This window comes from Streptomyces sp. NPDC021115, assembly GCF_044333065.1.
GTDB lineage: Bacteria > Actinomycetota > Actinomycetes > Streptomycetales > Streptomycetaceae > Streptomyces.
In genome coordinates this window covers 226,762-284,432 of record NZ_JBIRQF010000001.1, presented here as the reverse complement: position 1 = coordinate 284,432, position 57,671 = coordinate 226,762, and the positions used below count along the sequence as shown (strand labels likewise).

At 70.7% G+C, this 57,671-nt stretch carries 51 protein-coding genes (2 of these 51 only partly in view); 38 read left to right on the top strand and 13 right to left on the bottom strand.

From position 1 onward, the window contains the following. From ACH4TL_RS01275 to ACH4TL_RS01225, 11 genes are all read left to right on the top strand, one after another. Positions 1–97, top strand: partial view of an AAA family ATPase gene (locus tag ACH4TL_RS01275; protein WP_398322881.1) — the 3' end only. 611 nt of this gene lie to the left of the window's left edge; 97 of the gene's 708 nt are visible here — the last part of the coding sequence; the start codon falls outside the window, past its left edge; it ends in the stop codon at positions 95–97. A gap of 156 nt (positions 98–253) precedes the next feature. Then, positions 254–1,051, top strand: a complete 798-nt coding sequence (locus tag ACH4TL_RS01270; protein WP_398322191.1) for an enhanced serine sensitivity protein SseB — start codon at positions 254–256, stop codon at positions 1,049–1,051. A gap of 155 nt (positions 1,052–1,206) precedes the next feature. Beyond that, on the top strand, positions 1,207–1,959 hold the full coding sequence (locus ACH4TL_RS01265) for an enhanced serine sensitivity protein SseB C-terminal domain-containing protein (RefSeq protein ID WP_398322194.1): 753 nt from the start codon (positions 1,207–1,209) through the stop codon (positions 1,957–1,959). 306 nt (positions 1,960–2,265) lie between these two features. Further along, on the top strand, positions 2,266–3,270 hold the full coding sequence (locus tag ACH4TL_RS01260) for an ABC transporter permease (RefSeq protein ID WP_398322197.1): 1,005 nt from the start codon (positions 2,266–2,268) through the stop codon (positions 3,268–3,270). 86 nt (positions 3,271–3,356) lie between these two features. Further along, a complete protein-coding gene (locus ACH4TL_RS01255) occupies positions 3,357–5,117 on the top strand; it encodes an ABC transporter substrate-binding protein (protein ID WP_398322200.1) in 1,761 nt (586 codons plus the stop codon). Positions 5,118–5,249: 132 nt separating this feature from the next. Beyond that, positions 5,250–6,248, top strand: a complete 999-nt coding sequence (locus ACH4TL_RS01250) for an ABC transporter permease (RefSeq protein WP_398322203.1) — start codon at positions 5,250–5,252, stop codon at positions 6,246–6,248. After that, a complete protein-coding gene (locus ACH4TL_RS01245) occupies positions 6,245–7,372 on the top strand; it encodes an ABC transporter ATP-binding protein (protein WP_398322206.1) in 1,128 nt (375 codons plus the stop codon). The genes ACH4TL_RS01250 and ACH4TL_RS01245 overlap by 4 nt, the downstream gene beginning before the upstream one ends. A 20-nt stretch (positions 7,373–7,392) precedes the next feature. After that, on the top strand, positions 7,393–8,463 hold the full coding sequence (locus ACH4TL_RS01240) for an ABC transporter ATP-binding protein (protein WP_398322209.1): 1,071 nt from the start codon (positions 7,393–7,395) through the stop codon (positions 8,461–8,463). Between the two features lie 41 nt (positions 8,464–8,504). Next, positions 8,505–9,164, top strand: a complete 660-nt coding sequence (locus tag ACH4TL_RS01235; RefSeq protein ID WP_398322212.1) for a trimeric intracellular cation channel family protein — start codon at positions 8,505–8,507, stop codon at positions 9,162–9,164. Positions 9,165–9,211: 47 nt separating this feature from the next. Continuing rightward, a complete protein-coding gene (locus ACH4TL_RS01230; protein ID WP_398322215.1) occupies positions 9,212–9,520 on the top strand; it encodes an ArsR/SmtB family transcription factor in 309 nt (102 codons plus the stop codon). After that, a complete protein-coding gene (locus tag ACH4TL_RS01225) occupies positions 9,517–10,392 on the top strand; it encodes an SRPBCC family protein (RefSeq protein WP_398322218.1) in 876 nt (291 codons plus the stop codon). The genes ACH4TL_RS01230 and ACH4TL_RS01225 overlap by 4 nt, the downstream gene beginning before the upstream one ends. A 198-nt stretch (positions 10,393–10,590) precedes the next feature. Here ACH4TL_RS01225 and ACH4TL_RS01220 read toward each other — a convergent pair whose 3' ends face one another. Beyond that, complete coding sequence (locus tag ACH4TL_RS01220) at positions 10,591–11,427, bottom strand: alpha/beta fold hydrolase (protein ID WP_398322221.1); 837 nt, start codon at positions 11,425–11,427, stop codon at positions 10,591–10,593. A 107-nt stretch (positions 11,428–11,534) separates the two neighbouring features. On the opposite strand from ACH4TL_RS01220, the gene ACH4TL_RS01215 reads away from it, so the two are divergent. Next, positions 11,535–12,704, top strand: coding sequence for a cysteine desulfurase family protein (locus tag ACH4TL_RS01215; protein WP_398322224.1), 1,170 nt, complete (start codon positions 11,535–11,537; stop codon positions 12,702–12,704). 220 nt (positions 12,705–12,924) lie between these two features. Beyond that, on the top strand, positions 12,925–14,277 hold the full coding sequence (locus ACH4TL_RS01210; RefSeq protein ID WP_398322227.1) for a hypothetical protein: 1,353 nt from the start codon (positions 12,925–12,927) through the stop codon (positions 14,275–14,277). A gap of 10 nt (positions 14,278–14,287) precedes the next feature. Here the strand turns inward: ACH4TL_RS01210 and ACH4TL_RS01205 are convergent, their stop codons facing one another. Beyond that, positions 14,288–14,956 (bottom strand): N-acetylmuramoyl-L-alanine amidase, encoded by a 669-nt coding sequence (locus ACH4TL_RS01205; protein WP_398322230.1) that lies wholly within the window; start codon positions 14,954–14,956, stop codon positions 14,288–14,290. Between the two features lie 203 nt (positions 14,957–15,159). Here ACH4TL_RS01205 and ACH4TL_RS01200 point away from each other — a divergent pair, with 203 nt between their 5' ends. The 3 genes from ACH4TL_RS01200 to ACH4TL_RS01190 all read left to right on the top strand — a co-directional run bounded on the left by ACH4TL_RS01200 (position 15,160) and on the right by ACH4TL_RS01190 (position 19,122). After that, the gene (locus tag ACH4TL_RS01200; protein ID WP_398322233.1) at positions 15,160–16,071 is read left to right on the top strand and encodes a TIGR03619 family F420-dependent LLM class oxidoreductase; all 912 of its coding nucleotides are present in this window, start codon (positions 15,160–15,162) and stop codon (positions 16,069–16,071) included. Positions 16,072–16,122: 51 nt separating this feature from the next. Further along, positions 16,123–17,298: a tRNA 2-thiouridine(34) synthase MnmA gene (mnmA, locus tag ACH4TL_RS01195; RefSeq protein ID WP_398322236.1), complete on the top strand. Its 1,176-nt coding sequence runs from the start codon at positions 16,123–16,125 to the stop codon at positions 17,296–17,298. 126 nt (positions 17,299–17,424) lie between these two features. After that, positions 17,425–19,122, top strand: a complete 1,698-nt coding sequence (locus ACH4TL_RS01190; protein WP_398425155.1) for a methyltransferase domain-containing protein — start codon at positions 17,425–17,427, stop codon at positions 19,120–19,122. A gap of 71 nt (positions 19,123–19,193) precedes the next feature. Here ACH4TL_RS01190 and ACH4TL_RS01185 read toward each other — a convergent pair whose 3' ends face one another. The 4 genes from ACH4TL_RS01185 to ACH4TL_RS01170 form a co-directional block, all read right to left on the bottom strand. Further along, entirely contained in the window at positions 19,194–19,754 is a 561-nt protein-coding gene (locus ACH4TL_RS01185; protein WP_398322239.1) for a Uma2 family endonuclease, read from the bottom strand. Positions 19,755–19,848: 94 nt separating this feature from the next. Next, a complete protein-coding gene (locus ACH4TL_RS01180; protein ID WP_398322242.1) occupies positions 19,849–20,163 on the bottom strand; it encodes a hypothetical protein in 315 nt (104 codons plus the stop codon). Positions 20,164–20,204: 41 nt separating this feature from the next. Next, on the bottom strand, positions 20,205–21,017 hold the full coding sequence (locus ACH4TL_RS01175; RefSeq protein ID WP_398322245.1) for a hypothetical protein: 813 nt from the start codon (positions 21,015–21,017) through the stop codon (positions 20,205–20,207). Positions 21,018–21,286: 269 nt separating this feature from the next. Next, a complete protein-coding gene (locus ACH4TL_RS01170) occupies positions 21,287–21,643 on the bottom strand; it encodes a winged helix-turn-helix transcriptional regulator (protein WP_398322247.1) in 357 nt (118 codons plus the stop codon). A gap of 140 nt (positions 21,644–21,783) precedes the next feature. On the opposite strand from ACH4TL_RS01170, the gene ACH4TL_RS01165 reads away from it, so the two are divergent. Then, entirely contained in the window at positions 21,784–22,677 is an 894-nt protein-coding gene (locus ACH4TL_RS01165; protein WP_398322249.1) for an NAD(P)-dependent oxidoreductase, read from the top strand. On the opposite strand, the gene ACH4TL_RS01160 is transcribed toward ACH4TL_RS01165, so the two are convergent. Together ACH4TL_RS01160 and ACH4TL_RS01155 are read right to left on the bottom strand one after the other, a co-directional pair. Further along, positions 22,643–22,891, bottom strand: coding sequence for a DUF397 domain-containing protein (locus ACH4TL_RS01160; protein WP_398322251.1), 249 nt, complete (start codon positions 22,889–22,891; stop codon positions 22,643–22,645). The genes ACH4TL_RS01165 and ACH4TL_RS01160 overlap by 35 nt on opposite strands. Further along, a complete protein-coding gene (locus tag ACH4TL_RS01155) occupies positions 22,891–23,709 on the bottom strand; it encodes a helix-turn-helix transcriptional regulator (protein ID WP_398322253.1) in 819 nt (272 codons plus the stop codon). The genes ACH4TL_RS01160 and ACH4TL_RS01155 overlap by 1 nt, the downstream gene beginning before the upstream one ends. Before the next feature lie 103 nt (positions 23,710–23,812). Between ACH4TL_RS01155 and ACH4TL_RS01150 the strand changes: the two genes are divergently transcribed. Together ACH4TL_RS01150 and ACH4TL_RS01145 are read left to right on the top strand one after the other, a co-directional pair. Continuing rightward, on the top strand, positions 23,813–24,109 hold the full coding sequence (locus ACH4TL_RS01150) for a hypothetical protein (RefSeq protein ID WP_398322256.1): 297 nt from the start codon (positions 23,813–23,815) through the stop codon (positions 24,107–24,109). 10 nt (positions 24,110–24,119) lie between these two features. Further along, positions 24,120–24,647, top strand: a complete 528-nt coding sequence (locus ACH4TL_RS01145) for a TIGR00730 family Rossman fold protein (RefSeq protein ID WP_398322259.1) — start codon at positions 24,120–24,122, stop codon at positions 24,645–24,647. On the opposite strand, the gene ACH4TL_RS01140 is transcribed toward ACH4TL_RS01145, so the two are convergent. Continuing rightward, positions 24,648–25,256, bottom strand: coding sequence for an SRPBCC family protein (locus ACH4TL_RS01140; RefSeq protein ID WP_398322262.1), 609 nt, complete (start codon positions 25,254–25,256; stop codon positions 24,648–24,650). It abuts the gene before it with no gap. A gap of 136 nt (positions 25,257–25,392) precedes the next feature. Here ACH4TL_RS01140 and ACH4TL_RS01135 point away from each other — a divergent pair, with 136 nt between their 5' ends. The 9 genes from ACH4TL_RS01135 to gatB all read left to right on the top strand — a co-directional run bounded on the left by ACH4TL_RS01135 (position 25,393) and on the right by gatB (position 36,187). Then, positions 25,393–26,043 carry a TetR/AcrR family transcriptional regulator gene (locus tag ACH4TL_RS01135; protein WP_398322265.1) on the top strand — a complete coding sequence of 217 codons (651 nt, stop codon included), beginning with the start codon at positions 25,393–25,395 and terminating at the stop codon, positions 26,041–26,043. Positions 26,044–26,065: 22 nt separating this feature from the next. Beyond that, a complete protein-coding gene (locus ACH4TL_RS01130) occupies positions 26,066–26,755 on the top strand; it encodes an SDR family oxidoreductase (RefSeq protein WP_398322268.1) in 690 nt (229 codons plus the stop codon). A 41-nt stretch (positions 26,756–26,796) separates the two neighbouring features. Further along, complete coding sequence (locus ACH4TL_RS01125; protein ID WP_398322271.1) at positions 26,797–27,810, top strand: methionine synthase; 1,014 nt, start codon at positions 26,797–26,799, stop codon at positions 27,808–27,810. Between the two features lie 27 nt (positions 27,811–27,837). Beyond that, complete coding sequence (gene ligA / locus ACH4TL_RS01120; protein WP_398322274.1) at positions 27,838–30,066, top strand: NAD-dependent DNA ligase LigA; 2,229 nt, start codon at positions 27,838–27,840, stop codon at positions 30,064–30,066. 280 nt (positions 30,067–30,346) lie between these two features. Beyond that, positions 30,347–32,431: a putative bifunctional diguanylate cyclase/phosphodiesterase gene (locus ACH4TL_RS01115; protein ID WP_398322277.1), complete on the top strand. Its 2,085-nt coding sequence runs from the start codon at positions 30,347–30,349 to the stop codon at positions 32,429–32,431. Positions 32,432–32,636: 205 nt separating this feature from the next. Beyond that, positions 32,637–32,933, top strand: coding sequence for an Asp-tRNA(Asn)/Glu-tRNA(Gln) amidotransferase subunit GatC (gatC, locus tag ACH4TL_RS01110; protein WP_398322280.1), 297 nt, complete (start codon positions 32,637–32,639; stop codon positions 32,931–32,933). Between the two features lie 5 nt (positions 32,934–32,938). Beyond that, positions 32,939–34,432 carry an Asp-tRNA(Asn)/Glu-tRNA(Gln) amidotransferase subunit GatA gene (gene gatA, locus ACH4TL_RS01105; protein WP_398322283.1) on the top strand — a complete coding sequence of 498 codons (1,494 nt, stop codon included), beginning with the start codon at positions 32,939–32,941 and terminating at the stop codon, positions 34,430–34,432. Further along, complete coding sequence (locus tag ACH4TL_RS01100) at positions 34,429–34,668, top strand: hypothetical protein (protein WP_398322287.1); 240 nt, start codon at positions 34,429–34,431, stop codon at positions 34,666–34,668. Before gatA ends, ACH4TL_RS01100 begins: the two co-directional genes overlap by 4 nt. Positions 34,669–34,681: 13 nt before the next feature. Then, entirely contained in the window at positions 34,682–36,187 is a 1,506-nt protein-coding gene (gatB, locus tag ACH4TL_RS01095) for an Asp-tRNA(Asn)/Glu-tRNA(Gln) amidotransferase subunit GatB (protein WP_398322290.1), read from the top strand. A 347-nt stretch (positions 36,188–36,534) separates the two neighbouring features. Here gatB and ACH4TL_RS01090 read toward each other — a convergent pair whose 3' ends face one another. Further along, positions 36,535–38,010 (bottom strand): M81 family metallopeptidase, encoded by a 1,476-nt coding sequence (locus ACH4TL_RS01090; protein WP_398322295.1) that lies wholly within the window; start codon positions 38,008–38,010, stop codon positions 36,535–36,537. Between the two features lie 131 nt (positions 38,011–38,141). Here ACH4TL_RS01090 and ACH4TL_RS01085 point away from each other — a divergent pair, with 131 nt between their 5' ends. The 6 genes from ACH4TL_RS01085 to ACH4TL_RS01060 all read left to right on the top strand — a co-directional run bounded on the left by ACH4TL_RS01085 (position 38,142) and on the right by ACH4TL_RS01060 (position 48,587). After that, positions 38,142–40,025 carry a peptide ABC transporter substrate-binding protein gene (locus ACH4TL_RS01085; protein ID WP_398322298.1) on the top strand — a complete coding sequence of 628 codons (1,884 nt, stop codon included), beginning with the start codon at positions 38,142–38,144 and terminating at the stop codon, positions 40,023–40,025. Continuing rightward, positions 40,025–40,975, top strand: coding sequence for an ABC transporter permease (locus ACH4TL_RS01080; protein WP_398322885.1), 951 nt, complete (start codon positions 40,025–40,027; stop codon positions 40,973–40,975). Before ACH4TL_RS01085 ends, ACH4TL_RS01080 begins: the two co-directional genes overlap by 1 nt. A gap of 14 nt (positions 40,976–40,989) precedes the next feature. Beyond that, entirely contained in the window at positions 40,990–41,880 is an 891-nt protein-coding gene (locus ACH4TL_RS01075; RefSeq protein WP_398322887.1) for an ABC transporter permease, read from the top strand. Then, positions 41,880–43,961 carry a dipeptide ABC transporter ATP-binding protein gene (locus ACH4TL_RS01070; protein WP_398322301.1) on the top strand — a complete coding sequence of 694 codons (2,082 nt, stop codon included), beginning with the start codon at positions 41,880–41,882 and terminating at the stop codon, positions 43,959–43,961. Before ACH4TL_RS01075 ends, ACH4TL_RS01070 begins: the two co-directional genes overlap by 1 nt. Before the next feature lie 93 nt (positions 43,962–44,054). After that, positions 44,055–46,166 (top strand): phosphocholine-specific phospholipase C, encoded by a 2,112-nt coding sequence (locus ACH4TL_RS01065; protein WP_398322304.1) that lies wholly within the window; start codon positions 44,055–44,057, stop codon positions 46,164–46,166. Positions 46,167–46,361: 195 nt separating this feature from the next. Next, a complete protein-coding gene (locus ACH4TL_RS01060; protein ID WP_398322308.1) occupies positions 46,362–48,587 on the top strand; it encodes an MMPL family transporter in 2,226 nt (741 codons plus the stop codon). Positions 48,588–48,606: 19 nt separating this feature from the next. Here ACH4TL_RS01060 and ACH4TL_RS01055 read toward each other — a convergent pair whose 3' ends face one another. From ACH4TL_RS01055 to ACH4TL_RS01045, 3 genes are all read right to left on the bottom strand, one after another. Next, entirely contained in the window at positions 48,607–48,771 is a 165-nt protein-coding gene (locus ACH4TL_RS01055; protein WP_398322311.1) for a DUF6191 domain-containing protein, read from the bottom strand. 73 nt (positions 48,772–48,844) lie between these two features. Further along, complete coding sequence (locus tag ACH4TL_RS01050; RefSeq protein ID WP_398322316.1) at positions 48,845–50,020, bottom strand: PQQ-dependent sugar dehydrogenase; 1,176 nt, start codon at positions 50,018–50,020, stop codon at positions 48,845–48,847. A gap of 117 nt (positions 50,021–50,137) precedes the next feature. Continuing rightward, positions 50,138–51,136 (bottom strand): aldo/keto reductase, encoded by a 999-nt coding sequence (locus tag ACH4TL_RS01045; protein ID WP_398322320.1) that lies wholly within the window; start codon positions 51,134–51,136, stop codon positions 50,138–50,140. A gap of 73 nt (positions 51,137–51,209) precedes the next feature. On the opposite strand from ACH4TL_RS01045, the gene ACH4TL_RS01040 reads away from it, so the two are divergent. From ACH4TL_RS01040 to ilvN, 4 genes are all read left to right on the top strand, one after another. Continuing rightward, complete coding sequence (locus ACH4TL_RS01040; RefSeq protein WP_398322324.1) at positions 51,210–52,214, top strand: 2-hydroxyacid dehydrogenase; 1,005 nt, start codon at positions 51,210–51,212, stop codon at positions 52,212–52,214. Between the two features lie 341 nt (positions 52,215–52,555). Beyond that, complete coding sequence (locus tag ACH4TL_RS01035; RefSeq protein ID WP_398322329.1) at positions 52,556–55,480, top strand: putative bifunctional diguanylate cyclase/phosphodiesterase; 2,925 nt, start codon at positions 52,556–52,558, stop codon at positions 55,478–55,480. Between the two features lie 209 nt (positions 55,481–55,689). Then, positions 55,690–57,549 (top strand): acetolactate synthase large subunit, encoded by a 1,860-nt coding sequence (locus ACH4TL_RS01030; RefSeq protein ID WP_398322332.1) that lies wholly within the window; start codon positions 55,690–55,692, stop codon positions 57,547–57,549. Positions 57,550–57,586: 37 nt separating this feature from the next. Continuing rightward, positions 57,587–57,671 carry the 5' portion of an acetolactate synthase small subunit gene (gene ilvN, locus ACH4TL_RS01025; RefSeq protein ID WP_044569623.1) on the top strand. Its footprint extends 440 nt past the window's final position, so the window shows 85 of its 525 coding nt (coding positions 1–85); it begins with the start codon at positions 57,587–57,589; its stop codon lies off the right edge, out of view.

The following is a 57,671-nucleotide window of genomic DNA, read 5'->3' as shown; positions in this document are numbered from 1 at the left end:
GCGGGTGGAGGGCGGGCTTCCGCCCGAGGGCTGCGCATCGGCCGTTCTGCTCGACCGGGCAACCGCGAGCGTGCTGCGAAGCATCTCCTTCGAGTGACAGGGCTGCTGACGCGGCTGCTGACGCGTCCGCGCCGAAGAATGCGGCCGCCCGGCGTGAGGAAGTGCTGTGGAGATGACCGGGCGGCCCATGGCCTTCCGCCGCGCAGCCGTTAAGGTGCTGGTGCAGGTCGGACGAGATGGCGGTTGGACGAAGATGAGTATCCCGGAGCACCAGGGCATAACCCCCGCTCACGGAGGATTTCCCGACGGCGCTTATCCCGCGTTCCCCGGCAATGAGCTGGAAGAGGTGCTGGCCGCCTCGATCGGGGTCCCGGGCGCCGGAGCGCGGATCGTGGAGACGCTCGCCCGAAGTCATGTCTGGATCCCGCTGCCGAGCGGCGGCGGCCCCGACAGCCGCAGCCTCGACCTGCCCACCCTGGAGATCGAGGGCCAGGCGTACGTCCCGGTCTTCAGCTCCGAGCAGCAGTTCCTCCAGATCGTCGGCGGCCATATGTCGTTCACCGTCGCCCCGGCCGTCGAGTTCGCCCGCGGGCTGCCGCCGCAGCTCGGCATCGCGGTGAACCCGGACGGGCCGGTCGGCGTCCCGCTGCCGCCGGCCGCGGTCGAGGAGCTGTGCAAGGCCGGGCGCAGCGAGCTGGACGGCCCCGCGCGCGGGGGCCGGGTGCGGCTGTTCGAGCCGGACTGGCAGGAGGAGCCCGTCGACTTCCTGGCCGCGGCCGGGATCGAGTTCGGGAGGGAGCCCGGGGTACGCACCGCGCGTCGCGCGCTGGCCAGCGTCGAGGGTGATCAGCCTGCGCTCTTCGTCGGGGTCCAGCTGGACGCGCCGGGCCCCGACGGGCAGGCGCTCGCGGTGGAGGCGCTCGGCCGGGCGCTGGGCACCGTACCGGTCCCGTGGACGGTACAGCTCGTCGCACTGGACGTCGCGCAGGGTGACCCCGTGGCCACCTGGATGCTGGAGCGCGTACGGCCGTTCTACGACCGTGACCTGTGACGCACTCCGGGGACGGCCATGCGGGCCCGTAAGCTGGTTGGATGACCAGACGGGGCGGCGCGCGTCCCGGTGAGATACGGGCAAGGCCGAGAGAGGGGCGGACCCAGGTGAGCGCGGGCGCGGATTGGGGGGCGGCTGCCGGTCAGGTCGAGCGAATGCTTCAGCAGGTCGCTCCCGGCCGGTACGACGCCTACGAGGCGCTGCTGCACGCCCTCGCCGGGGGTCAGGTCTGGATGTTGCTGTGGCACGGCGCGCCCGGCGACCCCGACGCCCAGTACGGCAACATGGACATGGGCGGCCACGGCTACGCACCGTGCGTGACCTCCGCCCAGGAACTCGCCGCCAGCGGCTGGGATCGCGCGCACGAGGTCGTCGACGCGCGCCGGATCGCCGACTCGCTCTACCGCGACCACTACGGTCTGTGGCTCAACCCGCACGCCCCCGGCGGCGGGGTCGGCATCCCCTGGCTCGACCTGCGGCGGATCGCGGGCGGCCTCGACCGGCTGCCCGCCGGTCCGCTGCGGGTGACCGAGCCCGCGATCGAAATCCCGCAGTTCTACGCCCTGTTGGGGCAGAACGCGCACCGCACCGCCGCCGTGCGGTCGCTGCGCCGGGCCTGGGTGCAGCCCGCACTGGGCGCCCCGTACCTGGCCATCGGGCTCGATCTGTACGACAACGGCCAGCAGGCCGTGGAGTCGGTGCGGCTGATGATGCAGCAGTCGGTGGGCGTGGTGCCGGAGGGGCTGCCGGTCTCCACGGTCGAGCTGTCGGACGAGCACGACCCGGTGGCGATGTGGATGCGGGTCAACGCCCGGCCGTTCTTCGACCGCGACGCCTACAACGCGGCGCCCGCGCCGCCGCCCCCGTCGTACGGGTACGGCTATCCGCCGCAGCGTCACGCGTACTGAGCCGGTACCGAACCGATTTCCCTGAACCGCCCCGCCGCGAACTGCCTGCGGCGGGGCGGTTGTTACTGATGCGTTCTCGGGTCGCGACTGTCCGTATACCGGAACCGCTTACTGCACATCACGGTTAGGCATCCATTGCCCGTGGGTACTGGCGGGTGATCACAAACGCGATGAAGACTCCCGCTCCAAGGGGAGTGGTTCCTGCATTCCTGCATAACACCCCCTTTCGCTCACCTTGTGAACTTAAGCCGCCACAGCGGCGAGTCGTGGGCCGGTCACCACCGGTCGAGAGGGGTCCCCACCACGATGACGGCACCATTGCCCGGCACGAGCACCGACGAGGGGCCGGTCGCGACTGCCGATGTAGCGGCGAATGTGGTCAAGGCATCGGTCGAGGGAAGATCGCTGCGACAGATCGCCTGGAGACGCCTCAAACGCGACAAGTTGGCGCTTACGGGTGGAGCCGTGGTCCTCTTTCTCGTGCTAGTGGCGATCTTCGCGCCGCTGATCGTGAGTCTGCTGGGCCATCCGCCCAACGAGTTCCACCAGGAAGAGATCGACCCGCTCTTCGGCACCCCCAAGGGCGGCCTGGGCGGCATCAGTTCGGACTTCCTCTTCGGCGTCGAGCCCTCCAACGGCCGCGACGTGTTCAGCCGCGTCGTCTACGGCGCGCGCATCTCGCTGCTGGTGGCCTTCCTCGCGGCCCTGGTCGCCGTCGTCCTCGGCACCGTTTTCGGCATCATCGCCGGATATTTCGGTGGCTGGGTGGACTCGGTGATCAGCCGGGTGATGGACATGCTGCTGGCCTTCCCGCAGCTGCTGTTCATCATCTCCCTGGTCTCGGTGCTCCCGAACGACCTGCTGGGCCTGACTGGCAGCGGGGTGCGCATCGCGGTCCTGGTCTCCGTCATCGGCTTCTTCGGCTGGCCGTACGTCGGCCGCATCGTGCGCGGCCAGACGCTGTCGCTGCGCGAGAAGGAGTACGTGGAGGCCGCGCGCAGCCTCGGCGCCGGCCGCCGCTACATCCTCTTCCGCGAGCTGCTGCCCAACCTGGTGGCGCCGATCACCGTCTACGCGACGCTGATGATCCCCACCAACATCCTCACCGAGGCGGCGCTCAGCTTCCTGGGAGCGGGCGTGAAGCCGCCGACCGCGTCCTGGGGCCAGATGCTCTCCAAGGCGGTGGGCACCTACGAGGACGATCCCATGTTCATGATCATCCCGGGTGCGGCGATCTTCGTGACGGTGCTGGCCTTCAACCTGTTCGGCGACGGCGTCCGCGACGCCCTCGACCCCAAGGGCACCCGATGAGGCGCCCCGGCCGCGGACACCAGGCGGCTCCCCGAAGCTTTCCCCGCGCCATGCCACGTACCGCTATCCCGGAGGTTGCAGGAACCATGAAACCCCTACGTTCGTCGAGAAGCAGGCGGATCGTCGGCGCGACGGCTGTCGTCTGCGCCCTGCTGGCCACCGCGGCGTGCGGCGGCGGCGACGACGAAAAATCCTCCGGTGCCGGATTCAACGCGGGTGCGAAGGGCGTCGCCAACAAGTCCGCCAAGAAGGGCGGCACCCTCAAGTTCATCAACAAGCAGAACTTCGACTCGCTCGACCCGCAGCGCCAGTACTACGGCTTCGCCTGGGACTTTGCCCGGTTCTACTCGCGTCAACTCATCACGTACGCGCCGAAGCCGGGCGAAGCCTCCAACGAGCTGGTTCCCGACCTGGCCACCTCCACCGGCAAGATCACGGATGACGGCAAGACGTACACCTACACCCTGCGCGACGGGGTCACCTGGGAGGACGGCTCGCCGATCACCTCCAAGGACGTCAAGTACGGCATCGAGCGCATCTGGGCCAAGGACGTCGTCTCCGGCGGTCCCGGCTATCTGCGCCAGGTCCTCGACCCCAAGGGTGAGTACAAGGGCCCGTACAAGGACAAGTCCAAGGACAAGCTCGGGCTGAAGACGATCGAGACGCCGAACGACAAGACGATCGTCTTCCGTCTCGCCGAGCCCAACGGTGACTTCGAGCAGATGCTCGCGATGCCCACCGGCTCGCCGGTCAAGCAGGAGAAGGACACCGGCGCCCAGTACACCAACCGGCCGTTCTCCTCCGGTCCGTACAAGCTCAAGTCGTACACCCCGGGCAAGAGCCTGGCCCTGGTGCGCAACGACAAGTGGAAGAAGTCGTCCGACCCGGTCCGCGCCGCCCTGCCGGACCAGGTCACGGTCACCTTCAACTCCAACCTGGAAGCCATCGACAAGCTGCTCATCAAGGGCGACTACGACGTCTTCCTCAGCGCCACCGGCATGGGCCAGTCCGGCCGCGCCGCGGCTCTCAAGGAGCACAAGGACAACGTCGACAACATCGAGACGAACTTCGTCCGCTACGTCGACCTCGCCACCAAGGTGAAGCCGTTCGACAACATCCACTGCCGCAAGGCGGTCTTCTACGCGGCCGACTACACCGCGCTCCAGACCACCCGCGGCGGCCCGCAGGCCGGTGGTTCCCTCGCGCCCAACATGCTCCCCAAGACCGTCAAGGGCTCGGACGACTACGACCCGTACGGCGTCATCAAGCGCAAGGGCAAGCCGGATCTGGCCAAGGCCAAGGACGAGCTGAAGCAGTGCGGCAAGCCGAGCGGCTTCTCCGCCAACATCGTCTCCCGCACCGACCAGCCCAATGAGACGGCGGCAGCCGAGACGCTCCAGGAGTCGCTGGGCAAGGTCGGCATCAAGCTCGACATCAACGAGATCGAGGGCGGCTCGTCGGCCGGCATCACCGGCTCCCCGTCCGTGATGCACAAGCGCAACTACGGCCTCAACATGACCGGCTGGGGCCCCGACTTCCCGACCGGCCAGGGCTTCTCCCGCCCGCTGTTCGACGGCCGCTTCATCGAGCAGACCGGTAACTACAACGTCTCCGAGACCAACGACAGCGCGATCAACAAGGACTTCGACAACGCGCTCAAGGAGACCGACCCGGCCAAGGCCGGCCAGATCTACACCGACATGAACCACAAGGTCGCCGACCTGGCCATCGCGATGCCGTTCCTCTACGAGAAGAACATCACCTGGCGCAGCTCGCGGCTGACCAACGCCTACTCGTCCTCGGCCTACAACGGCCGGTACGACTACGTGTCCCTCGGGGTCAAGTGACGGCCGGCCACCGGCCACCCCACCCCCACCGTCGCTTCATCCGATAGGCCCGAAGGGCAGGTGATGGCCACGCGTGGCGGTTCCGGAACCCCGTAACCCCGGGGTTCCGGAACCGCCACCGGGCCGCGCACAGTGCTTGCTTATGTCATCCGGCGCTTGTTCGCCGTCGTCATGATGCTGCTGGTCGTCACGCTGACGACCTTCGCCATCTTCTTCGTGATCCCGAAGTGGGCCGGTTCCGACCCCGCGCTGCTCTTCGTCGGCAAACAGGCCGACCCCGCGGCCATCGAGGGCATCAGGACGAAGCTGGGGCTCAGCGATCCGCTCCTGGTGCAGTTCTGGCACTTCGTCGAGGGGCTGTTCGCGGGCCGCGACTACGCCAACGGCTCCGATGTCACCCACTGCGCCAGGCCCTGCTTCGGCTACTCCTTCCGCACCGAGCAGGCCGTGTGGCCGCAGCTGACCGACGCCATGCCGGTCACCCTGTCGCTCGCCGCGGGCGCGTGCCTGCTGTGGGTGGTCGGCGGCATCGCCACCGGCGTCGTCTCCGCGCTGCGCCGGGGCACCCTGTGGGACCGGTCGGCGATGACCGTCGCGCTCGCCGGTGTCTCGCTGCCGATCTACTTCACCGGTCTGCTCTCGCTGGCGATCTTCAGTTACCAGCTGAAGTGGGTCGACGTGGACTACAAGGGGCTCAGCGACGACCCCGCCAAGTGGTTCGAGAGCCTGATCCTGCCGTGGATCACGCTCGCCTTCCTCTACGCCGCCATGTACGCCCGGCTCACCCGCGCCACCATGCTGGAGATCATGGGCGAGGACTACATCCGCACCGCCCGCGCCAAGGGCCTGCGGGAACGCACGGTCATCGGGCGGCACGCGATGCGTTCCACCTGGACCCCGATCCTCACCCTGCTCGGCCTGGACCTGGGCGCGCTGCTCGGCGGCGCGGTGCTCACCGAGAGCACGTACAACCTGCCAGGGCTCGGGCGCCTCGCGGTGAACGCGATCAGCGACAAGGACCTACCGCTCATCCTGGGCGTCACCCTGATCGCCGCGCTGTGCATCGTGGTCGCCAACCTCGTCGTGGACCTCCTGTACGCCGTCATCGACCCACGAGTGAGGCTCGGATGACCGAAATCGACAAGCCCGCCAAGTCGGCCGAGCCCGCCACCACCGCCGTGGGGGAGGTGGCCGCGGCCGGTTCGCCCGCCCCGACGTCCTTCCTCGAAGTGCGCGATCTGCGGGTCCACTTCCCGACCGACGACGGTCTGGTGAAGTCCGTGGACGGGCTCAGCTTCCGGCTGGAGAAGGGCAAGACCCTCGGCATCGTCGGCGAGTCCGGCTCCGGCAAGTCCGTCACCTCGCTCGGCATCATGGGGCTGCACACCGCCGGGCAGTACGGCCGCCGCAAGGCCCGGATCTCCGGGGAGATCTGGCTGAACGGGCAGGAGCTGCTGGGCGCCGACCCCGACGAGGTGCGCAAGCTGCGCGGCCGCGAGATGTCGATGATCTTCCAGGACCCGCTGTCGGCGCTGCATCCGTACTACACGATCGGCCGCCAGATCACCGAGGCGTACCAGGTCCACCACGACGTCGCCAAGGACGTCGCCCGCAAGCGCGCGGTCGAGATGCTCGACCGGGTCGGCATCCCGCAGCCGGACAAGCGGGTGGACAGCTATCCGCACGAGTTCTCCGGCGGGATGCGCCAGCGCGCGATGATCGCGATGGCGCTGGTCAACAACCCCGAGCTGCTGATCGCCGACGAGCCGACCACCGCCCTCGACGTCACCGTCCAGGCGCAGATCCTCGACCTGATCCGGGACCTCCAGAAGGAGTTCGGGTCGGCGGTCATCGTCATCACCCACGACCTGGGCGTGGTCGCCGAACTCGCCGACGACCTGCTGGTGATGTACGCGGGCCGGTGCGTCGAGCGCGGCCCCGCCGAGAAGGTCTTCTACGAGCCCCAGCACCCGTACACCTGGGGGCTGCTCGGCTCGATGCCCCGTATCGACCGCGACCAGACCGAACGGCTGATCCCGGTCAAGGGCTCCCCGCCCAGCCTGATCAACGTGCCGTCCGGCTGTGCCTTCCACCCGCGCTGCCCGTACGCCGATGTGCCGGGGGAGAACATCACCCGCACCGAGCGGCCGGAGCTGCGCCAGGTGCCGGGCGCCGACGGGCACTTCTCCGCCTGCCACATGGCGCAGGAGGAGCGCACGCGGATCTGGACCGAAGAGATTGCGCCGAAGCTGTGACGGACACGAAGGATCCGAAGATGACGGTCCCGGAGCAGGCGACCACCCCGCCCGAGCCGCTGCTCACGGTGTCCGGCCTGGTCAAGCACTTCCCCATCAAGAAGGGGCTGTTGCAGCGGCAGTCCGGCGCGGTGCAGGCGGTCGACGGCCTCGACTTCGACGTGCGCCAGGGGGAGACCCTGGGCGTGGTCGGCGAGTCGGGCTGCGGCAAGTCCACCATGGGACGGCTGATCACCCGGCTGCTCGAACCCACCTCGGGGAAGATCGAGTTCGAGGGCAAGGACATCACGCATCTGGGCACCGCCGCGATGCGCCCGATGCGCCGCGACGTCCAGATGATCTTCCAGGACCCGTACTCCTCGCTGAATCCCCGGCACACGGTCGGCGCGATCGTGGGCGCGCCCTTCCGGCTCCAGGGCGTCACCCCGGAGGGCGGCATCAAGGCGGAGGTGCAGCGGCTGCTGGCGCTGGTCGGCCTCAACCCCGAGCACTACAACCGCTATCCGCACGAGTTCTCCGGCGGCCAGCGGCAGCGCATCGGCATCGCCCGCGCGCTCGCGCTCAAGCCCAAGCTGGTCGTGGCAGACGAGCCGGTCTCCGCGCTGGACGTCTCCATCCAGGCCCAGGTGGTCAACCTGCTGGACGACCTCCAGGACGAGCTGGGGCTGACGTACGTGATCATCGCCCACGACCTGTCCGTCATCCGGCACGTCTCGGACCGGATCGCGGTGATGTACCTCGGGAAGATCGTCGAACTGGCCGACCGCCGCGCCCTGTACGAGAGCCCCATGCACCCGTACACCAAGGCGCTGCTCTCGGCGGTGCCGGTGCCGGACCCCCGGCGGCGCGCCCGGCGCGAGCGGATCCTGCTCAAGGGCGATGTGCCCTCGCCGATCTCGCCGCCGTCCGGCTGCCGCTTCCACACCCGGTGCTGGAAGGCGACCGAGGTGTGCAAGCGGGAGGAACCGCCGCTGGTGGCGCTCGCCACCGGCCACCAGGTGGCCTGCCACCACCCGGAGAACGCACCCGGCCAGGCACCCGGTCAGGTCGCCGGACCGGTGCGGAGCGCGACGAAGAAGACCGAGAGCTGAGACGGGGCGGGCGCGGCGGCCCGGTCGTTTAACAATGTCGGGTGCTCATCGAACTGGTCACCCCGTCCGTCCAGCACGCGTTCGAGGTCGTCGGGATCTTCGTCTTCGCGATCTCGGGCGCGCTGCTCGCGGTGCGCAAGAACTTCGATGTCTTCGGCATGGCGGTGCTCGCCGAGGCCACCGCGCTGGGCGGCGGGGTGTTCCGGGACCTGGTGATCGGCGCGGTGCCGCCCGCCGCCTTCACCGACCTCGGCTACTTCTTCACCCCGCTCGCCGCCACCGTCATCGTCTTCTTCCTGCACCCGCAGGTCGAGCGGATCACGCGGGCGGTCGGCGTCTTCGACGCGGCCGGGCTCGGCCTGTTCTGCGTCGAGGGCACCGTCAAGGCGCATCAGCACGGACTCGGCCTCACCTCGTCCGTCACCCTCGGCATGGCCACCGCGGTCGGCGGTGGTGTGCTGCGCGACGTCCTCGCCCATGAGGTGCCGTCGCTGCTGCGCTGGGACCGCGACCTGTACGCCGTCCCCGCCATCGTGGGCGCGTCCATAGCCGCGCTGCTCATCCACTTCGACGCGCTGTCCGGCGCTACCAGCGCGCTCGCCGCCGTGGTGGCGTTCGTCGTGCGGCTCATGGCGATGCGGTACGGCTGGCGGGCGCCGCGGGCGTGGAACCGGCGCAGCACGGCCACGGAAGAGACCTGACGTACATCCCCTTCCGGCTATATACCCGGCAGGCTATATTCACCGTCATGCCCATACCGTTCGACGTGCTCGCGGAGCCGAGCCGACGGCAGATCCTGGACCTCCTCCTGGAGCGCCCCCGCCTGGTCGGCGAGCTGACCGACCAGCTCGGGCTGACCCAGCCCGGCACCTCCAAGCACCTGCGCGTGCTGCGCGAAGCCGGGCTGGTGCGGGTGCGCCGGGACGCCCAGCGCCGGTGGTACGAGCTGTGCCCCGAACCGCTGGCCGAGATCGACGCCTGGCTCACCCCGTACCGGCGGCTGTGGACCGACCGCCTCGACGCACTGGAACGCCACCTCGACGGAGAAGAGCCATGAAGGACACCCTCAGCGAGTCCGGCGGCGGCCGCTCGTCCCTGCGCCTGGAGCGCCGCATCGCCCACCCCCCGGAGAAGGTCTGGCAGGCCCTGACCGACCCGGCCGAGCTGGCCCACTGGTTCCCCTCCGAGGTCCGGGTGGACCTCAAGGTCGGGGGCCGGATGGGCTTCGTCTTCCCCGGCCGCGAGGCGCCCGACATGGAGGGCGTGGTCACGGAGCTGGACCCGCCCCGCGTCTTCGCCTTCACCTGGGGCGACGACCAGCTCCGCTGGGAGCTGCACCCCGACGGGAAGGGCTGCCTGCTGATCCTCACCCACACCTTCGGCGACCGCTTCGGCGCCGCGAGCTTCGCCTCCGGCTGGCACGCCTGCATCACGGCCCTCGCCGCGCTGCTCGACGGCGAGAAGGCCGCCCCGGGCGACATGGCCGAGCTGCACGAGTCCTACATCGAGGCGTTCGGGCTGGCCGAGGGCGCGGTGGAGACCACCGAGGACGGCGGCTGGCGCCTCCGCTTCGAGCGCCAGCTCGTCCGCCCCGCCGAGACGGTGTGGCAGGCCCTGGCGGGACAGTCCGGCGCGGCGGGTCTCACCGCCGGTGACCCCGTCCCCTTCGGGTTCCGCACGGACGGCGTCCCGGCAGGCCCGATCACCGAGGCCGAGGCGCCCCGGACCCTGTCCTACACCTGGGAACGCGCCGGCCGCCCCGCAGGCCAGGTCCGCTGGGAACTCGCGGCAGGCACCGGCCACGGCGCCCGCCTCATCCTCACCCAAACCGGCCCCGAGGACGCCGAGGAAGAGCGCACCCGATCCCTCACCGCCTGGCGCCACCACGTCGCCCTCCTGGCCGCCAAGCTGCTGCGCATGCGGGGCTGATCTCGCGAAGCGCGGTGCCGCGAGTATCCGGCCCGCGCGGGCGAAATCCAGCCCCTCCGGCGTTTGAGGAGCGGGGGTGAGGGGGCGGAGCCCCCGAAGCGGGGGGCTGGGGGCGCAGCCCCCGCCGGGGTCCGGGGCGGAGCCCCGGTTCGGGAAGGGGCGGGGTGGGGTGGGGAACAGCCCGCCGCAGGCGCAACCTCACCCGCCACCGAGAAACCCACCCAGCACCCCCATCAGCTCCGCCCCCGCATCCTCCTGCACCAAGTGCCCCGCCCCTTCAATCAGCCGTAGCTGAGCACCCGGAATCAGAGTGGCGAGCTCATGCGCGTGCTCGACCGGAATCCACGCATCATCCGCGCCCCACACAACGAGCGCAGGCACCGAAACCTCCCCATACAACCCCGCAACCTCATCGATGAACCGCTGATCGTTCTGCGCGATCTGCCGATAGAAGGCGGGTTGCCCCACCTCCCCGCACCACGGCTCGACCAGCCGCTCAAGGACATCCGCCCGCAGCCCCGGCCCGCTGGCCGAGCTGACGTACTCCCGCACCAGCGCCCGATGCAGCGCGGGCGGCAGCCGCTCGAAGACCTCCGGGTGGCCACCGAAGAGCTGATACGCGGCAGACCCGAAGGGCGGCAGCGCGACGGGATCGACCAGCGCCAGCCGCCGGTAGCGCGCACCGTGCAGCAGATGCGCGCGCAGCGCGACACACCCGCCGAAGTCATGAGCGACAACGGTCGGTTCGGTCAGCCCCCAGTGATCGAGCAGCTCACGGAAGACCCGCCCCTGCGCGGCCAGCGAGACGTCCTGATCAGCCCGCTTCTCGGACGCCCCGTACCCCGGCATGTCCCAGACGAACACCCGCCACCGGTCGGCGAGCCCCCGCGCGAAGCCCCGCCAGACATAAGACGAGAACGGCGTGCCGTGCAACAGCACCACCGGCGGAGCGTCCACCGCGCCCAGAACACCCCAGCGCACCTCACCAGAGGCGCTGCGATACGTGCGATCCAGTTCCCAGTCAGCATCTGTCATGAGTAAAACCCTAGACACTCCTTACCGAAGAAAAAAGGGCCCGCACGCACTCCGCGCCCACACACCCGGCACGCCCCGCCCTCACGGCTCGTAGAATCGAGCCCACCATGGTTTATCTCGACCACGCCGCCACCACCCCGATGCTCCCGGAGGCGGTGCAGGCGATGACCGCCCAGCTCGCCGTCACCGGCAACGCCTCCTCGCTGCACGCCGCGGGCCGCAGGGCCCGCCGTACCGTCGAGGAGTCCCGCGAATCCCTCGCCGAGTGCCTCGGCGCGCGCCCCAGCGAGGTCGTCTTCACCTCGGGCGGGACCGAGGCGGACAACCTCGCCGTCAAGGGGCTGTACTGGTCCCGCCGCGACGCCGACCCGGCCCGCACCCGGGTGCTCGCCAGCCCCGTGGAGCACCACGCCGTGCTCGACGCCGTCGACTGGCTGGCCGAGCACGAGGGCGCGCGGGTCGAGTGGCTGCCGGTCGACGCGTACGGGCGCGTCCACCCCGACGCGCTGCGTGAGGCGATCACTCGCGACCCCGCCGACGTCGCCCTCGCGACCGTCATGTGGGCCAACAACGAGATCGGCACCATCCAGCCGGTCCGCGAACTCGCCGACGTGGCAGCGGAGTTCGGCATTCCGCTGCATGCCGACGCGGTCCAGGCGGTCGGCCAGCTCGACGTGGACTTCGCCGCCTCGGGCCTGTCCGCCATGACCGTCAGCGCGCACAAGATCGGCGGCCCGTACGGCATCGGCGCGCTTCTGCTGGGCCGCGAACACGCCCCCGTACCCGTCCTGCACGGCGGTGGCCAGGAGCGTCAGGTGCGCTCCGGCACCCTCGACGTCCCCGCGATCGCCGCCTTCGCCGTGGCCGGTGCGCACGCGGCCGAGCACCGCGAGGAGTTCGCGCGCGAGGTCGGTGCCCTGCGCGACGCGCTCATCACCGCCGTCCGCACCGCCGTCCCCGACGCGGTCCTCGGCGGCGACCCCGATCCGTCCGGCCGCCTCCCGGCCAACGCCCACTTCTCCTTCCCCGGCTGCGAGGGCGACTCGCTGCTCCTGCTGCTGGACGCGCGCGGCATCGAGTGCTCGACGGGCTCGGCCTGCACCGCCGGGGTCGCCCAGCCCAGCCATGTCCTGCTGGCCACCGGTACCGATGTGGACCTGGCGCGCGGCACCCTGCGCTTCTCGCTCGGGCATACGTCGACCAAGGCCGATATCGAGGCGGTGGCGGACGCGATCGGCCCGACCGTGGAACGCGCCCGCAGCGCCGGACTCAGCTGACCGGCAGAACTCGGCTGACCCACGCGACCCAGCCGACCGAATACTAACCGAGGAATCCCCGGCAATCTCCCGGCCATTTCAAATAACCCACGGAACATCAGGCTCCGCTTGAAATCGCAAAGAGCGGTCGGCCAAGATCTACCCCGTCAACGGGTCCGGCATGCACGAAAAAGTCCACGGGCCCGCTTAAACGGGGAAAACGGGGAAACGGGAGACATTGATGTCACAACGTTCGGGCCGCGTGGCCATGGCGGCTCTGGTGGCGGGCGGTTTGGTGTTCCTTGTCGGATGCGGGGGCGGCGAGGACGAGGGAAAGGACGGCGGCTCATCCTCCTCGGCCGCACAGGCGAAGACGCTGGGCAAGGTCAGCATGCCGAAAGTCACCAAGGACACCAATGCGATGGGCATGTGGGTGACCGGCAAGAATTTCGTGAAGGGTGATATCGACAAGATCGTCGGATATTCCCCGGACGGCGCCAAGGCCCAGTGGACGATAGCCCTCGACGGGGAAATCTGCTGGGCCTCGCCGCACACCACGAAGGACGGCCGCACCGCCGTGCTGTTCAAGGACGGCAAGGGCGGCGACGCGGAATGCACCCAGGTCGGCCTGGTCGACCTGAACAAGGGCAAACTGCTCTGGCAGAAGGAAGGCACCGACACCGAGGGAAACGGCGGCGTCGACTTCGACGAGGTCACGATCAGCGGCAACACCATCGCCGCCGGAGGCACCAGCGGCGGCGGTGCCTGGTCCCTGGAGGGCAAGCCGCTGTGGAAGCCCAAGTACATCGCGGACTGTGACGACGACGGCTACGCGGGCGGCGACGGCAAGCTGGTCGCGCTGTACGGATGCAGCAGCGCGGAGTCCAGCACCGAGAAGCTGGAGCTCCAGACCGTCGACCCGACCACGCGGAAGGTGCTGTCGACCTACAAGCTCGACGCGGAGTTCGAGCGCGCCCACATCCTGTCCACCGCGCCGCTCGTCGTCGCCGCCGACACCGGTGACTCCGACGGCGGTTCGGGCGTCACCGACATCCTGACCATCGACGACAGCGGCAAGCAGGGCAAGCTGGTCAACTCGATCGACGTCCTGGCCAAGGGCTTCCAGCCCGACTGCCCCGCCGTCAACGTGGAGGGCTGCAAGGACCTGGCCCTCGACAAGAAGAGCAGCACCGTCTACCTCTCCTCCGACGTGGACGTGGACGACGGCGGCCCCGGCGAGAAGATCACCGGCGTGAACTTCGAGACCGGCAAGCAGACCGGCAGGACGAAGATGGCCGAGAGCCGGTCGCTGACCCCGATCAGCACCGAGAAGGACGGCTCGCTGATCGCCTACCAGGGCAGCACGTACAGCGAGGCGGGCGGCGTCGTGCGCATCGACCCCAAGACCTTCGAGATCAAGGAGATCCAGCGGAACCCCGCCGCCATGAAGAAGGTGGAGTCGTCCATGGAGACCTACGGCGACGCCCGGATGCTCTTCGCCCACGACAAGCTCTACATCGGTGACGACACCGCCAGGCGCCCGTCCACCGACAGCCAGGGCAGCCCGCTCGCCGTCGTCTTCGGCACGGCCTGAGCGACAGCCCTCACGTCGTGATCCGCACCGCCCGCACCAGCTCCAGATAGCGGTCCCAGTCCCAGTGGCGGCCGGGGTCGGTGTGGTCGGTGCCCGGCACCTCCGAGTGGGCCACGATGTGCTCGCGGTCCCGCCCCATCCCGTAGCGCTCGCAGATCGCCGCGGTCAGCCGGGCCGAGGACCGGTACATGGCGTCGGTGAAGTCCTGCGGCCGGGTGACGAAGCCCTCGTGCTCGATGCCGATGCTGCGCTCGTTGTACGAGCGGTTGCCCGCGTGGAACGCCACGTCCAGCTCGCGGACCGTCTGCGCTATATGCCCGTCGCGGCGCACCACATAGTGCGCCGCGGCGCGGTGCCCGGGGTCGCGGAAGACCTTCAGCGCGTCCTCGTAGGAACCCTGCACGACATGGATCACCACGCGGTCCACCGTGTAGTCGTACGGCCGGTCGGCGCGCCGGTAGTTGGCGCCGGAGGCCGCCACCCAGTCCGCGCCCGGGTGGTCGACGGCGCCCTCCTCGCGCGGCTGTTGATCGCCGGGCATCCGCCACCACAGGTGTTTCAGGCTGTCCCGCGCGGCATACCCGGCGATCCCGGCCGCGCCGAGACCGGCCGCGGTACCGCCGAGCAGCAGGGTGCGCCGGCTCACAGGGCGGCGCACGCCGCCGTCGCTCTCGCTCACACACGCTCAACGCGCGGGCCCACGCGCCCGGTTCCGCCCCCGCGGATCAAGCCGCGGATCAAGCTGCGGATCACGTTGCGAACGCGCTGTCGATCATGGCGCGAACCGTACGCCGACGGGTAGCTGAATATTGAACCAACGGCGAGGATCACCGGCACCACGAGGTCATGCACACCACGAGGCACACCACGAGGAGCCGCCGTATGCGCATCGGGTTCACCCTTCCCCAGTTCGGTGAGCTGGCCCACCACCCGCAGCACGTCGCCCGGTTCGCACGCGAGGCGGAAGCGCTCGGCGCGGACAGCCTGTGGGTCGGCGACCGGCTGCTCGCCCCGGTCGACCCCGAGGTCGGTTACGCCGGTACGGACGTGATCCCACCGGAATTCCGCTCCGCCCTCGACCCGTTCGCCCTGCTGGCCACCGCCGCCGCGGCCACCGAACGCGTCCAGCTCGGCACCAACGTCATCAACGCGCCCTGGTACGCGCCCGCGCTGCTCGCCCGCTCCTTCACCGGCATCGACCTGCTGAGCGCCGGACGGCTGCTGGTCGGCCTCGGCACCGGCTGGTCGCCCGAGGAGTACGAGACGACGGGCATCCCCATGGCCGAGCGCGGCCGCCGCCTCGACGAATGCCTGGACGTCCTCAACGCCTGGTGGACGCGGAACCCGGTCGAGCACCACGGCGACCACTGGACCGTGCCCGCCAGCCACATCGACCTCAAGCCCGCCTCCCGCCCCCACCCGCCGGTCTACCTGGGCGCCTTCGCCCCCGCCGCCCTCACCCGGGTCGCCCGGCGCGCCGACGGCTGGCTGCCCATCGCGGTCCTCGGGCGGAAGTACGCGGGGAGCGACCCCATCCCCGGCCTCGCCCGGAACCTGGCCGGGCTGCGGGAGACCGTCGAACGGGAGGGGCGGGATCCGGCCCGCTTCGACGCGATCCTCCGGGTCAACCCCGACGCCGACGCCTCGCTCGACGACATCGTGGCCACGATCGCGCGGGCGGAGGCGGAGGCGGGCGTGGGGCACTGCTTCGTCGAGCTGTGCTATCTCGCCAAGGATGTCGATCAGGCCCTCGACCTGGTCCGTAGCGTGCTGGAACGGGCCCGAGCCGCGTAAGCAGGGAACCCGTTATTCGTTCCCCGCGGAGCGAATTATGCTGGCTGGGTTATGACTGAATTCCCCGGTGCGCCCACAGGTCCCCGCGACGGCCGTCGCCTGCGCGTCCTCGCCGCCATGTCCGGCGGCGTGGACTCGGCGGTCGCCGCCGCGCGGGCGGCCGAGGCGGGCCACGACGTGACCGGTGTCCACCTCGCCCTCTCCGCCAATCCGCAGTCCTTCCGCACCGGCGCCCGCGGCTGCTGCACGATCGAGGACTCGCGCGACGCCCGCCGGGCCGCCGATGTGATCGGCATCCCGTTCTACGTGTGGGACCTGGCCGAGCGGTTCCGCGAGGACGTGGTCGAGGACTTCATCGCCGAGTACGAGGCGGGCCGCACCCCCAACCCCTGTCTGCGCTGCAACGAGAAGATCAAGTTCGCCGCGCTGCTGGACAAGGCGCTCGCGCTCGGCTTCGACGCCGTGTGCACCGGTCACTACGCCACGGTCGTCCGCCGCGACGACGGCGCCCTGGAGCTGCACCGCGCCAGCGACATGGCCAAGGACCAGTCGTACGTCCTCGGCGTGCTGGACGAGCGGCAGCTCGCCCATGCCATGTTCCCCCTCGGCGACACGCTGACCACCAAGGACGAGATCCGCGCGGAGGCCGAGCGGCGCGGTCTGGCCGTCGCCAAGAAGCCCGACAGCCATGACATCTGCTTCATCGCGGACGGCGACACCCAGGGCTTCCTCTCCCGCCATCTCGGCACCTCCGAGGGCGACATCGTGGACGAGGGCGGCCACAAGCTCGGCACCCACGAGGGCGCGTACGGCTTCACCATCGGCCAGCGCAAGGGCCTGCGCATCGGCCATCCGGCGCCCGACGGCAAGCCGCGGTACGTGCTGGACATCTCCCCGGTGAACAACACGGTCACCGTCGGCCCCGTCGAGGCCCTGGACGTCTCGGCGCTCACCGCCATCAAGCCCCGCTGGTGCGGCGCCGCCCCCACCGGCCCCGGCACCTACACCGCCCAGCTCCGCGCCCACGGCGGCGAGACCGAGGTGACGGCCGAACCGGTGAACGGCACCGACGGCGCCGACGGCGGCGAGCTGCGGGTGACCTTCGCCGAACCGGTCCGCGGAGTGGCCCCCGGCCAGGCGATCGTGCTGTACGACGGCACCCGCGTCGTGGGCTCGGCGACCATCGCCGCGACGGAGCGCTCCCGCCCGGCCGTTTCCCCGTCATAACGGGGCAAACGCTAAAAACTCGCATAAAGCGGTGTATTCCAGATAAGCGGCTTCGTGTTGCCTGGTATTTACATACAATTGGCCTCGTGGGTGGCATAGATCACGCAACTTCGGGGAGGCGCACATCTGGACACGGGTGCCGTTGTCCGCTGTCTCAGCACCGGAGGTTTCGTTATTTCTGCGCGATCGGTCCAGAAATTCGGAGACAATCCATTCGAGGTCAGGGACACCGATCACTACACCGAGGAGTACGTACCAAGCTTCGTTGAAAAATGGGACTCACTGATCGACTGGGAAAAGCGAGCAGAAAGTGAGGGCACGTTCTTCATCGACCTCCTGCGGGAGCGTGGCGTAAAAAAGGTCCTGGATGTAGCCACGGGGACCGGTTTTCATTCGGTACGGCTCCTGGAAGCCGGATTCGAGACGGCGAGCGTCGACGGAAGCGCCGACATGCTCGCCCAAGCCTTCGACAACGGGCTCAAGCACGGCGAGCACATCCTCCGCGTCGTCCAGGCCGACTGGCGCTGGCTCAACCGCGATGTGCACGGGCAGTACGACGCGATCGTCTGCCTCGGCAATTCCTTCACGCACCTCTTCTCGGAGCGTGACCGGCGCAAGGCGCTCGCCGAGTTCTACGCGATGCTCAAGCACGACGGCATCCTCATCATGGACCATCGCAACTACGACGCGATGCTCGACAACGGCTTCACCAGCAAGCACGTGTACTACTACTGCGGCGAAGACGTCGCCGTCGAGCCGGAGCACGTCGACGAGGGGCTGTGCCGCATGCGCTACAGCTTCCCCGACGATTCCGTCTACCACCTCAACATGTTTCCGCTGCGCAAGGACTACACGCGCCGGCTCATGCAGGAGGTCGGCTTCCAGCGGATCGAGACGTACGGCGACTTCCAGCACACCTACCGGGAGGAGCAGCCCGACTTCTTCATCCACGTCGCGGAGAAGGAGTACATCGCGACGGACGAGACGGCAGGGGAATACTCCACGGCCGTCGGCACCGCCCGCGACTACTACAACTCCACCGACGCCGACGAGTTCTACTGGCGCGTCTGGGGCGGCGAGGACATCCACATCGGCGTGTACGACCGGCCCGACGAGCCGATCGCCGAAGCCAGCAGGCGCACCGTCGCCCGCATGGCGGGCCGCCTCGACCTCACGGCGGACTCCCACGTCCTCGACCTGGGAGCGGGCTTCGGCGGCTCGGCGCGCTATCTCGCCGAGACGTACGGCTGCCGCGTCACCGCCCTCAACCTCAGCGAGGTGGAGAACGAGCGGCACCGCGCGATCAACGCCGAGCGCGGGCTCAGCGAGACCATCGAGGTGCTGGACGGCTCCTTCGAGCGGATCCCGCTGGCGGACAACAGCGTCGACGTCGTCTGGTCCCAGGACGCGTTCCTGCACAGCGGCAACCGCCGCCGCCCCCTGGAGGAGGCCGCCCGCGTCCTGCGCCCCGGCGGTCACCTCATCTTCACCGACCCCATGGCGGCGGACGGCTGCCCGACCGAAACGCTGCGGCCCATCCTGGACCGCATCCACCTCGACACCATGGGCTCCCCGGACTTCTACCGCCACGAACTGGCCCGCCTCGGCTTCACCGAGGTAGGCGGCGGCTTCGAGGAGCACCGCGACCACCTGACGACGCACTACGCCCGGGTCCTGGAGGAGACCCGCCGCCAGGAGGCCAACGGCCTGGCGGAACACGTCAGCGCCGACTACCTCGCCCACATGAAGAAAGGTCTCACCAACTGGGTCGAGGGCGGCAGGAACAACCACGTGACGTGGGGCATCTTCCACTTCACCCGGTAGCCCGGTCCATCCGGTAACCCGGTACGGCCGGTGGCGGGCCCCAGCCCCGCCACCGGCCGCCTGTGTTTCGCTCAGTACGTGTAGAGGGCCTTGGTGTCGAGCGTCAGCTCGATCGGATCACCGATCGGCACCGGCTCACCGAAGTCGGTCTCCAGCGATGCGCGATAGTGGTCCCCGCTGGGCAGCGAGTAGAGCAGGCACTTTCCCACGATGGGGTTGACGATCAGGTAGTACGGGATTCCGGCGAGGGCGTACTTCTTGACCTTCTTCTCGGTGTCGTTCTCGGGATTGGACTCCGAGGCGACCTCGACGACGAGAATGATCTCATCGGCCGGGAACTGCTTCAGCCGCGTGCCCCGGTAGGAGGGGTGGGCGACGGCGAGGTCCGGGCGGAGGAGCGTCTTGCCGTGCCAGCCGTCGTAGACGGTGTCCACCTCGGTCATGACGAACCATTGGGACACGAGCTGGGAGGCGATGGTGAGAACCATGTTCCCGTGTGGGCTGCTGACCACGGTGCTGACGTAGACCTCTCCATCGATCATCTCGGCGTGGTAGTCCGGGAATGCCGCGTCGAATTCCTCGAAGCGCCGCATCTCTTCGGTCTGCACTGGGCTCTCCATCTGCGCTGTCATGGTGTGCCCTCCCCTCGTGATCCTGGCCTTTGCCAGGGTAGCTGTGCGTATGTGGCCCTGCACGCAGTCAGAGCCATGGGCTGTATCCGGTCGCTCACTCGGTCTCCAGCGCCTCGACTTCACCTTGCGCGGCCTGCACGATGGCTCCGATCTCGTGAAGGGCGGTTTGCCGCGCATCCGCCCTTGGGCTGGTGTGCAGGACCTGCTCTGCGGCATGCATGCGAGCTGCGCGCTCCGGGATGCGCTCGATGGCGACGACGGTGCCCCACCGGCGGTAGAACATGCGGAGAGGCGCCGTGGTGTCGCCCGCTGCGGAGCGCAGAGCAGAGAGCGTGAGCGCTGGCATCGGAACGAGCGGTTCGTTGTGATCCTGCGCGGCCCGCAGGGCGTCGCCGGAGGGAAGTGTCATGTGTTCCTGCTTCTCGCATGCTGGAGTGGATCACGTCATGGTCAAGCGGCGAGCTGCGCTGACTCGGCCGCCGCTGCCCGGCAGTCGCGGCACCGCCCCGGTCGGGGCGCGCGGAAGGGGCGGTCGCAGCCGTCGCAGTCCTGGAAGGGCATGGGACGGGTCGGCGCCGGGGCATCGGCGGGCGCGGGTGGCCGCAGGGCGGCCAACCGGTAGGCGAGCAGCCGGGCCGGACGGCGGTCGATGCGGTCGGGGAGCCCGGAGGTCAGCGCCTCGGCGATCTCGTACGGCCCGACCCCACGGTCGAGCCATTCCGCGACGGCGGGCGCCAGCGCGGCGGTCTCCCGCTCCGACAGGGCGAGCCGCCGGTCGCGGTGGCGCAGGGAGCCGAGGACGGCGGCGGCCCGGGGATCGGGCGCGGTACCTGGTTCCGGCTCCGGCTCCGGCTGACGCGCCGGTTCCGGCGCCTCGGACGCAGGGGTGGACGGCGGCGCGTCGCGCTCCGCACCGCCCGGCGCGTCGTACACGAACGTACGGGTGACGATCCGCCCGCCCGGCCCCCGCTCGACCCGCCGCTCCAGCCAGCCTTCCGCCTCCAGCTCGTTGAGCGCGGCGGAGATCCGGGACCGGCCCTCCTTGAAGTGGCCGCAGAGCGCGTCGATGCGGATGGAGGCGCCGTCGGGCAGCGACAGGATGTACGCGGCGACGCCGACCGTCACCGCACTGCCCGCCCGCTGGGCGAGCCGGTTCGAGAGCACCGTGAAGTTGGCGGTGTGCCGGGTGCGGACGTGGACGACGCCGGACGCGTGAGCGTCGGCGCGAGCGCGCAGGGGCGCACTAGACTGCCTGTCAGCCATCGGGAAGGTCTCTTCTTCCAGGTTGGTCAGGCCCTCGTCTCGGGATGGCAGTCCCGGCGGGGGCCGACGTCTGTGTGCGGTTGTTGCGGCGAGACTAACCCGACCCTTGGCATATTCGCGCCCAAGTCATCCGATGGGGTGATGAGTTGGGCGGGGTGGGTGGGTGGGGAGTTCTCTACCAGGGTTCTTGGTGAGGGCGCCGCCCCACCGGCTGTCGGCTTCCCAGCGCCTGGCACCGCCCCACCGGGCGACGGGCGCCCGGCATCCGGTCAGGGGGCCGCCGCGTCGACGATGCCAAGTCCGTCGCGGGAAATCCGCCCACGGCCCCACTCGCCCAGCGGCTGGAGCGCTTCGTTGAGCGCCGCGCCCGCCTCGGTCAGGGCGTATTCGACCCGGGGCGGCACCTCCGGGTAGACCGTGCGGCTGATGAGACCGTCCTCTTCCATCTGGCGCAGATGCTGCGTGAGCATCTTCTCGCTGACCCCGTGCAGGGCCCGGCGCAGCTCGGCGTAGCGGCGGGTGCCGTGGGCGTTCAGCTCCCACAGGACGAGGCCCTTCCACTTGCCGCTGACGACATCGAGCGCGGCGTCGATTCCACAGATGTAGGGGCCCTTGCGGGGTGCCATGCGTCTTCCTCGCTCCGTCTCGGCGACGGGGTACGCACCAAACGGTGCGTACCCCACTATTTAGTCGGTACTTCCGCGTGATCGTCGCGGCGGCGAAAGTGATGGGCAAGCGATATGCGAACACTTGAGGGGACGCGTTCATGCCCGTACTTTCACCTGCCACCGTGATCGGTCTGGGGCCCATGGGCCAGGCGATGACACGTACCTTGCTCGCGGCCGGGCACCCGGTCACCGTGTGGAACCGCACGCCGAGCCGTGCCGACGACGTCGTTTCGGCAGGGGCGAAGCTCGCGGCCACCCCGTCCGACGCGGTGGCCGCCAGCGACCTCGTCATTCTCAGTCTGACCGACTACCAGGCCATGTGGGACGTCCTCGGCGACGCGACGGGATCGCTGGCCGGTCGCACGGTGGTCAATCTCAGCTCGGACACCCCCGGCAAGACCCGCGAGGCGGCGTCATGGGCGGCCTCGTACGGAGCGTCGTTCCTGTCCGGCGGGGTGATGGTGCCCGAGCCCATGGTCGGCACCGACCTGTCGTACGTGTACTACAGCGGCGACGCGGAGGCGTTCGGCGCCCATCGCACCACGCTCGCCCACATCGGCGAACCGCGCTTCCTGGGCGACGATCCGGGGCGTGCCCAGCTGATGTACCAGGCCCATCTCGACGTCTTCCTGACGACGTTGGCCGGGTTCATGCACGCGACCGCTCTTGTCGGCTCGGCGGGCATCAGCGCGGAAGTGTTCCTCCCCGAGGTCATGCGGCTCTTCAAGGCGATCCCGGACATGATGGCGGCGGACGGCATGGAGAAGCTGGGAGCGCGTATCGACGCGGGGGAGCACCCGGGGGAGGCGGCCAACGCGATCATGATGGGCGCCACCGCCGACCACATCTACGCGACGGCGAGGTCGGTCGGTGTCGACACGTCACTCCCGGCTGCCGTGCAGGCGTACTACCGCCGAGCCATCGACGCCGGGCACGGCACGGACAGCTGGACGCGCATCATTGACGGCATGCGCGCGCCGCGAAGCCGATGAAGGCCGACCAGGCGGCGGGGGTGACGGTGAGGGCCGGTATCGCGGTGTCCTTGGAGTCGCGGATGTGTACGGCGCCGGGGCACGCGGCGACTTCGACGCAGGCTTGGCCTTCGCCGCCGCTGTAGCTGGACTTGTGCCATTCGACGGCGACTTCGACGCAGGAACCTTCGTTGCCGCTGTAGCTGCTCTTGAACCAGTGCAGTTCGGCGTTCATCAGTCTCCCTCGGTGAGCACGCCCTCCAGCAACTCGATGGATTCTTCGGGACTGAGGGCCTGCGACCGCAGGATGCCATAGCGATGAGTGAGAACGCTGACGTCTTCGAGGTCGGAGACGAAGTAGCTGCCACGCTGCCCTTCGATGTATGCGATCGTGCGGTGATCCGGAGTTTCGAGCAGCGTCATGGGTCCGTCCAGGCCCGCGTGGGTTTCCCGGTTCTCCGGCATCACCTGGAGCGTCAACTGCGGCAGCGACGCACACTTCACGAGGTGCCGTAGCTGCTCGTTACGCAGGTTCTTACCGCCGATGGGCCGTCGGATCGTGCACTCCTGCAACAGGAAGGTCAAACGTGGCGGCGGCTTGCGGTGCAGCAGCCTCTGCCGGGACATGCGCATCTGGACCGCGCGGTCGGTCTCTTCGTCTTCCACAGGAGGTGCTTGCGAGGAGATCACCGCGTACGCGTACCTCTCGATCTGAAGCAGGCCGTTGATGACGTGCGAGTCGTAGGCGTGGAGGGCCAGGGCCTCCGCTTCCAGCTCCCAGTATTCCTGGGCCCACTCAGGGCATACCTCCTGCCATAACAGCTTGGCCGCCTCAATCAGCAAGCCCTGCGCGGCCAACGCCTCATCCACCGCCACCACATACGGCGGCTTCGGCACCCTTTCCCCGCGCTCCACCTTGGCGATCATCGACTCGGTGTACGGGACCCGTCTCTCCAAGTCCTTCATCGTCCATCCGAGTCGTTCCCGCATCATGCGGGACTGCGCGCCGAACACCTTCGCCGCCAGCGACGACTTCTTCTTCCGTTGGGTCAAGACTGCCCCCTCCGCATCGCACAGATCGCACAGTCGCAGCGCGATCACGCACCGTTACAGCGATTCTGTGACCAGGCTAGACGCGACCTGTGACAGTAGGCACATGTCACACGAAGTCACCGCACCGACCGGTCTCCGCTTGCTACCCTGGTCGACTCCCGACGGCCGCCCCTGCTATCTCTCCACCGATGGCAACGGCCCCGTGTCGGCCCTCGCCGACGAGGTCGAGGCCATGCAGCTCTCCACCGGCGACGAACTCCTGCTCCACGCCCGCGCGATGCTCGCCGATCCCAAAGTCCCGCTCGGCGAGTTCCGCTTTCTCTCCGCCCGCCTCTCCGAGGCCCTGCGCGACGCGATCCGCGTGGCGCGGAGCCGTGAAGGGCTCCGGCCCGACTCGTAGAGTGACCGGCATGAACATCTGCGTCTTCTGCTCCGCCGCCGACCTCGACGACCGCTACACCACCCCCGCCCGGGAGTTCGCCGAGCTGATCGGCAAGGGCGGGCACACCCTCGTCTGGGGCGGGTCGGACGTCGGGCTGATGAAGGTCATGGCCGACGGCGTGCAGGAGCACGGCGGGCGGCTGGTCGGGATCTCCGTGGAATTCCTCGCGGCGAAGGCCCGGGAGGGCGCCGACGAGATGGTGATCGCCAAGGACCTCGCCGAGCGCAAGGCACAGCTCCTCGCCCGCGCCGACGCGGTGGTGATCATGGTGGGCGGCACCGGGACGCTGGACGAGGCGACGGAGATCCTGGAGCTGAAGAAGCACGGGCTGCACATCAAGCCGGTGGTGCTGCTGAACGCGGCGGGGTTCTACGACGGGCTCAAGCAGCAGTTCAAGCGGATGGAGGCGGAAGGCTTCCTGCCGCGCCCGCTGAGCGACCTGGTGCACTTCGCGGAGAACGGCGTGGAGGTCATGACGTACCTGGAATCCGTCTGATCAGGTGCGGGCCTCGGCGGTGGCCTTCAGGTCGCGCAGCCACTGTTCGAGACCCCGGCCGAGCGCCTCGGTCGCGGTGGGGGCGTCGGCTTCGACCTGGTCACCGGTCCAGGTCTCCTCGGTGTGGACGCGTACGCCGCCCTTGGCCTTGGTGAACGTCCACAGGTGAACGCCCTCGTCGATGCGCAGCCCTTCGCCGACAGCGGGTCCCTTCCACAGGATGCAGGAGCCGCGCTGGAGTTGGCGGACGGTCGAGGTGATGGTCAGGGTGGTCGCGGGCGTCGTCGGGGTGGCGGGAGCCGGGGTGGTCCACCGGAACCGCGAACCCTTCCGCAGGGGGCCCGGGTCGAGACGCTTCATGGTGAGGACGGGGGCTTGCCAGGTCGGCCAGCGCTCCACGTCGGTCTGGAGCTTCCAGATGGTGCTCAGCGGCGCCTTGATCACGGTGTCGGTGCGGTGGCGGATCTGCGCGGTGGGGTCCACACCCTCGCCACGGCAGGTGGACGAACCGCCGGGGGCGGCCTGGGCCGACGGGGCGGCCATCCCGAGGAGCCCGGAGACGGCGAGCGGGATGGTGAACAGGGCGGCTAACGGGCGAATGCGCGGCATGAGGTCCCTCGTTCGTCGTTATGAGCTTTCGTTGCCGTAAGATGTTCTAACGGAATGCGAATCGAAGCGTCAATAGCCTTCGTGATAGCTTCAAACTCAATCGTGAGGTTGTAGCGGCACGGAAGGGCGGCAGACGATGGCGGAACCGGGCGCGCAGACCCCACGCGAGCGCTACCGCACGCAGGTGCGCGCGGAGATCAAGGAACACGCGTGGGAGCAGATCGCCACGGCGGGGGCGTCCGCGCTCTCCCTCAACGCGATCGCCAAGCAGATGGGCATGAGCGGACCCGCGCTCTACCGGTACTTCGCCGGGCGGGACGAGCTGATCACCGCGCTCATCAGGGACGCCTACCGAAGCCTCGCCGACACCGTGCGGGCGGCCGCCGAGCCCGGCGCCGACGTGACCGCGCTGGCGCACGCCCTGCGCGCATGGGCCCTGGACGACCCCCAGCGGTACTTCCTCGTCTACGGCACGCCCGTGCCCGGCTACCACGCGCCCGACGACATCACCACGATCGCGTCGGAGATCATGACGACCCTGCTCGACGCCTTCACCGCGCTGCCGACGGACGACGCCCCCGCGACACCGCTCGAGGCCCACCTCGAACAGCACCGCCAGTGGGCGGACCCCCATCCCGCCCCGCCCGCCGCCCTCCGCCGGGCCATGACGTTGTGGACCCGGCTGCACGGCGTGCTGTCGCTGGAACTCGCGGGCCACTTCACCGGGATGGGCCTCGACCCCGCCCTGCTGTTCGCGGCCGAGCTGGACGACCTGCTCGCGCGCTGACGCGATACGGCAAGCTGGGGGCATGGGAACGCATCTGATCACTGGGGCGGGTTCGGGCATCGGCACGGCGGTCGCGGACCGGCTGACCGAGCGGGGCGACGAGCTGTGGCTGCTGGCGCGGGACGCCGGGCGGGCGAAGGAGCTGGCCGGGCGGTTCCCCGGGGCGCGTACGGTCGTCGGTGACCTGGCGGACCCGGAGAAGCTGTCGTGGGCGCTGAGCCACCAGACGCTGCCCGACCGGCTCGACTCGCTGCTGCACATCGCGGGCGTGGTCGACCTCGGTGAGATCGGCGAGCTGACCCCCAAGGCGTGGAACCGCCAGCTCGCCGCCAACCTCGTCGCACCCGCCGAACTGACCCGGCTGCTGCTGCCGCAACTCCGGCTGGCCCAGGGCCATGTCGTCTTCGTCAACTCCGGCGCTGGCCTGCGCGCCAACGCCCAGTGGGGCGCGTACGCGGCCAGCAAGCACGGCCTGAAGGCCCTGGCCGACGCGCTGCGCTGGGAGGAGAGCGGCAATGGCGTGCGGGTGACGACCGTCTACCCGGGCCGCACGGCGACGCCGATGCAGGTGAAGGTGCACCAGCAGGAGGGCAAGGAGTACGACGCGGACCGCTGGATCGCCCCCGAGACGGTGGCGACGACCGTCCTCACCGCCCTCGACCTCCCGCACGACGCCGAGATCACCGACCTCCAGATCCGCCCGCGCGGCTGAGCGGGGATCACCCCAGGGGGCTCACCCCATAGGCTTTCGGGGTGAGTGAGAAGACCAAGAAGCACAGCTGGGGCGCGGGGGCCGCGACCGGGGTCGGGTCGATGCCGGGCGGGGACCCGCGGGAGGCCGCGAAGACCGTCACCGGGTCCCTCGAAGCCCTGCCGTATCTGCCGGAGCTGCCCGCGCGGGGGCCCGGGGCGGACATGCTCGGCCGGACCGCCGGGATGCTCGTCGAGGTGTACGCCCATGTGGAGCCGAGCGGTTGGCGTATCAGCGACCGGCCGGGGCGGGACACCCGGCGGGCGCGGTCCTGGCTGGGGGAGGACCTGGACGCGCTGGAGGAGTTCACCCAGGGGCACCGCGGGGCGCTGAAGGTGTCGGCCGTCGGGCCGTGGACGCTGGCCGCGGGTCTTGAGCTGCGGAACGGGGAGGCCGCGCTGAGCGACCCGGGGGCCTGCCGCGATCTGACGGCCTCGCTGGCCGAGGGGGTGCGCGGGCATCTGGCGGAGGTGCGCCGCAGGGTGCCAGGCGCCGAGGTGGTGCTCCAGCTGGACGAGCCGTCGCTGACGTCGGTGCTGACCGGGAGCGTGCGGACCGCCAGCGGCTACCGCACCCACGCCGCGGTGGACCGGGGCGTGGTGGAGGGCGCGCTGCGGGATCTGGTGGCGGCTGCCGAGGCGCCGGTGGTGGTGCACTCGTGCGCGCCGAACGTGCCGTTCGGGCTGCTGCGGCGGGCGGGGGCGAGCGGGGTCTCGTTCGACTTCTCGCTGCTCACGGAGCGTGAGGAGGAGGCGATCGGGGAGGCCGTGGAGGGCGGAACCGCGCTGTTCGTCGGCGCCGTCCCCGGCACGGACGCCGCGTTGTCGGACCCTGCCGGTAGCGTCGGGGGTGTCAGGACGCTGTGGCGCAGGCTGGGGCTGTCACCGGGGACTCTCGCGGAGTCCGTGGTGATCACGCCGTCGTGCGGACTCGCGGGCGCTTCGCCCGCGTACGCGCGCGCCGCGCTGGCCCACTGTGTCCGGGCGGCGAGATCGCTCGCGGACAACCCTGAGTGACAGCCTGAGTGGCGGGAGGACGACACGGTGGCCGGTGAACAGTCGACGGTGCCCTCGGAGGCACGGGATGAGCACGCCAAGCTCGCTGAGCAGGTCGAGGAGCACCGCTTCCGGTACTACGTGAAGGACGCCCCGATCGTCAGCGACGCGGAGTTCGACAGGCTCCTGCGCAGACTCGAGGCGCTGGAGGAGGAGCATCCGGAGCTACGGACCCCGGATTCGCCGACCCAGAAGGTCGCGGGGGCGTACGAGACGGAGTTCACCGAGGTCGAGCACCGCGAGCGGATGCTCAGCCTGGACAACGCGTTCGACGACGAAGAGCTGGGCGTCTGGGCCGACCGCATCGCCAAGGAGCTGGGCACCGGCGCGTACCACTTCCTGTGCGAGCTGAAGGTGGACGGCCTGGCGGTCAACCTCACCTATGAGCACGGGCGGCTGACCCGCGCCGCGACCCGCGGCGACGGGCGCACCGGCGAGGACATCACGCCCAACGTGCGGACCATCGCCAAGATCCCCAACCGGCTGACGGGCGACCGCGTCCCGGCGCTGGTGGAGGTGCGCGGCGAGGTCTTCCTGCCCCGGAAGGCGTTCGACGAGCTGAACGCGCGGCTGGTGGAGGCGGGCAAGCCGCCGTTCGCCAACCCGAGGAACGCGGCGGCGGGTTCGCTGCGCCAGAAGGACCCGAAGGTCACCGCGAGCCGCCCGCTGGACATGGTGGTGCACGGGATCGGCGCCCGCGAGGGCTTCGCCATCGACCGGCTGTCGCAGGCGTACGAGCTGCTGCACGAGTGGGGCCTGCCGACCGCGGCCCACTTCCGGGTGGTGGACACGATCGACGGCGTCCGGGAGTACATCGCGCATTACGGCGACAGCGAGCGCCGCCACTCGGTGGAGCACGAGATCGACGGCGCGGTCATCAAGCTGGACGAGATCCCGTTGCAGGGGCGGCTCGGCTCCACCTCGCGGGCGCCGCGCTGGGCTATCGCGTGGAAGTTCCCGCCCGAGGAGGTCAACACCAAGCTGGTCGACATCCGGGTGGGTGTGGGGCGCACGGGGCGGGTGACGCCTTATGCGGTGGTTGAACCGATCACAGTCGCGGGCTCGGAGGTCGAATTCGCGACACTGCACAACCAGGACGTGGTCAAGGCCAAAGGTGTGCTGATCGGCGACACCGTGGTGCTGCGTAAAGCGGGCGATGTCATTCCGGAGATCCTGGGTCCGGTCGCCGATCTGCGGGACGGCAGCGAGCGCGAATTCGTGATGCCCGCCGAGTGCCCGGAGTGCGGGACCCCGCTCCAGCCCGCCAAGGAGGGCGATGTCGATCTGCGGTGTCCCAACAGCCGGTCCTGCCCGGCGCAGCTGCGCGAGCGGATTTTCTATCTCGCGGGGCGGAAATCCCTGGACATCGAGAACCTCGGTTATGTCGCCGCTGCCGCCCTCACCCAGCCGCTGGAGCCCACCGAGCCGCCGCTGAAGGACGAGGGCGATCTGTTCGACCTCAAGATCGAACAGCTGTTGCCCATCCGGTCGTATGTGATGGACCCGGACAGCGGGCTGCCCAAGCGCGATCCGGAGACGGGCGAGGAGAAGGTCGTCACCTTCTTCGCCACCCAGAAGGGCGAGGCGAAGAAGAACGCCCTGGCGATGCTGGCCAATATCGAGGCCGCCAAGCAGCGCCCGCTGGCCCGGATCATCACCGGCCTTTCGATCCGTCATGTCGGCCCGGTCGCGGCCACCGCGCTGGCCCGCGAATTCCGCTCGCTGGACCGGATCGCGGAGGCCAGCGAGGAGGAGCTGGCCGCCACCGAGGGCGTCGGCGGAATCATCGCCACCTCGGTGAAGGACTGGTTCGCCGTGGACTGGCACCGCGAGATCGTGGAGAAGTGGCGGCGCGCCGGAGTGCGCCTGGAGGAGGAGGCGGGCGAGGACGCGGGCCCGCTGCCGCTCAAGGGTCTGACCGTGGTGGTCACGGGCACGCTGGAATCGCACACCCGGGACGGCGCCAAGGAGGCGCTCCAGAACCGTGGTGCGAAAGTCACCGGCTCTGTTTCGAAAAAGACTGATTTCGTGGTCGTCGGCGACAACCCCGGATCGAAGTACGACAAGGCCATGCAGTTGAAGGTGCCCGTGCTCGACGACGACGGATTCGGCGTCCTCCTCGAACAGGGCCCGGAGGCCGCGCGCGAGGTCGCCGTAACACCTCCGGAGGAGTCCGAGGGAGAGTCGGGTGAGGCCAAAGAGAAGTCCGACGGGTAGTCAAGTCGCTCACGAGGAGTAGTCCCGTCACCCGTCCGGCGCAGTAGTCCGGCCATCTTGGGCGCCACAGCAGTTCAAAGCTGGCCGGAATACGACTGGGAGCACTTCCCGGGCACAGCCAGCGGGCATCACCCTTACAGCGCATACCAGAAGGTTATGGATCGTCGGGCGGCATTCGGGCAACCGATGCCGATCGCCGCCCACCATGCCCTTCTGCCACCTACTGTTGAGGTGTGCGCCTGCCGTGGCGCTGGCACCGCCGGCTGTGAGAGGGACGGGTATGAAACCGACCGAAAGCGCCGCACCGGCGTCGCGGCTGCGCCGGGTTCTGCTGCCCGCGTTGCCCGCCGCCGCGGTCGCCATGGCCGCTTTCGCACTCGGCATCGGAGTATTCCGAGTGCTCGACGCGGGCCATGCGCTCTTTCCCGACGGCACCGTGGGCTGGTCGCTCGCGGTCCTCACCGGAATCATCGTCGGCCATCTGGTCGCCCTCGGCCGGGACCGCTGGTGGGGCGGCACCGGATCGGGCGCCGCGTTAACCCTGGCCGCGCTGCTGCTCTACGGCTGGATGCCGGCCATGCTCGTCAGCCTCGCCGTGGTCGTCCTCGTCGGCGCCGCCCGGCGGCACCGCTGGCGGCAGGCCGCCCTCCACGGCGCGGTCGACATCCTCGGCGTCGGCGCGGCCGCCCTCACCCTCGCCGCCTTCGGCACCACCCCCTCCGTCGAAGAGCCCTGGCACACCGACACCTGGCACGCGTCCGCCGTCCCCCAGCTGGTCCTGGCCGCCTTCGTCTACCTCGCGGTGACCCGCTCCCTGCTGTGGTACTCCCTCGCACCACCCGGCGCCGGACTCCCCACCGTCGCCCGCACCGCCCTCTTCCGGCAGGCCCTCGTCGGCGTCGCGCTCCTCGGCATCGCCCCGCTCATCGTCGTCGTCGCCGGGGACACCCCGCTGCTGCTCCCGCTGTTCGCGGTGCCGCTCGTCGCCCTCGACTCCACGCTGTGGATCGCCCGGGTGCGCGCCGAGGAGCAGCTGCGCGACCCGCTCACCGGGCTGCCCAACCGCCAGTGGCTGCTGGAGCGCACCTGGACCGCGCTCGACGAGGCCGAGCGGGCCGGGGCCCGCACCGCGCTCGTCCTGCTGGACCTCGACCGCTTCCGCTCGGTCAACGACACCCTCGGCCATCTCGCGGGCGACCGGCTGCTGCTCCAGATCGCCGAGCGGCTGCGGCTGGCGCTGCCCCGCGGTGCCGAGGTGGCACGGCTCGGCGGCGACGAGTTCGCCGTCCTGCTGCCCACCACCGACTCCCTCACCAGCGCCCAGCGCAGCGCCCGCGTCCTCGTCGGCGACCTCGGCTCCCCGCTCGACCTGGACGGGCTGACCCTGGTGCTGGAGGCCAGCGCAGGGGTCGCCGTCTACCCCGACCACGCGCTCGACGCCGAGGGGCTGCTGCGCCGCGCGGACGTCGCCATGTACCAGGCGAAGCGGGACCGCAGCGGCGTCGAGCTGTACGAGGCGCGGCGCGACGGCAACACCCCCGACCGGCTCGGCCTCCTCGGCGACCTGCGGCGCGCCCTGGACGCGGGCGACGTCGAGCTGCACTACCAGCCCAAGGTCGGCTTCGACGGCCATGTCGCCGGTCTCGAGGCGCTGGTCCGCTGGGTCCACCCGGAGCGGGGGAAGGTGCCGCCGGACGAGTTCATCGCCATGGCCGAGAGCTCCGGGCTGATGCCCCGGCTCACCGAGTACGTCCTGGAGACCGCGCTCGGCCAGGTCGCCCGCTGGCGCGCCGACGGGCTGATGGTGCCGGTCGCCGTCAACGTCTCGCCGCGCGATGTCCACACTCCCGGCTTCGCCGGTGCCGTCGCCGGGCGCCTCGCCCGGCACGGGGTCCCTGCCGGGGCGCTCCAGCTGGAGATAACCGAGCACGTGCTGCTGGAGGACCCCCAGCGGGCCGCCGATACCCTCGCCGGGCTCACCGGCCACGGGGTGAAGATGTCGCTGGACGACTTCGGTACCGGGTACTCCTCGCTGGTCCATCTGCGGCGGCTGCCGGTCAGCGAGCTGAAGATCGACCGCTCGTTCGTGGCCCGGCTCGCCGTGGACAACGAGGACGCGGAGATCGTGCGCTGCACCGTCGACCTCGCGCATTCGCTGGGGCTGCTGGTCGTCGCCGAGGGTGTCGAGGACGACGAGACGTGGGAGCGGCTGCGGGACCTGGGCTGCGATGCGGTGCAGGGGTGGCTGGTCGCCGCCGCGATGCCGCCCGAGGAGACGACGGCGTGGCTCCGCGCGCGGGGTGAGGGCGGCTGGCGTCGTGAGGAGCGGGATTCCGCTCCCGCAGAGGAGGACGCCGTTACGTAGGGCGCGTGCGCCTTGCGGTTTCGTTGCCCGGTGCCGGTCGGTGGGTGGGTTGTGCCCACCCGTTCCTCCCCCAGCTACCGCTGGGAGGTGCCCCCTCGCGGAACGATTGCCCACAACGGTGTGCGCCAAGCGTTTCGCGCGGGGTGTGGGGGGCGCCATAGGATTGGGGCCGAAAACACTTCACACTCACCCTGAGGATCGCTGCATGCCTGGCATCACGCGCGAGGAGGTCGCCCACCTCGCCCGGCTGGCGCGTCTGGAGCTGAAGGCCGAAGAGTTGGATCACTTCGCCGGACAGCTGGACGACATCATCGGCGCGGTGGCCCGCGTCTCCGAGGTCGCCGACCAAGACGTACCGCCGACCTCCCACCCGCTGCCCCTGACCAACGTCATGCGGCCGGACGAGGTCCGTCCGTCGCTGACCCCGAAGGAGGCGCTGTCCGGCGCCCCCGCCCAGGAGCAGCAGCGTTTCAAGGTGCCGCAGATCCTGGGGGAGGACTGACCCGCATGACCGATCTGATCAAGCTCACCGCCGCGGAGATCGCCGCCAAGGTCGCTTCCGGCGAGCTGACCGCCGTCGAGGTCACCGAAGCCCATCTGGCCCGTATCGAGGCCGTCGACGAGAAGGTGCACGCCTTCCTGCACGTGGACCGCGAGGGCGCCCTGGCGCAGGCCCGCGCCGTCGACGAGAAGCGGGAGCGCGGCGAGGAGCTGGGCCCGCTGGCCGGGGTTCCGCTCGCGCTCAAGGACATCTTCACCACCAAGGGGATCCCGACCACCGTCGGCTCCAAGATCCTCGAAGGGTGGATTCCGCCGTACGACGCGACGCTGACCCAGCGGCTGCGGGACGCGGACGTGATCGTCCTCGGCAAGACCAACATGGACGAGTTCGCCATGGGGTCCTCGACCGAGAACAGCGCGTACGGGCCCACCGGCAACCCGTGGGACCTCACCCGCATCCCCGGCGGCTCCGGCGGCGGCTCCTCCGCCTCCCTCGCGTCCTTCCAGGCGCCCCTGGCCATCGGCACGGACACCGGCGGTTCCATCCGCCAGCCCGCCGCCGTCACCGGCACGGTCGGCGTCAAGCCGACGTACGGGGCGGTCTCCCGGTACGGCATGGTCGCCTTCTCGTCCTCGCTCGACCAGGGCGGCCCCTGCGCCCGTACCGTGCTGGACGCGGCCCTGCTGCACGAGGTGATCGCCGGGCACGACCCGCTCGACTCGACCTCCATCGACGCTCCCGTTCCGGCGGTCGTCGAGGCCGCCCGCAACGGCAGCGTGCGCGGCATGCGCGTCGGCGTGGTCAAGGAGTTCGCGGGCGAGGGCTACCAGGCCGGCGTCATGCAGCGCTTCGAGGAGTCGGTGGAGCTGCTGCGCGAGCTGGGCGCCGAGATCGTGGAGATCTCCTGCCCGTCGTTCGACAAGGCGCTCGCCGCGTACTACCTGATCGCGCCGTCGGAGTGCTCGTCCAACCTGGCCCGCTTCGACGCCATGCGCTACGGCCTGCGGGCGGGCGACGACGGCACCAAGTCCGCCGAGGAGGTCACCGCGCTCACCCGCGCGGAGGGCTTCGGCGCGGAGGTCAAGCGCCGCATCATGCTCGGTACGTACGCGCTCAGCTCCGGCTACTACGACGCGTACTACGGCTCGGCGCAGAAGGTCCGCACCCTGATCACCCAGGACTTCGAGAAGGCGTTCGAGCAGGTCGACGTGCTGGTCTCGCCGACCACCCCGACCACCGCCTTCCCGATCGGCGAGCGCGCCGACGACCCGATGGCGATGTACCTCGCCGACCTGTGCACGATTCCGGCGAACCTGGCGGGGAACGCGGCCATGTCACTGCCCTGCGGTCTGGCGCCGGAGGACGGTCTGCCGGTGGGTTTGCAGATCATCGCTCCCGCCATGGCCGACGACCGGCTCTACCGGGTCGGTGCCGCGGTCGAGGCCGCGCTCACCGAACGCTGGGGCCACCCGCTGCTTGAGGAGGCACCGTCCCTATGAGCGCCATCAAGAAGGCCAAGGGCTTCAAGAAGTCCAAGGCCGGCACCTACCTGTCCATCGGGACCTCGCTGTTCGGCGCGGTCAGCGTGATCAAGCAGGCCAAGAAGGCCCGCTTCGAGAACGACAAGCTGCAGCTGGTCGACGCGGTGGTGTCCGCCGCCGCCATCGCCACCGGCGTCGCCCTGCTCGTCCGCGAGCTGAAGCGCATGGGCGACGACGACGTCCTCGCGGGTTGAAAGGTTAGTTTCCGTGACCGTCACTGAACTGGTGTCGTACGAGGACGCCCTGGCCACCTACGAGCCCGTGATGGGGCTCGAGGTCCATGTCGAGCTCGGCACCAAGACCAAGATGTTCTGCGGGTGTTCGACGTCGCTCGGCGCCGACGCCAACTCGCAGACCTGCCCCACCTGCCTCGGCCTGCCCGGCTCGCTGCCCGTCGTCAACGCGATCGGCGTCGAGTCCGCCATCAAGATCGGTCTCGCGCTGAACTGCGAGATCGCCGAATGGTGCCGCTTCGCCCGGAAGAACTACTTCTATCCGGACATGCCGAAGAACTTCCAGACCTCGCAGTACGACGAGCCGATCGCCTTCAACGGCTATCTGGACGTCGAGGTCGACGGCGAGATCTTCCGCGTCGAGATCGAGCGCGCCCACATGGAGGAGGACACCGGCAAGTCCACCCACGTGGGCGGCGCGACCGGCCGCATCCACGGCGCCTCGCACTCCCTGCTCGACTACAACCGGGCCGGGATCCCGCTCATCGAGATCGTCACCAAGCCGATCGTCGGAGCCGGGGAGAAGGCCCCCGAGGTCGCCCGCGCGTACGTCGCCGAGCTGCGCGAGCTGATCAAGGCGCTCGGGGTGTCCGAGGCGCGCATGGAGATGGGCCAGATGCGGTGCGACGTGAACCTGTCGCTGCGGCCGCACGGCGCCGACAAGTTCGGAACCCGCTCCGAGACGAAGAACGTCAACTCGCTGCGGTCCGTCGAGCGGGCCGCCCGCTTCGAGATCCAGCGCCATGCCGCGGTGCTGGGCGACGGCGGGACGATCATCCAGGAGACCCGTCACTTCCACGAGGAGGACGGCTCCACGACCTCCGGCCGGGTCAAGGAGGAGGCCGAGGACTACCGGTACTTCCCCGAGCCCGACCTGGTGCCGGTCGCGCCGTCGCGCGAGTGGGTCGAGGAGCTGCGGGCCACGCTTCCGGAGCTGCCGCGGGTGCGGCGCACCCGGCTGCGGGAGGAGTGGGGCATCTCCCACCACGAGATGCAGTCCGTTCTCAACGCCGGTGCCATCGATCTCATCACCGCGACGATCGACGCGGGTGCGGACGCTTCGTCCGCACGGAAGTGGTGGATGGGTGAGCTGGCCCGTCGCGCCAACGAGGACGGCGTCGAGCTCGCCGCCCTCCCCATCACCCCGGCCCAGGTCGCCCGGGTGTGCGCCCTGGTCGACGAGGGCTCCCTCAACGACAAGCTGGCCCGCCAGACCATCGAGGGCGTGCTGGCCGGTGAGGGCTCTCCGGACGAGGTCGTGGCCGCCCGCGGCCTGAAGGTCGTCTCCGACGAGGGTGCGCTGGGTACGGCGGTGGACGAGGCGATCGCCGCGAATGCCGCCATCGCGGACAAGATCCGTGGTGGCAAGGTGGCGGCGGCCGGTGCGCTTGTCGGGGCCGTCATGAAGGCGACGCGTGGGCAGGCCGACGCGGCGCGCGTGCGCGAGCTGATCCTGGAGAAGCTGGGCGTCGAGGGCTAGGTCCTCTCACCGACGGCGGCGGGGTGCGTGCTTCGCACCCCGCCGCCGTGGCGTGTCCGGGCCGCGCCGCGGGCCCTCGGACGCGCCGCCGCGTGCGGGCTGCGCCGCGTGGCCTTGGGTTTCGTTGCCGGGTGCCCGGTGGCCGGGTTGTGCCCACCCGTCCCTCCCCCAGCTACCGCTGGGAGGTGCCCCCTCCGCGGAACGATTGCCCACAACCAGGTCACACATCAGCCCCTCCGGCGTTTGAGGAGCGGGGGTTTGGGGGCGGAGCCCCCAACCGGGGGGCCGGGGGCTTGCCCCCGGGTCGGGTAGGGGCGGGGTGGGGAACTAGGCGCCGCAGGCCCCGCCTACAGCAGGGCCGGGGTCAGGTCCGGTTCCGGCATGGGGTCGTCGAAGGGGTACAGGGGGCGGGTCACCCGGCGGTGGCCGAGCCGTAGCAGGTCCTGGTCGACGCCGCCCGGCGTCAGGGCCAACCGCCAGTCGGCCGCCATTTCGTACAGCTCCGGCTCCAGATAGCCGATCTTCACCACCACCAGGTCGTACGTCCGCGGATCCAGCCCCCCGAAGTCCGCCAGCCGATGGAACGGCTTGCGACGGCTGGTCAGGATCACCGTGACGCCACCGCACCGCACCGCCGCGAGGTCGCCGCCGACCTCGTCGCCGGGGCGGAGCGCGACGACCTCGCCGGTCAGTTCGTAGCGCGCCGAGGGCCCGCTGATGTGCCCGCCGACCGACAGCGGGATCCTGGCGCCGACGCCCGCGGCGAAGCAGCGGGCGACCGCCGCCGGGTCGGTGATGCCGGCGTGGAGGGCGGTGGCGCGACCGGCGGCGAGGTCGTCGTGGGCGAGCAGCCGGTCGAGCATGTACGCGAGGTCGCCCGCGCCGCCCGCGGTCGGGTTGTCGCCGGAGTCGCTGATGAGGAAGGGGCGGTCGGGGGAGGCGAGGGCGGCGGCGACGCACTCGTCGGCGCTGCCGGTGGGGCCGACGAAGGCGAAGTCGCGCCGCACCTCCCAGTATTCGCGGGCCAGCGACCGCGCCTGGTCGACGACGAGCGCGGGATCGTCGCCGGTGACGACCACCGTGGCCCGGCAGCGCGGTTCGTCGGCCCAGGCGTAGCCGACCCAGATGGCCGCGTCCACGACGCCGTCCAGCGCCTCGACGGCGGCCAGCCGTCCGTAGAGCGAGGCGGCGGGCTCCAGGCGGGTGCTGGTCTTCTCGCCGGGCAGCAGCACCGGGATCTGGACCCAGGCGATGTGGGGGCGGCCCTTGCCGGAGGCGAGGCGTTCGACGAGTTTGCGGGCGGCGCGCTCGCGCGTGTCCCAGGCGTCCTCGTGCGGGGCGAGCCGGTGCGCGGTGAGCAGGTCGAGCCGGTCGGCGAAGCGGCGCGAGACGTTGCCGTGGAGATCCATGGCGGCGGAGATCAGCGCGTCGGGCCCGATGGCGTCCCGTACCGCGTCGGTGAGATCGCCCTCGGCGTCCTCCATGCCGACGACGCTCATCGCGCCGTGGATGTCGTACACCAGCCCGTCGAGGGGACCGGCCGCCCGGATGCGGTCGGTGAGTTCGGCCTTGATGCGGGCGTAGGGCGCGGGTTCGACGGGCCCGCCGGGGAGCGCGACGGCGTGCACCAGGGGCACCCATTCGACGAGCGCGGAGAGGTCGCCGTCCGGACGGGTCCAGCCGTAGCGGTCCAGCAGGTCGTCGCCGCGGGTGACGCGGAAGTCGTCGTAGGCGGCGCGGTGCGGGCTGAAGGTGCTGGATTCGATGTGCATGCCGCCGATGCCGATCCGCAGGCGGCGGCCTCGGGGTGGGGTGGGTGCCATGCTGCCTCGCTTCCGGTCGGTCCGCGGTCACCTTATGCGTTGGCCGAATGAAGACGATGTCACCACGGGCCTGCCGCCGATACCATCCGTTCGTTCCCGCACCAGACGCAACGTCCGTACGCGGAGGCAGCATGGGTCGGTCCGGAACACGCACAGGCTTACGCGCCCTCCTCGCCGGGCTGCTCGCGGCCCTGCTGACGGGCGGCTGTTCGGTCGGTTCCGGGCGAGTCACGGACGTCGGCGCGACCGGCGGGACCAGGGTCGAGGGCGGTACGGCGACGATGGCGCTGCCGCCGTCCGCGGGGCCCAACTGGATCTTCCCGATCGCCGCCCCCGGCTATCTGGCCTCGTACAACAGCGCGTTGCAGAACCTGCTGTATCCGCCGCTGTACCAGCCGGTGAAGCGGGGCGGGAAGCTCACCATGGACAGCCCGCGCAACCTCGCCGAACCGCCCCGCTACGGCGACGGCAACAGGACCGTGACGGTCACCCTGAAAAGGGGTTTCACCTGGTCCGACGGGACCCCCGTGACCACCGGGGACGTCAAGTTCTGGTTCGACCTGATCAAGGGCGCCAAGAAGGAGTGGGCCGGCTACGCGCCCGGCCTGCTGCCCGACAACATCAAGCGGTTCGAGACCGTCGACGACCACACCTTCCGGCTCCGGTTCGTGCGCGCGTACAACCCCGCCTGGTTCACCGCCAACCAGCTCGGGCTGAACGTCGTCCCGCTGCCGCGACACGCGTGGAACCCGCGGAACGAAAGCCCCCGGAAGGTCTTCGACCGGCTGCTCCGGCACGCCAAACGGCTGTCGGCCTTCGCCACCGATCCGCTGTGGAAGACCGTCTCCGGGCCCTGGAGGATCGAGCGGTGGAGCACCTCGGGCCGGGTCTCGCTCGTCCCCAACCCGCATTACACCGGCCCGGACAAACCCCATCTCGACCGCGTCGTCTTCAAGCCGTTCACCACCGCCGACTCCGAGTTCAACGTGCTGCGCTCCGGCGGCGTCGACTACGGCTACATCCCGCCCTCGGTCATGGCCCAGGCCGGGCGGTTCAGGGAGCGGGGCTATCGCGTCGACCCCTGGGAGGGCTGGGCGATCACGTACATCGTCCTCAACCTCAACCACCCCACCGCGGGCCCGCTGCTGCGGCAGACCTATCTGCGCCGGGCCCTCCAGTACCTGATCGACCAGCGCTCCATCGCCAGGGTCGTCTGGCACGGCACCGCCGCCCCCACCCGCGGCCCGATCCCGGCCACCCTGCTGGCCCGTGACCCGTACCCGTACGACCCGGCCAGGGCGCGGCGGCTGCTGGCCGCGCACGGCTGGCGCGAGCGGGACGGCACGCTCCGGTGCGTACGCCCCGGGGCGGGTCCTGACGCCTGCGGCAAGGGGGTCGCGGAGGGGCAGCGGCTGCGGCTCTCGCTGCTGTCCCAGTCGGGCTCGCCCGAGACGTCCAACCAGATGCAGGAGATCAAGTCCTCGTACGACCGGGCCGGGATCACCCTCGACATCCGGCAGCAGCCGCTGAACACCGTCCTCGGCACGACCGTCCCCTGCCGGCGGACCGAACCGCTCTGCTCGGCGTGGGAGCTGGGGTTCTTCGGCACGGCAGGCAGCTGGTACTTCCCGCCCGACCCCAGCGGGGAACAGCTCTTCGCCACCGGCGCCCCCTCCAACATGGGCAACTGGTCCGATCCGCGCACCGACGAGCTGATCAGGGCCACCGAGTACTCCGGCGATCCGGCCGCGATGCGGCGCTACGGGGAGTACGTCGCGCGGCAGGTCCCCGTCCTGTGGACCCCCAACCCCGCCTACCAGGTCTCCGCCATCCGCAACGATCTGCGCGGCATCGACCAGAATCCCACCCTCACCCTCGGGCCCCAGGACTGGTACTTCGTCACGAAGGACGGGAAGGACGGGAAGGACGGGAAGGACGGGAAGGACGGGAAGGACGGGAAGGACGGGAAGGACGGGAAGGGCGGGAAGGACGGGAAGGGGGCGGGCCGCGGGTGATCATTCGCTTTCTGATCAAACGGACCGCGCAGGCCGCCGTCGTCCTGCTCCTCGTCTCCGTCATCGTCTTCGTACTGCTGCACCAGCTCCCCGGCGGCCCGGCCCGCGCCATCCTCGGCCCGCAGACCACCCCGCAGGCCGTCGAGCACTTCAACCACCAGCAGGGTTACGACCGCTCGCTGCCCCTCCAGTACGTCCACTACCTGGGCCGCCTGCTCACCGGCGACCTCGGCGAGTCGTACAAGCTCAACCAGACCGTCACCGCCCTGCTGGCCGACCGGCTGCCCAAGACCCTCGTGCTGACCGGGCTGTCGATCGCGTGCGCGGCCGCCCTGGCCGTACCGCTCGGCGTCCTCCAGGCCGTACGCCGCGGCCGGATCGCGGACCACCTCCTCACCGGGGTCGCGTTCCTCGCGTACGCCACGCCGGTCTTCTTCCTCGGCCTGGTCCTCATCCTCGTCTTCAGCCAGCGGCTCCCGCTCTTTCCGGCCGAGGCCCCGCAGGCCGACACGGTCGGCGGCGTCCTGTCCGACCCGCGCGCCCTGGTGCTGCCGGTGGTCACCCTCGCGCTCGGCATCGTCGCCGCCTTCAGCCGCTATACGCGCTCGGCGGTGCTGGACAACCTGGGCGAGGACTACGTCCGCACCGCGCGCGCCAAGGGCCAGTCCAACGCCCGGATCATGGCCCGGCACGTGCTGCGCAACGCGCTCATCCCGCTCGCGAGCCTCCTCGGCCTCTACCTGCCGACGCTGTTCAGCGGCACGCTCGTGGTGGAGTCGATGTTCAACTACCCGGGGATGGGACTGCTGTTCTGGAACGCGGCCCAGGGCTCGGACTTCCCGGTGCTGCTCGGGGTGACCCTCGTCGCCGGCGTCGCCACTGTGCTCGGCTCGCTGATCACCGACATCGCGTACGCCGTCCTCGACCCCCGGATCAGGAGCGTCTCGTGACCGCCGCAGCGACCATGAGTACCGACGGGACGGCGCTCGCCCCGCCCGGTCCGGCCCGCCGCGCGCTGTCCGTCCTCATCCGCGACAAACGGGCCCTGACCGGGGCGGTGGTGCTGCTGGCGCTCATGGCCTTCTGCTTCCTGGGCCCGCTGGTCCACCCCACCGACCAGGTGCACACGGACCTCGGCCGGGCCAACCTCCCACCCGGCAGCGACGGCCATCCGCTCGGCACCACCGACCTCGGCTACGACATGCTGGGCCGCCTGATGACCGGCGGCCGGACGTCCCTGGAGGTCGGCCTCGCGGCGGGGCTGCTGGCCACCCTCATCGGCACCGTGTACGGCGCGGTCGCGGGCTACTTCGGCGGCTGGCTGGACGCCGCGATGATGCGGGTCACGGACGCGGCGCTCGCCATCCCGGCGCTCTTCCTGCTGGTTGTCGTCGCCACGATCGTCACCCCGAGCAAACCCGTGCTGATCCTGATCATCGCTTCCGTCGCCTGGCTGTCCCCGGCCCGCCTCATCCGCGGCGAGGCGCTGGCCCTGCGCGGCCGCGACTACATCCACGCCATGCGGCTCATGGGCGGCGGCGGTGCCCGGGCCGTCTTCCGGCACATCGTGCCGAACGCCATCGGCACGATGATCGTCAACGCCACGTTCCAGATCGCCGACGCGATCCTGTACGTCGCCTATCTGTCGTTCCTCGGCCTGTCCATCCCGCCGCCCGCCGCCGACTGGGGCTCCATGCTCAGCACCGGCATCACGTACACCCAGGTCGGCTACTGGTGGCTGATCTTCCCGCCGGGCCTCGCGATCGTGCTCGTCGTCGCGGCGTTCACCTTCATCGGCGACGGGCTGCGGGACGCCTTCGACGTGCGTCTCCAGAGGGACGGTGGCGAGCGCTGATGACCGAATCCCTGCTGCGCGTGGACGACCTCCACGTCGAGATCCCGGTCCGCGACGGCGACCGCCGCCGCACCGTGCACGCCCTCGACGGGGTGTCCCTGGACCTCGCCCCGGGCGAGGCGCTGGGCCTCGTCGGCGAGTCCGGCTGCGGCAAGACCATGACCGCGCTCAGCGTGCTGGGCCTGCTGCCAGGCGGCGGCCGTATCACCCGCGGTTCCCTCACCTTCGCCGGTTCGGACCTGGCGAACGCCCCCGAACCCGTGCTGCGGGGCGTACGCGGCAACACCATCGGCATGGTCTTCCAGGACCCGCTCACCTCCCTCAACCCCACCATGACCATCGGCGCCCAGGTAGCCGAACCGCTGCTGCTGCACAAGGGCGTGGGGAAGGCGGAGGCGTGGCGGCGGGCCGAGGAGATGCTGCGGCTGGTGGGCCTGCCGAAGCCGGGGGAGCGGCTGCGGAGCCATCCGCACCAGCTCAGCGGCGGGATGCGGCAGCGGGTCGCCATCGCCATGGCCCTGATCTGCGAACCCCGGCTGCTGATCGCCGACGAGCCGACGACGGCGCTCGACGTCACCACGCAGGCCCAGATCCTGGAGCTGATCGACGAGCTGCGGGCGCGGCTGGGCATGGCGCTGATCCTGGTCACCCATGACCTCGGGGTGATCGCCCGACGGGTGGACCGGGCCGTGGTGATGTACGCGGGCCGGACGGTGGAACGGGCCGGTGTCCGCGGCCTGTTCGCGGCCCCGCGCCACCGCTACACCCAGGCGCTCTTCGCCGCCCTCCCGGAGCGCGCCGCCGACGCGTCCCGGCCGCTGGCCACCATCCCGGGCCTGCCGCCGTCGTTGCTGGTCCGCCCGACGGGCTGCCGGTTCGCACCGCGGTGCGGTTTCGCGAGCGAGCGGTGCGCGACGACCGAGCCGCCCATGACCACGGAGCCGCCCCTGACGGCGGCCGGGCCCGGCGGGCACAGCTTCGCCTGCTTCCATCCCGTACCGTCAGGCGTCGACCCCGTCGCCCAGGTGGTGCCGGACGCTCCAATTCCGGTCCCGGCCCGTACGGATGACGTCCTGCTGCGGCTCACCGGCCTGACCAAGGACTATCCGCTGCACGGCGGCCCGTTCGCCCGCCGCGGGGGCGCGGTGGTGAGCGCGGTGGCCGGGGTGTCGCTCACGGTGCGGCGCGGGGAGACGTTCGGGATCGTGGGGGAGTCCGGCTGCGGGAAGTCCACCCTCGGCAGGCTCGTCGTCGGCATGGAGCCCCCGACCGCCGGCACCATCCGCTTCGGCGGGCGCGACCCCGCCGCGCTGGACCGCCGTGCGCGCAAGGCGCACCGCCGCGAGGTGCAGCTGATGTTCCAGGACGCGTACGCCTCGATGGACCCGCGGATGCGGGTGGCGGCGATCCTGCGCGAGCCGCTGGCCATCCAGGGCATCGGGGACCGCGCCGGGCAGCATGCGCGCATCGCGCGGCTGCTGGACGACGTCGGGCTGCCGCACGGTGCGCTGGACCGCTATCCGCACGAGTTCTCCGGCGGCCAGCGCCAGCGGCTCGGGCTGGCCCGGGCGCTCGCGCTCTCACCGTCGCTCGTCGTGGCCGACGAACCGGTCTCCGCGCTGGACGTCTCCGTACAGGCGCAGATCCTCAACCTGATGCGGGAGCTTCAGCGCGAGCGGGGCGTGGCGTATCTGTTCATCTCGCACGACCTCGCCGTGGTCCGGTATCTCGCGGACCGGGTCGGCGTGATGTACCTGGGCAAGCTGGTGGAGACCGGCCCCGCCGCTACCGTGTTCGCCGCGCCACTCCACCCGTACACCCGCGGTCTGCTGGACACGGCACTGCTGGACATCGCCCTGCCGGACGCGGCGGACCGGGCCGGTCCGGGCGTGGGGCCGTCGGCCGCGCCGCTCGGCGGGGAGACGCCGTCGGCCGCCGGTCCGCCGTCCGGCTGCCGGTTCCGCACCCGCTGCCCGTACGCCCGGGACGTCTGCGCGCGCGAGGAGCCGATGCCCGCCGAACCGGCCGCTCCGGGGCACGTGGTGGCCTGCCACTTCCCGCTGACCCCGGATTTCCGCTGATCCCGGCCGCCGTGCCGTAATGTCGCGGACGTTCACCGGCCATCTGCCCTGAATAGCTTCGCGTGCGGACCCATCCGGACAGGGGAGGCACAGGTGGCATCGGACATCACACGCCGGAGGCTGGTCGCACTCGGTGCCGGGGCGACGGGTGCGGCCGCGGCGGGTTCGCTGCTGCCGCCGTCGCTCCAGGCCGCCCTCGCCGCGCAGCCGTCCCCGCCGCCCGGCGGTCTCGACGCCATCGAGCATGTGGTCCTGCTGATGCAGGAGAACCGTTCCTTCGATCACTACTTCGGCACGCTCCGCGGCGTCCGCGGCTACGCCGACCCGGGCGCCGTCACCCTGCCCGGCGGGCAGAGTGTCTTCGCGCAGCCGAAGCCGGGCGGTGGCCATGTCCTGCCGTTCGGGGCGCGCGAGGCGGCCGAGGCGCAGCGCGAGGACCTGCGCTTCATCGGCCAGCTCGACCACTCCTGGGACGGCGGCGCGACGGCGTGGCACGGCGGCTGGATGGACAACTGGATCGCCGCCAAGTCCCCGGCCACCATGGTCCACTTCGACCGTGCGGACATCCCGTTCCACTACGAGCTGGCGGACACCTTCACCATCTGCGACGCGTACCACTCCTCGATCCACTCCTCCACCAGCCCCAACCGCAACTACTGGGTCAGCGGCACCACCGGCCACGAGCCGGGCGGGGACCGCGCGGTCGGCAACGACGCGTACGAGGAGGACAGCCACCCCGGCTACGACTGGACCACCACCCCCGAGGTGCTGGAGCGGGCCGGGGTGAGCTGGCAGGTCTACCAGGAGTGGGACAACTTCCAGGACAACAACATCGAGTTCTACCGTCCGTTCAAGGACGTGGCCCGCAAGGCGCTGGCCGGGCTGGGCTTCACCAGCACGAACGCGTTCTACACCGCCGTGCGCGAGGCGTCCGGCGCCGAGCGGCAGCGGCTGCTCGACGGGCTGGAGGCGGGCCTGGAGAAGCTGACCGCCGACGAACGGCGGCTGTTCGAGCGGGGTCTGCGCCGGGCCCCGGAAGGCGGCTTCGAGGAGGCGTTCCGCGCCGATGTGGCGGCCGGGCGGCTGCCCGCGGTGTCGTACCTGGTGCCGTCCCCGCTGGACTCCGAGCACCCCGACGTCTCCACCCCCGCGCACAGCGCCACCGTGACGTACGCGGTCCTGGACGCGCTCGCCGCCCATCCCGAGGTGTGGCGCAAGACCGCGGTCTTCCTCACCTACGACGAGAACGACGGCTTCTTCGACCACGTCGTGCCGCCGAACCCGCCCGCCGACGTGGCCGATGAGTGGTGGCAGGGGCGGCCGCTGGGGCTGGGGATGCGGGTGCCGATGCTGGTGATCTCGCCCTGGACGGTCGGCGGCTATGTGTGCTCCGAGCTGTTCGACCACACCTCAGCCAACCGCTTCCTGGAGAAGTGGCTGGGCATCGAGGTGCCAGGCGTCTCCGCCTGGCGCCGGACCGTGTGCGGCGACCTGACCGGCGCCTTCGCCTTCGGTGCCGCCGCCGCCCCGCAGCCGCTGCGCGACCCGGGGCCGCCCCCGGCGGACCGTGCGCACTGGACGCCGCGGCCGCCCGCCGACCAGCGGATGCCACGGCAGGAGGAGGGCACGCGTCCGGCCCGCCCGCTGCCGTACCAGCCGGAGGTGTCCGGAGTGTTCGAGCCGCGGGCGGGGGTGATGCGGCTGGCGCTCGCCAACTCCGGGGTGCGCAGCGCGCACGCCATCCTCTTCCCGTACGCGGGGGAGTACGAGGCGCCCCAGCACCGCGACCTGGCGCCGGGGGCCCTGTCCACCTGGGACGTACCGGTGCGGGACGGTGCGTACGACTTCGTCGTCACCGGGCCGAACGGCTTCCGCCGCGAATTCCGGGGCACGGCCGACGGCGCCGCCGCCGGGCTGCGGGTGCGCGGTGGGATCGACGGCCGCCGCCGCCAGCTCACGCTGACCATCACCAACAAGGGCGAGCGCACGATGGAGGTCACCGTGCGGCCGCACGCCTATGTGGCCGACGCGGACGCGCGGCAGCGCACGGTGAGCGTGCGCGCGGGCTCGACGCGGGCCGTGGAGTTCTCGGCGAGGGAGGGCCACGGCTGGTACGACCTGGTGCTGACGGCCGAGGGCGACTCCACCTTCCACCGCCGCCTCACCGGGCACATCGAGAACGGGCGCCCCTCGGTCAGCGGCTGATGCGACCCTGGTCCGGCGCTGGTCCGACGGCTGTCGGAGGCGTGTGCTCCGGATGTGGGGAAGCCCACAAAGGAGACAAAGGATCTTTTCCGGCTGACACAGTGCTTTGGTCACAAGCACATCACGCCGCACTCGGTGCACGGAGCCGTACTCGGTGCACAGAGCCGTACTCGGGGCGCAGACCGGAAAGCAGTCATGGCCGCACTCGCGCGATGGTGTATCAGACGCAGCGCCGTCGTGATCGTGCTCTGGCTGGCCGCCTTCGCGGGGGTCGCCGCCGCGGCGGCCGCGACCGGTTCCGCGTACTCGAACGAATACGACATCCCGGGCACCGGCTCCTCCACGGCCTCACGCCTGCTGGAACAGCGCTTCCCGGACCGGGCAGGGGACACCGACAGCATCGTCTGGCACACCGCCGAGCACGCCGGAACGGTGCGCTCCGCCGACGTCGAGCGGCGGATGACGGTGGCGCTGCGGCGCGTCGCCCATCTGCCCGGCGTCGTCTCCGTCACCGGCCCGTACGGCACCGACGACACCAGCCGCATCAGCGCCGACGAGCACACCGCGTACGCCACCGTCGCCTTCCGCGAATCCGCCGCAGGCTTGGGCAAGGACGAGGTGCGCCGGGTCCTGGACACCGCGCGCTCCGCCGCCGCTCCGGGGCTGGAGATCGAGATGGGCGGCGCGGGCGCCGGGCTCACCGAGACGGCCGCGCCCGCCCACCTCAGCGAGGCCATCGGTGTCGCCGTGGCCGCCGTCGTCCTCTTCCTCGCCTTCGGCTCGCTCGCGGCGACCCTGCTGCCGATCGCCACCGCGCTGATCGGCGTCGGCACCGCGTACGCGGCGATCGGGCTGCTCGGCCACGCCATGACCGTGGCCGACTTCGCGCCCATGCTCGGCATGCTGATCGGGCTAGGCGTCGGCATCGACTACGCGCTGTTCATCGTCACGCGGCACCGCCGGGGCCTCAAACAGGGGCTGCCGGTCGCCGAGGCCGCGCAGCGCGCGGTGACCACCTCGGGCCGCGCGGTGATCTTCGCGGGCGCGACCGTCTGCCTGGCTCTGCTCGGCATGCTGGTGCTGCGGCTGAGCTTCCTGAACGGCGTGGCGGTCGCCGCCGCGCTCACGGTCGCGCTCACCGTCGCCGCCTCCATCACCCTGCTGCCCGCGCTGCTGGGGCTGATCGGGGCGCGGGCGCTGAGCCGCCGCGAACGCAGGCGGCTGGCCGAGCACGGGCCATGGTCCACGGCGGGGCCCGGCCTCGCCACCCGCTGGGCGTCCTTCGTGGAACGCCACCCCAAGGTGCTGGGCGCGGTCGCCGTCGCCGTGATGCTGGCCCTCGCCCTGCCCACCCTCTCGCTCCGGCTCGGCACCTCCGACCAGGGCAACAACCCGGAGACCTCGACCACCCGGAAGGCATACGACCTGCTCGCCGAGGGGTTCGGGCCCGGCTTCAACGGACCGCTGACGCTCATCGGCAGCATCGACGGCGCCGAGGACCGGATGGCCTTCACCCGGCTGACCACCACCCTGCGCACCGCCGAGGGCGTCGCCTCGGTGAGCGCCGCCGATCTCGGCGGCGGGGGCGACACCGGCGTGATCACCGTCGTGCCCACCACCGCCCCGCAGTCGCCGGATACCTCGCGGCTCGTCGAACGACTGCGGACCGAGATCCTGCCGAAGGCCGAGGAGGGCACCTCGCTGCGGGTGTACGTCGGCGGGCTGACCGCCGGGTACGACGACTTCGCGGCGGTGATCGTCTCCAAGCTGCCCCTGTTCGTGGGGGTGGTGGTGGCGTTGGGCTGTGTGCTCTTGCTGCTCGCGTTCCGCAGCATCGGCATCCCGGTCAAGGCGGCGGTCATGAATGTGGCCGCCGTCGCGTCGTCCTTCGGTGTCGTCGTCGCGGTCTTCCAATGGGGCTGGGGGAGCGAACCGCTGGGGCTCGGCCGGGCGGGCCCGATCGAGCCCTTCCTCCCCGTGATCATGGTGTCGGTGCTGTTCGGGCTCTCCATGGACTATCAGGTGTTCCTGGTGAGCCGGATGTACGAGGAGTGGCAGCACACCCGCGACAACCGGCTCGCGGTCCGGGTGGGCCTCGCCGAGACCAGCCGGGTCATCAACTCCGCGGCCATCATCATGATCGCCGTCTTCTCGGCGTTCGTGCTCAGCGGCGACCGGATCATCGCCATGTTCGGCATCGGGCTGGCGGCCGCGGTCGCCCTGGACGCGTTCGTCCTCCGCACGCTGCTGGTCCCCGCCCTGATGCATCTGCTCGGCGGCGCCAACTGGTGGCTGCCGGGCTGGCTGGAGCGGATGCTGCCGCGCATCAGCATCGAGGCGCCGGATCCGGATCCGGACCCGGTGTCCCTGCCAGGGCAACGCGCACCCGAGGCGGACACCGCCCGCGAACCCGTGCCGTAGGCCGCGGCCTACGAGGCCGTCAGCCTTCGCGGGGGCGGATCACCACGTGGCCCGAGTCGAGGTCTATCGGGCCCTTCCCCGGGTCGCTGTCGCCGATGTCCACCAGCGTGAACTCCAGCCGGTTGTGCTCCTCTTCGGTGTGCTTGCGACCGGGCGCGAACAGCTCCTCGATGAGGTTGAACATGGCGACCCCCGTAGGTGTGGGACTGCCGCCAGTGTAAGCAGACCGCCCGAAAAGGGGTCGGACCCGACCACGGTCAGCTGATGTCCAGCCGCAGGATCCGGTCATCCTGCTTGCCCGGGTCGCCCCGCCCGTCCGTGTTGCTCGTGACCACCCACAGCCCGCCGTCCTCCGTGGGGACCACACTGCGCAGCCGCCCGTACTTCCCGGTGAGGAACGCCTGCGGCTCGGCCACCGGCTTGGTCCCCCGCAGCGGGATCCGCCACAGCCGCTCACCGCGCAGCCCCGCCATCCAGATGGAGCCCTTGGCGAACGCGATGCCGCTCGGCGAGGCGTCCTCGGGCTTCCACTGCTCGACCGGATCGACGAACCCCTTCTTCCCGGCCTTGCCCTCCGCCTCCGGCCAGCCGTAGTTCTTGCCCGGCCGGATCAGATTCAGCTCGTCCCAGGTGTCCTGGCCGAATTCCGATGCCCACAGCCGCTTCTGGGCGTCCCAGGCCAGCCCCTGCACATTGCGGTGACCGGGGGAGTAGACGACCGAATCGGCCTGCGGATTGCCGTGCACCGGCTCACCGTCCGGGGTCATCCGCAGGATCTTGCCGCCGAACGAATCCATGTCCTGGGCGAGCCCCCGCTCACCGCTCTCGCCCGTGCCCGCGTAGAGCATCTTGTCCGGGCCGAAGGCGATCCGGCCGCCGTTGTGGATCGCGCCCTTGGGGATGCCCTTGAAGATCGTGTCCGGGGCGCCCAACTGATCGCCCGAGGGGCGCTTGTCGTCGTACACCATCCGCGCGATGCGGTTGTCCGAGTCGGTGGTGAAATACGCGTACACCATGTGGTCCGAGCCGAAGTCGGAGGAGACCGCGAGCCCCAGCAGACCGCCCTCGCCCGCGGGCGAGACGCCGGGCACGGACCCCAGCTCGGTCTGCTTTCCGCTGTCCGCCGAGATCTTGAAGATCTTCCCGGTGTCCCGGGAGGACACCAGCAGATCCCCGCCCGGCAGCGGCGCCACCCCCCAGGGCGATTTCAGCTTGGTGGTGAGCAGGCTCGTCACCTTCGCCGAGCCCTTCTTGGGTGCGGCCGACTCACTGGCCGAGGGCCCTGCCGACGGGGAGCCGTCCTTGGACCCCTCCTTCCCGGGCGCGGACGAACCCGAGCGCTCGAAGGGGGACTGGCCGTCGCCGGTGGAGCAGCCGGTGAGCAGCAGCGCGGCGGTGGCGGCGAGGGCGGGGAAGATGCGAGGACGTCGCACGGTCGGGTTCCTCTCGGTGGGGCGCGTGTGCCGCGGCACGGCACTAATTCTTCTACACCGCAGCTCCGCGTCGGGTTCCCTTGCCGGAACCGGAGCCCACACGCCTCAAAAGCACCTTCAGTCCCACGACCCCCGGGCGGGCGGCAGCGTCGCGATCTCGGCGAGGTCCCCGGCCGTCAGCATCACGTCCACCGCCGCCGCGTTCTCCGTCGCCCAGCGCTCCCGCTTGGTCCCCGGCACCGGCACCACGTGCGGCCCCTGGGCCAGCAGCCACGCCAGCGCCACCTGGGCCGCCGTCACCGACTCCCCGTGCCGCCGCGCGACCCGCCGCAGCCCGGCCACGATGGGCTGGTTCGCCGCCATCATCTCCGCCGTGAAGCGCGGGTGCCGGGCGCGCATGTCCTCCGGCTCGAATCCCTGCCCCGGGGTCAGCGTCCCGCTCAGGAAGCCGTTGCCCAGCGGCATCGCCGCCAGGAAGCCCACCCCGCGCGAGGCGCACCACGGCACCAGCGCCTCCAGCGCCTCGGGTGACCACACCGACAGCTCCGCCTGCACACAGCTCACCGGGAAGACCTGCTGCACCCGCTCCAGCTGCCGCACGGTCGCGTCGTGCATCCGGGCACCGGCCCGCCGCTGGGCCCGCGCCCCCACCGCGCACAGCCCCAGCGCCCGTACCTTGCCCGCCGCGACCAGCTCCGCCATCGCGCCCCAGGTCTCCTCTATCGGCACCTCGGGGTCGGCCCGGTGCAGCTGGTAGAGATCGATCACATCGGTCTGGAGCCGCCGCAGCGAGGCGTCGCAGGCCCGCTTCACATAGCCGGGCCGCCCGTTGGCCACGATGTGCTGTTCACCGACCAGCAGTCCGCACTTGGTGGACACGAAGGCGTCCGCGCGCCGCTCCTTCAGCGCCCGGCCCACCAGCAGTTCATTGGTGAAGGGGCCGTACATGTCGGCGGTGTCGAGCAGGTTCGCGCCCGCGTCGAGCGCGGTGTGCACGGCGCGCAGCGAATGCTCGCCGTTGCGCTGCGAAGCGGTGTATGCCCAGCTCATGGGCATGCATCCGAGGCCGATCGCCCCCACTTCGAGCGCCGCCGCTCCGATTGTCCTGCGCTCCACCTGGACTGACCCCTCCCGTTTCTCGCACCAAACTAACCTCTGCGGAGAGCCTCACTTCGCATAGCCTCCTGGCATGAGTGCAGATCACAGCGATACGTTCCGGCACCACGATTCGTCTCATGCCGCGTCCGGTGACACCGCCCGCCCCCTCGTCTGGCTGCCCATCGCGCCCGAGGAGATCGACGGCCTGCCCGAGGGCCTGGAATACGCCCACTGGGACGGCGGCCCCGACTACCCCACCGACCCCGCCCGCGTCTCCTTCTACTGTGTGCCGTACATGAAGCGCGCCGAGGTGCTGACCCGTCCGCTGGAGGCCATGACGGGGCTGCGGGTGATCCAGACGCTCACCGCGGGCATAGACAGCCTGCTGCCCGCCATGTCACAGGTCGTCCCCGGCGTCCAGCTGTGCAACGCCCGGGGGCTGCACGACGCGAGCACCGCCGAGCTGGCGCTGACCCTGACCCTCGCCTCGCTGCGCGACATCCCCAACTTCGTCCGCGCCCAGGACGCCGGGGAGTGGACCCCCGGCTTCCGTCCGGCGCTCGCCGACAAGTCCGTTCTGATCATCGGGTACGGCTCGATCGGCAGCGCCATCGAGGACCGGCTCGAACCCTTCGAGTGCGAGCGGGTAACGCGCGTCGCGCGCTCCCCGCGTACGACCGAGCGCGGCCCGGTGCACCCGATCGACGCCTTGCCTCAACTGCTTCCGGAGGCCGACGTCGTTGTCCTGGTGACCCCGCTGACCGACCAGACCCGGGGGCTCGTCGGGGCGGACTTCCTGGCGAAGATGAAGGACGGAGCGCTGTTGGTGAATGTCGCACGGGGCGCGGTGGTGGACACCAAGGCGCTCCTCGCCGAAGTGGAGAGCGGACGGCTGCGGGCCGCGCTGGATGTGACCGACCCCGAACCACTGCCCGCCGGGCATCCGCTGTGGCACGCTCCAGGAGTGCTCATCACCCCGCATGTGGGCGGCCCTTCATCGGCCTTCCTGCCCCGCGCCAAGCGGCTGGTACGCGGCCAGCTGCACCGATTCGCCGCGGGCGAGCCGATGGAACATCTCGTGATGACCACGGGGTAGACGAGGGGGCAACATGCCCCTGGCAGTACATACAGGCATCGATTGACTGCACTCCGTATATACATCGCCGTAGTCGGTTACGTTGAGTAGATGGCCTATGTCCCTGCGTGACCAGTCTGGTGTATCGTCCGAGCGGGGGCTGCGCCAATGACCTGACGGCGTCAGCGATGGACCGGAACTCGAGGGGGGCGACGGGCGATGTATGGCCAATGGACCAACGACCCGACGCAGCTCAGGCGTCGACCGCGACTTTTCCGCGCAGCCGCGCGGCTCTCGATGACGAAGCTCATGGGGATATGGCTCGCCGGGCCGCACCCCTTCGCGCGACGGGCGGCAGTGCGGTGAGCGCCACCGGAGCGGTGCTCGCCCGGCCGTCGGTCTCCAGTGGCGCCCGGCTGCTGCCCCAGGTCGTCCTCGCCCTGGTCTGCGGCGGGTACGCGGTGGGTGCGGTGCTCGGCTGGGGATCACCCGAACTGGCCGTCGTCATGGGGGACTTCGGCCTTGCCGCAGCCGCCCTCACCGCCGCGGCCTCCTGTCTGTGGCACGGGCGCAGGGGCTCGGGGCGGATGCGCCCGGCCTGGCTGCTGTTCGCGGCGTCCTCGGCCATGACCGCGCTGGGGAACGGCACCTGGGGCTGGTACGAGGTGGTGCTCGGCCGCCCGGTGCCCACCCCCTCGTTCGCCGATGTCTGCTTCCTGCTCTTCGCGCCGCCCGCGATCGTGGGCATGCTGGTGCTCGCCAAGCGCCCGGAGAACCGGGCCGGATGGATCTGCCTGGGCCTGGACGCCTGGCTGATCGCCGGATCGCTGATGACCCTGTCGTGGAGCCTCGCGCTCGCCCACACCGGGCAGTTCGGCGGGGACGCCGCGAGCGTGGCCCGCAGGGCCTTCTCGGTCGCCTATCCGCTGCTGGACATCGTGCTGGTCAGCATGGTGATCGTGCTGCACTTCCGGCGCCCGACGTCGGCCAGCCGCCCGGCGGTCAACACCGCGATCGGCGCGTTCGCGCTGACCGTGCTGTGTGACGCCCTGTTCACCTCGCCGATGCTGCACGACCACTACCGCTCGGGCCAGATCCTGGACGCGGGCTGGTTCGCCGGGTCGATGCTGCTGGCGTACGCGCCCTGGGTGGCCCGGCGGGACGCCGCCGAGACCCCGCCGCCCACGGCCCGCCGCACCGACCGGAGCCGTCCCACCGCGGGCGCCGTCGCTGCCCTGGCGCCGTATCTCGCCGCCGCCGTGTGCACCCTGGGCATCCTGTTCAACGTGATGGACGGCCGTCCGGTCGACGGGGTGGTGCTCCTCACCGCCTGCGCGGTCGTGCTCGCGCTGCTCGTCCGGCAGGCGATCATGCTGATGGACAACATCGCGCTCACCCAGGAGCTGGCGCAGAAGGAGAACCACTTCCGCTCCCTGGTGCAGAGCTCCAGCGATGTGATCATGATCGCCGCGCCCACCGGCATCCTGCGGTACGTCAGCCCCGCCGCCTCCGGCGTCTACGGGCGGGACGCGGAGGAGCTGAAGGACTCCGAGCTGGCCTCGATGATCCACCCCGAGGACCTGGGCCCGGTGGTCCACGAGGTCCGCCGGTTCCTGGCCGCCTCACCGGGCGAGGTGCCCACCACCCGCATCGAGTGCCGGTTCCGCTCAGGCTCCGGCGACTGGCTCAACGTGGAGTCGACGGTCAGCCGCCATCAGGGCGGCCTGATCTTCAACAGCCGCGATGTCACCGAGCGGGTCCGGCTCCAGGCCCAGCTCCAGCACAGTGCCGAGCACGACCCGCTCACCGACCTGCCCAACCGCGCACTGTTCACCAAGCGGGTCCGGCACGCGGTCGGCGGGCGGCGCCGCACCGACGCGGGCACCGCCGTGCTCTTCATCGACCTCGACGGCTTCAAGGCCGTCAACGACACCGTCGGCCACCAGGCGGGCGACGAGCTGCTGGTCCAGGCCGCCCGCAGGCTCCAGGAGTCCGTGCGGTCCGGCTCCGGCGACTGCGCCGCCCGGCTCGGGGGCGACGAGTTCGCCGCCCTCATCGTGGGCGACGGCACCGAGGACACCAGCACCCGCGAATGCCGCATCCTGGAGATCGCCGACCGGCTGCGGGCCCGGCTCTCCCAGCCCTACCGGGTGGAGGGCGGCACCGAGGTGCGGGTCGCCGCCAGCATCGGCGTCGCCTTCGCCGAGCCCGGCATCAGCCCCGGCGCCCTGATGCGCAACGCCGACCTGGCCATGTACCGGGCCAAGGCCGCCGGGAAGAACCGCGTCGAGCTGTACGCCCCGCAGATGCAGGCCGATGTGTCGCGCCGCGCCGAGGTCGCCACGAGGCTGCGCGCCGCCCTGCACGACGGCGAGTTCGTGCTGCTGCACCAGCCCGTCGTGGAGCTGGCGACCGGCCGGGTCACCGCCGTCGCCGCCCAGCCCCGCTGGCGCTCGGCCCAGGGCATCCTGTTCACCCCGGCCGAGTTCCTGAGGGTCGCCGACAACAACGGGCGCGGCGGCGACCACGGCCGCGCCGGTGAGGAGGGCGCCCGCACCGCCGAGCTGACCCGCTGGACGCTGGAGGCCGCCGTCGAGCAGGCCGCCCAGCGCCGCCGCGACGGCCACATGGTCCCCGTCTGCGTGCGGCTGCCCGCGGGCCGTCTGGTCGACAAGTCGATGCCGCCCAAGGCCGTCGAGACCCTGCTCGCCCGGCACGGCCTGCCGTCCGGTGCGCTGATCCTGGAGCTGACCGACAGCGACCCACGGGTGCCGCTGGACGAACTGGAGCACCGCCTCGGCGCGCTGCGGCGGCTGGGGGTGCGGATCGCGCTCGACGGGTTCGGCAGCGGCTATGCCGCGATCAGGGCGCTGCGCAGGCTCCCCATCGACGTGCTCAAGCTCGATCAGGGGCTGGTCGAGGGGGTGGTGGAGTCGTCCCGGCTGCACAAGATCACCTCGGGGCTGCTGCGGATCGGCGGCGACCTCGGGATGCAGTCCATCGCGGAGGGCGTGGACCTGCCCGAGCAGCTGGTGACCCTGCGCGGCATGGGGTGCACCCACGCCCAGGGCATGGCCTTCAGCGGTCCGCTGGACGAGCACCGGCTGCGCCGGGCGCTCATCCGCGGCGGCTATCCGGTGCCGCGCTCGGACGCCCCGGTGCTGGTCGGCGGCGGGTTGCCGGCGCGGCACGGCGGATACGGCGGGCACGGGCCCCGGCGCCCGGAGGCGCACCACACCCACCCACCGACCCGCTCAAATACTGAGACTCCTGTCCCACCCACTTGACACCTGATACGCGCGGGGGGGAGGGTCGGAGCCATGCGCACCCGAATTCTCGTACTTGGACAGCGCGTCGGCTGAGCAGGGTCATGTTGAAGCCCTGCGGACCCTCACCGGCGCGCTCCCCTCGCTTGCCTCACGGCACGAGGGGTTTTTTGTTGCACTGACGCCTGTGCACCGCCTTCCTCCCGCATCACACCTCATTCGAGAAGAGAATGCAGATGACCGAGCAGGCCTCCGGGGCCCATCATCCCCAGCCGAGGGCCCGTAACGGCGGACCGCAGTCCGCCACCGTCGAGCACGTCACGGGCGCGCAGTCCCTCATCCGCTCGCTCGAGGAGGTGGGCGCCGACACCGTCTTCGGGATTCCCGGCGGTGCGATCCTCCCCGCGTACGACCCGATGATGGACTCCGTGAAGGTCAGGCACGTTCTCGTCCGTCACGAGCAGGGCGCGGGCCACGCCGCGACCGGCTACGCGCAGGCCACCGGCAAGGTCGGCGTCTGCATGGCGACCTCAGGTCCCGGTGCCACCAACCTGGTCACCCCGATCGCCGACGCCCACATGGACTCGGTCCCGATCGTCGCGATCACCGGCCAGGTGGCGTCCAAGGCCATCGGCACGGACGCCTTCCAGGAGGCGGACATCTGCGGCATCACGATGCCGATCACCAAGCACAACTTCCTGGTCACCAAGGCCGAGGACATCCCGCGCACGATCGCCGAGGCGTTCCACATCGCCGCCACCGGCCGCCCCGGCCCGGTCCTGGTCGACATCGCCAAGGACGCGCTCCAGGCGAAGACCACCTTCTCCTGGCCGCCGCAGACCGATCTGCCCGGCTACCGCCCGGTGACCAAGCCGCATGCCAAGCAGATCCGCGAGGCCGCCCGGCTGATCACCGAGGCCGAGCGCCCGGTGCTGTACGTGGGCGGCGGCGTTCTCAAGGCGCACGCCACCGCCGAGCTGCGGGTGCTGGCCGAGCTGACCGGGGCGCCGGTCACCACCACCCTGATGGGGCTCGGCGCGTTCCCCGACAGCCACCAGCTCCACCTCGGCATGCCGGGCATGCACGGCACCGTCGCCGCCGTGACCAGCCTCCAGAAGGCCGACCTGATCGTGGCGCTCGGCGCGCGCTTCGACGACCGGGTCACCGGCAAGCTCGACTCGTTCGCCCCGTTCGCCAAGATCGTGCACGCGGACATCGACCCGGCGGAGATCGGCAAGAACCGCGCCGCCGATGTGCCGATCGTCGGCGACGCCCGCGAGGTCATCGCCGATCTGGTCGTCGCGGTCCAGGCCGAGCACGACGCTGGCCACACCGGTGACTACACCGGCTGGTGGGAGGACCTGAACCGGTGGCGCGAGACCTACCCGCTCGGCTATGACCTGCCCGAGGACGGCAGCCTGTCGCCGCAGCAGGTCATCCAGCGGATCGGTGAGCTGGCCCCGGAGGGCACCGTCTTCGCCGCGGGCGTCGGCCAGCACCAGATGTGGTCCGCCCACTTCATCCAGTACGAGAAGCCCGCGACCTGGCTGAACTCGGGCGGCGCCGGGACCATGGGGTACGCCGTCCCGGCCGCCATGGGCGCCAAGGCCGGTGTGGAGGACCGTACGGTCTGGGCGATCGACGGGGACGGCTGCTTCCAGATGACCAACCAGGAACTGGTCACCTGCGCGCTGAACAACATCCCGATCAAGGTCGCGATCATCAACAACGGCGCGCTGGGGATGGTCCGCCAGTGGCAGACCCTGTTCTACAACCAGCGCTACTCCAACACCGTGCTGCACTCCGGCCCGGGGGCGGACGCCCAGCCGAGCGCCGCGGGCACCCGGGTCCCGGACTTCGTGAAGCTCGCCGAGGCCATGGGCTGCATCGGCATCCGCTGTGAGGACCCGGCCGACCTCGACGCCGTGATCGAGAAGGCCAACGCGATCAACGACCGCCCGGTGGTCGTGGACTTCATCGTCCACGAGGACGCCATGGTCTGGCCGATGGTCGCCGCCGGCACCTCCAACGACGAGATCCTGGCGGCGCGCGACACCCGTCCGGACTTCGGCGACAGCGAAGACGACTGAGGCCCGGGACCGAGAGAGAAGAAGAGAGACGCCCGCCATGTCCAAGCACACGCTCTCCGTCCTGGTGGAGAACACCCCCGGCATCCTCGCCCGGATCGCCGCCCTGTTCTCCCGCCGCGGCT

Bases quoted from the DNA above. Each gene is read 5' to 3' on its own strand.
- ACH4TL_RS01265 (WP_398322194.1), top strand. From the start codon at position 1,207: ATGCTTCAGCAGGTCGCTCCCGGCCGGTACGACGCCTACGAGGCGCTG.
- ACH4TL_RS01090 (WP_398322295.1), bottom strand. From the start codon at position 38,010: ATGGCACCCACCCCACCCCGAGGCCGCCGCCTGCGGATCGGCATCGGC.
- ACH4TL_RS01145 (WP_398322259.1), top strand. From the start codon at position 24,120: ATGAACATCTGCGTCTTCTGCTCCGCCGCCGACCTCGACGACCGCTAC.
- ACH4TL_RS01260 (WP_398322197.1), top strand. From the start codon at position 2,266: ATGACGGCACCATTGCCCGGCACGAGCACCGACGAGGGGCCGGTCGCG.
- ACH4TL_RS01085 (WP_398322298.1), top strand. From the start codon at position 38,142: ATGGGTCGGTCCGGAACACGCACAGGCTTACGCGCCCTCCTCGCCGGG.
- ACH4TL_RS01140 (WP_398322262.1), bottom strand. From the start codon at position 25,256: ATGCCGCGCATTCGCCCGTTAGCCGCCCTGTTCACCATCCCGCTCGCC.
- gatA (WP_398322283.1), top strand. From the start codon at position 32,939: ATGACCGATCTGATCAAGCTCACCGCCGCGGAGATCGCCGCCAAGGTC.
- ACH4TL_RS01240 (WP_398322209.1), top strand. From the start codon at position 7,393: ATGACGGTCCCGGAGCAGGCGACCACCCCGCCCGAGCCGCTGCTCACG.
- ACH4TL_RS01230 (WP_398322215.1), top strand. From the start codon at position 9,212: ATGCCCATACCGTTCGACGTGCTCGCGGAGCCGAGCCGACGGCAGATC.
- mnmA (WP_398322236.1), top strand. From the start codon at position 16,123: ATGACTGAATTCCCCGGTGCGCCCACAGGTCCCCGCGACGGCCGTCGC.
- ACH4TL_RS01030 (WP_398322332.1), top strand. From the start codon at position 55,690: ATGCAGATGACCGAGCAGGCCTCCGGGGCCCATCATCCCCAGCCGAGG.
- ACH4TL_RS01210 (WP_398322227.1), top strand. From the start codon at position 12,925: ATGTCACAACGTTCGGGCCGCGTGGCCATGGCGGCTCTGGTGGCGGGC.
- ACH4TL_RS01135 (WP_398322265.1), top strand. From the start codon at position 25,393: ATGGCGGAACCGGGCGCGCAGACCCCACGCGAGCGCTACCGCACGCAG.
- ACH4TL_RS01075 (WP_398322887.1), top strand. From the start codon at position 40,990: ATGAGTACCGACGGGACGGCGCTCGCCCCGCCCGGTCCGGCCCGCCGC.
- ACH4TL_RS01040 (WP_398322324.1), top strand. From the start codon at position 51,210: ATGAGTGCAGATCACAGCGATACGTTCCGGCACCACGATTCGTCTCAT.
- ACH4TL_RS01200 (WP_398322233.1), top strand. From the start codon at position 15,160: ATGCGCATCGGGTTCACCCTTCCCCAGTTCGGTGAGCTGGCCCACCAC.
- ACH4TL_RS01215 (WP_398322224.1), top strand. From the start codon at position 11,535: ATGGTTTATCTCGACCACGCCGCCACCACCCCGATGCTCCCGGAGGCG.
- ACH4TL_RS01165 (WP_398322249.1), top strand. From the start codon at position 21,784: ATGCCCGTACTTTCACCTGCCACCGTGATCGGTCTGGGGCCCATGGGC.
- ACH4TL_RS01180 (WP_398322242.1), bottom strand. From the start codon at position 20,163: ATGACACTTCCCTCCGGCGACGCCCTGCGGGCCGCGCAGGATCACAAC.
- ACH4TL_RS01130 (WP_398322268.1), top strand. From the start codon at position 26,066: ATGGGAACGCATCTGATCACTGGGGCGGGTTCGGGCATCGGCACGGCG.
- ACH4TL_RS01245 (WP_398322206.1), top strand. From the start codon at position 6,245: ATGACCGAAATCGACAAGCCCGCCAAGTCGGCCGAGCCCGCCACCACC.
- ACH4TL_RS01185 (WP_398322239.1), bottom strand. From the start codon at position 19,754: ATGACAGCGCAGATGGAGAGCCCAGTGCAGACCGAAGAGATGCGGCGC.
- ACH4TL_RS01160 (WP_398322251.1), bottom strand. From the start codon at position 22,891: ATGAACGCCGAACTGCACTGGTTCAAGAGCAGCTACAGCGGCAACGAA.
- ACH4TL_RS01255 (WP_398322200.1), top strand. From the start codon at position 3,357: ATGAAACCCCTACGTTCGTCGAGAAGCAGGCGGATCGTCGGCGCGACG.
- gatC (WP_398322280.1), top strand. From the start codon at position 32,637: ATGCCTGGCATCACGCGCGAGGAGGTCGCCCACCTCGCCCGGCTGGCG.
- ACH4TL_RS01175 (WP_398322245.1), bottom strand. From the start codon at position 21,017: ATGGCTGACAGGCAGTCTAGTGCGCCCCTGCGCGCTCGCGCCGACGCT.
- ACH4TL_RS01270 (WP_398322191.1), top strand. From the start codon at position 254: ATGAGTATCCCGGAGCACCAGGGCATAACCCCCGCTCACGGAGGATTT.
- ACH4TL_RS01115 (WP_398322277.1), top strand. From the start codon at position 30,347: ATGAAACCGACCGAAAGCGCCGCACCGGCGTCGCGGCTGCGCCGGGTT.
- ACH4TL_RS01150 (WP_398322256.1), top strand. From the start codon at position 23,813: ATGTCACACGAAGTCACCGCACCGACCGGTCTCCGCTTGCTACCCTGG.
- ACH4TL_RS01170 (WP_398322247.1), bottom strand. From the start codon at position 21,643: ATGGCACCCCGCAAGGGCCCCTACATCTGTGGAATCGACGCCGCGCTC.
- ACH4TL_RS01220 (WP_398322221.1), bottom strand. From the start codon at position 11,427: ATGACAGATGCTGACTGGGAACTGGATCGCACGTATCGCAGCGCCTCT.
- ACH4TL_RS01055 (WP_398322311.1), bottom strand. From the start codon at position 48,771: ATGTTCAACCTCATCGAGGAGCTGTTCGCGCCCGGTCGCAAGCACACC.
- ACH4TL_RS01225 (WP_398322218.1), top strand. From the start codon at position 9,517: ATGAAGGACACCCTCAGCGAGTCCGGCGGCGGCCGCTCGTCCCTGCGC.
- ACH4TL_RS01060 (WP_398322308.1), top strand. From the start codon at position 46,362: ATGGCCGCACTCGCGCGATGGTGTATCAGACGCAGCGCCGTCGTGATC.
- ACH4TL_RS01100 (WP_398322287.1), top strand. From the start codon at position 34,429: ATGAGCGCCATCAAGAAGGCCAAGGGCTTCAAGAAGTCCAAGGCCGGC.
- ACH4TL_RS01070 (WP_398322301.1), top strand. From the start codon at position 41,880: ATGACCGAATCCCTGCTGCGCGTGGACGACCTCCACGTCGAGATCCCG.